This window comes from Sporosarcina highlanderae (assembly GCF_030433715.1).
Classification (GTDB): domain Bacteria; phylum Bacillota; class Bacilli; order Bacillales_A; family Planococcaceae; genus Sporosarcina; species Sporosarcina highlanderae.
On the sequence record NZ_JAROCC010000012.1, the window covers coordinates 1 to 55,791 of the forward strand.

The 55,791-nt window shown below is 40.8% G+C and carries 64 protein-coding genes and 15 tRNA genes (1 of these 79 only partly in view); 61 read left to right on the forward strand and 18 right to left on the reverse strand.

Annotated features, from left to right (window positions below; all coding sequences use genetic code 11):
- The first annotated feature begins 77 nt into the window (after window positions 1–77).
- The 15 genes from P5G49_RS13735 (at window position 78) to P5G49_RS13805 (ending at window position 1,589) form a co-directional block, all read left to right on the forward strand.
- Window positions 78–168 (forward strand) — tRNA-Ser (locus P5G49_RS13735).
- 18 nt (window positions 169–186) lie between these two features.
- A tRNA-Glu gene (locus P5G49_RS13740) sits at window positions 187–261 on the forward strand.
- Window positions 262–271: 10 nt separating this feature from the next.
- Window positions 272–347: transfer RNA gene (locus tag P5G49_RS13745), tRNA-Val, on the forward strand.
- A 169-nt stretch (window positions 348–516) separates the two neighbouring features.
- Window positions 517–591: transfer RNA gene (locus P5G49_RS13750), tRNA-Met, on the forward strand.
- Window positions 592–594: 3 nt separating this feature from the next.
- Window positions 595–670, forward strand: a tRNA-Asp gene (locus tag P5G49_RS13755).
- Between the two features lie 9 nt (window positions 671–679).
- Window positions 680–755, forward strand: a tRNA-Phe gene (locus P5G49_RS13760).
- A 15-nt stretch (window positions 756–770) separates the two neighbouring features.
- A tRNA-Thr gene (locus P5G49_RS13765) sits at window positions 771–843 on the forward strand.
- Window positions 844–856: 13 nt separating this feature from the next.
- Window positions 857–941: transfer RNA gene (locus tag P5G49_RS13770), tRNA-Tyr, on the forward strand.
- Between the two features lie 7 nt (window positions 942–948).
- Window positions 949–1,022: transfer RNA gene (locus tag P5G49_RS13775), tRNA-Trp, on the forward strand.
- Between the two features lie 24 nt (window positions 1,023–1,046).
- A tRNA-His gene (locus P5G49_RS13780) sits at window positions 1,047–1,122 on the forward strand.
- 31 nt (window positions 1,123–1,153) lie between these two features.
- Window positions 1,154–1,229 (forward strand) — tRNA-His (locus P5G49_RS13785).
- Between the two features lie 9 nt (window positions 1,230–1,238).
- Window positions 1,239–1,310, forward strand: a tRNA-Gln gene (locus P5G49_RS13790).
- 5 nt (window positions 1,311–1,315) lie between these two features.
- Window positions 1,316–1,390: transfer RNA gene (locus tag P5G49_RS13795), tRNA-Gly, on the forward strand.
- 10 nt (window positions 1,391–1,400) lie between these two features.
- Window positions 1,401–1,474, forward strand: a tRNA-Cys gene (locus P5G49_RS13800).
- Between the two features lie 34 nt (window positions 1,475–1,508).
- Window positions 1,509–1,589 (forward strand) — tRNA-Leu (locus P5G49_RS13805).
- A 129-nt stretch (window positions 1,590–1,718) separates the two neighbouring features.
- Here the strand turns inward: P5G49_RS13805 and P5G49_RS13810 are convergent.
- Window positions 1,719–2,411, reverse strand: coding sequence for a B3/B4 domain-containing protein (locus tag P5G49_RS13810; RefSeq protein ID WP_301244663.1), 693 nt, complete (start codon window positions 2,409–2,411; stop codon window positions 1,719–1,721).
- Window positions 2,412–2,466: 55 nt separating this feature from the next.
- On the opposite strand from P5G49_RS13810, the gene queG reads away from it, so the two are divergent.
- From queG to P5G49_RS13825, 3 genes are all read left to right on the forward strand, one after another.
- Window positions 2,467–3,594, forward strand: coding sequence for a tRNA epoxyqueuosine(34) reductase QueG (queG, locus tag P5G49_RS13815; RefSeq protein ID WP_301244664.1), 1,128 nt, complete (start codon window positions 2,467–2,469; stop codon window positions 3,592–3,594).
- A gap of 13 nt (window positions 3,595–3,607) precedes the next feature.
- Entirely contained in the window at window positions 3,608–4,081 is a 474-nt protein-coding gene (trmL, locus tag P5G49_RS13820) for a tRNA (uridine(34)/cytosine(34)/5-carboxymethylaminomethyluridine(34)-2'-O)-methyltransferase TrmL (protein WP_301244665.1), read from the forward strand.
- A gap of 359 nt (window positions 4,082–4,440) precedes the next feature.
- Entirely contained in the window at window positions 4,441–5,226 is a 786-nt protein-coding gene (locus tag P5G49_RS13825; protein WP_301244881.1) for an aldo/keto reductase, read from the forward strand.
- A 43-nt stretch (window positions 5,227–5,269) separates the two neighbouring features.
- On the opposite strand, the gene P5G49_RS13830 is transcribed toward P5G49_RS13825, so the two are convergent.
- Genes P5G49_RS13830 through P5G49_RS13840 form a run of 3 tightly spaced genes read right to left on the reverse strand, consistent with a single transcriptional unit; the run spans window position 5,270 to window position 7,039 of the window.
- The gene (locus tag P5G49_RS13830; RefSeq protein WP_363322188.1) at window positions 5,270–6,124 is read right to left on the reverse strand and encodes an RluA family pseudouridine synthase; all 855 of its coding nucleotides are present in this window, start codon (window positions 6,122–6,124) and stop codon (window positions 5,270–5,272) included.
- On the reverse strand, window positions 6,124–6,612 hold the full coding sequence (locus P5G49_RS13835; RefSeq protein WP_301244666.1) for a thioredoxin family protein: 489 nt from the start codon (window positions 6,610–6,612) through the stop codon (window positions 6,124–6,126). Before P5G49_RS13835 ends, P5G49_RS13830 begins: the two co-directional genes overlap by 1 nt.
- 1 nt (window position 6,613) lies before the next feature.
- Window positions 6,614–7,039 (reverse strand): disulfide oxidoreductase, encoded by a 426-nt coding sequence (locus P5G49_RS13840; protein ID WP_301244667.1) that lies wholly within the window; start codon window positions 7,037–7,039, stop codon window positions 6,614–6,616.
- A 128-nt stretch (window positions 7,040–7,167) separates the two neighbouring features.
- Between P5G49_RS13840 and P5G49_RS13845 the strand changes: the two genes are divergently transcribed.
- Entirely contained in the window at window positions 7,168–8,712 is a 1,545-nt protein-coding gene (locus tag P5G49_RS13845) for a carbon-nitrogen hydrolase family protein (RefSeq protein WP_301244668.1), read from the forward strand.
- Between the two features lie 45 nt (window positions 8,713–8,757).
- Here P5G49_RS13845 and P5G49_RS13850 read toward each other — a convergent pair whose 3' ends face one another.
- The gene (locus P5G49_RS13850; protein WP_301244669.1) at window positions 8,758–10,098 is read right to left on the reverse strand and encodes a hemolysin family protein; all 1,341 of its coding nucleotides are present in this window, start codon (window positions 10,096–10,098) and stop codon (window positions 8,758–8,760) included.
- A 164-nt stretch (window positions 10,099–10,262) separates the two neighbouring features.
- On the opposite strand from P5G49_RS13850, the gene chrA reads away from it, so the two are divergent.
- The 4 genes from chrA (at window position 10,263) to P5G49_RS13870 (ending at window position 17,200) form a co-directional block, all read left to right on the forward strand.
- The gene (chrA, locus tag P5G49_RS13855) at window positions 10,263–11,444 is read left to right on the forward strand and encodes a chromate efflux transporter (protein ID WP_301244670.1); all 1,182 of its coding nucleotides are present in this window, start codon (window positions 10,263–10,265) and stop codon (window positions 11,442–11,444) included.
- Between the two features lie 599 nt (window positions 11,445–12,043).
- Window positions 12,044–13,783 carry an ABC transporter ATP-binding protein gene (locus P5G49_RS13860; RefSeq protein ID WP_301244671.1) on the forward strand — a complete coding sequence of 580 codons (1,740 nt, stop codon included), beginning with the start codon at window positions 12,044–12,046 and terminating at the stop codon, window positions 13,781–13,783.
- A 1-nt stretch (window position 13,784) separates the two neighbouring features.
- Complete coding sequence (locus P5G49_RS13865) at window positions 13,785–15,542, forward strand: ABC transporter ATP-binding protein (RefSeq protein WP_301244672.1); 1,758 nt, start codon at window positions 13,785–13,787, stop codon at window positions 15,540–15,542.
- Window positions 15,543–15,943: 401 nt separating this feature from the next.
- The gene (locus P5G49_RS13870; protein ID WP_301244673.1) at window positions 15,944–17,200 is read left to right on the forward strand and encodes an MFS transporter; all 1,257 of its coding nucleotides are present in this window, start codon (window positions 15,944–15,946) and stop codon (window positions 17,198–17,200) included.
- A gap of 166 nt (window positions 17,201–17,366) precedes the next feature.
- Here the strand turns inward: P5G49_RS13870 and P5G49_RS13875 are convergent, their stop codons facing one another.
- Together P5G49_RS13875 and P5G49_RS13880 are read right to left on the reverse strand one after the other, a co-directional pair.
- Window positions 17,367–17,525, reverse strand: a complete 159-nt coding sequence (locus tag P5G49_RS13875; RefSeq protein WP_301244674.1) for a hypothetical protein — start codon at window positions 17,523–17,525, stop codon at window positions 17,367–17,369.
- Window positions 17,526–17,572: 47 nt separating this feature from the next.
- Window positions 17,573–17,776 (reverse strand): YheE family protein, encoded by a 204-nt coding sequence (locus P5G49_RS13880; RefSeq protein WP_301244675.1) that lies wholly within the window; start codon window positions 17,774–17,776, stop codon window positions 17,573–17,575.
- A 69-nt stretch (window positions 17,777–17,845) separates the two neighbouring features.
- Here P5G49_RS13880 and P5G49_RS13885 point away from each other — a divergent pair, with 69 nt between their 5' ends.
- The gene (locus P5G49_RS13885; RefSeq protein WP_301244676.1) at window positions 17,846–18,238 is read left to right on the forward strand and encodes a ferritin-like domain-containing protein; all 393 of its coding nucleotides are present in this window, start codon (window positions 17,846–17,848) and stop codon (window positions 18,236–18,238) included.
- 47 nt (window positions 18,239–18,285) lie between these two features.
- Here P5G49_RS13885 and P5G49_RS13890 read toward each other — a convergent pair whose 3' ends face one another.
- Together P5G49_RS13890 and P5G49_RS13895 are read right to left on the reverse strand one after the other, a co-directional pair.
- Window positions 18,286–19,086 carry an ABC transporter substrate-binding protein gene (locus P5G49_RS13890; protein ID WP_301244677.1) on the reverse strand — a complete coding sequence of 267 codons (801 nt, stop codon included), beginning with the start codon at window positions 19,084–19,086 and terminating at the stop codon, window positions 18,286–18,288.
- On the reverse strand, window positions 19,083–20,105 hold the full coding sequence (locus tag P5G49_RS13895; RefSeq protein WP_301244678.1) for a hypothetical protein: 1,023 nt from the start codon (window positions 20,103–20,105) through the stop codon (window positions 19,083–19,085). Before P5G49_RS13895 ends, P5G49_RS13890 begins: the two co-directional genes overlap by 4 nt.
- Window positions 20,106–20,262: 157 nt before the next feature.
- Here P5G49_RS13895 and P5G49_RS13900 point away from each other — a divergent pair, with 157 nt between their 5' ends.
- From P5G49_RS13900 to P5G49_RS13970, 15 genes are all read left to right on the forward strand, one after another.
- Window positions 20,263–20,910 (forward strand): glyoxalase, encoded by a 648-nt coding sequence (locus P5G49_RS13900; RefSeq protein WP_301244679.1) that lies wholly within the window; start codon window positions 20,263–20,265, stop codon window positions 20,908–20,910.
- A gap of 309 nt (window positions 20,911–21,219) precedes the next feature.
- Window positions 21,220–21,462: a hypothetical protein gene (locus tag P5G49_RS13905; RefSeq protein WP_301244680.1), complete on the forward strand. Its 243-nt coding sequence runs from the start codon at window positions 21,220–21,222 to the stop codon at window positions 21,460–21,462.
- Window positions 21,463–21,481: 19 nt separating this feature from the next.
- The gene (locus tag P5G49_RS13910; RefSeq protein WP_301244682.1) at window positions 21,482–22,009 is read left to right on the forward strand and encodes a GNAT family N-acetyltransferase; all 528 of its coding nucleotides are present in this window, start codon (window positions 21,482–21,484) and stop codon (window positions 22,007–22,009) included.
- Between the two features lie 97 nt (window positions 22,010–22,106).
- Entirely contained in the window at window positions 22,107–22,352 is a 246-nt protein-coding gene (locus tag P5G49_RS13915; protein ID WP_301244684.1) for a hypothetical protein, read from the forward strand.
- 32 nt (window positions 22,353–22,384) lie between these two features.
- Window positions 22,385–22,909 carry a P-loop nucleotide/nucleoside kinase family protein gene (locus P5G49_RS13920; protein WP_301244685.1) on the forward strand — a complete coding sequence of 175 codons (525 nt, stop codon included), beginning with the start codon at window positions 22,385–22,387 and terminating at the stop codon, window positions 22,907–22,909.
- 57 nt (window positions 22,910–22,966) lie between these two features.
- Complete coding sequence (locus tag P5G49_RS13925; RefSeq protein ID WP_301244687.1) at window positions 22,967–23,428, forward strand: membrane lipoprotein lipid attachment site-containing protein; 462 nt, start codon at window positions 22,967–22,969, stop codon at window positions 23,426–23,428.
- An 18-nt stretch (window positions 23,429–23,446) separates the two neighbouring features.
- Window positions 23,447–23,689, forward strand: a complete 243-nt coding sequence (locus P5G49_RS13930; protein WP_301244689.1) for a hypothetical protein — start codon at window positions 23,447–23,449, stop codon at window positions 23,687–23,689.
- 822 nt (window positions 23,690–24,511) lie between these two features.
- Entirely contained in the window at window positions 24,512–24,787 is a 276-nt protein-coding gene (locus P5G49_RS13935) for a hypothetical protein (protein ID WP_301244691.1), read from the forward strand.
- 428 nt (window positions 24,788–25,215) lie between these two features.
- Window positions 25,216–26,073: a DUF2785 domain-containing protein gene (locus P5G49_RS13940; RefSeq protein ID WP_301244693.1), complete on the forward strand. Its 858-nt coding sequence runs from the start codon at window positions 25,216–25,218 to the stop codon at window positions 26,071–26,073.
- 134 nt (window positions 26,074–26,207) lie between these two features.
- Window positions 26,208–26,735: a DUF1572 family protein gene (locus P5G49_RS13945; protein WP_301244695.1), complete on the forward strand. Its 528-nt coding sequence runs from the start codon at window positions 26,208–26,210 to the stop codon at window positions 26,733–26,735.
- A gap of 205 nt (window positions 26,736–26,940) precedes the next feature.
- Window positions 26,941–27,510, forward strand: coding sequence for an RNA polymerase sigma factor (locus P5G49_RS13950; RefSeq protein WP_301244697.1), 570 nt, complete (start codon window positions 26,941–26,943; stop codon window positions 27,508–27,510).
- Window positions 27,511–27,529: 19 nt separating this feature from the next.
- Window positions 27,530–29,107, forward strand: coding sequence for a hypothetical protein (locus P5G49_RS13955; RefSeq protein ID WP_301244699.1), 1,578 nt, complete (start codon window positions 27,530–27,532; stop codon window positions 29,105–29,107).
- Window positions 29,108–29,200: 93 nt separating this feature from the next.
- On the forward strand, window positions 29,201–29,812 hold the full coding sequence (locus P5G49_RS13960; RefSeq protein ID WP_301244701.1) for a hypothetical protein: 612 nt from the start codon (window positions 29,201–29,203) through the stop codon (window positions 29,810–29,812).
- A gap of 110 nt (window positions 29,813–29,922) precedes the next feature.
- Window positions 29,923–30,390 carry a hypothetical protein gene (locus P5G49_RS13965; protein WP_301244703.1) on the forward strand — a complete coding sequence of 156 codons (468 nt, stop codon included), beginning with the start codon at window positions 29,923–29,925 and terminating at the stop codon, window positions 30,388–30,390.
- Between the two features lie 71 nt (window positions 30,391–30,461).
- Window positions 30,462–30,953, forward strand: a complete 492-nt coding sequence (locus tag P5G49_RS13970) for a hypothetical protein (RefSeq protein WP_301244705.1) — start codon at window positions 30,462–30,464, stop codon at window positions 30,951–30,953.
- Window positions 30,954–30,990: 37 nt separating this feature from the next.
- Here the strand turns inward: P5G49_RS13970 and P5G49_RS13975 are convergent, their stop codons facing one another.
- Entirely contained in the window at window positions 30,991–31,305 is a 315-nt protein-coding gene (locus tag P5G49_RS13975; RefSeq protein ID WP_301244707.1) for a hypothetical protein, read from the reverse strand.
- 380 nt (window positions 31,306–31,685) lie between these two features.
- Here P5G49_RS13975 and P5G49_RS13980 point away from each other — a divergent pair, with 380 nt between their 5' ends.
- The 12 genes from P5G49_RS13980 (at window position 31,686) to P5G49_RS14035 (ending at window position 41,529) form a co-directional block, all read left to right on the forward strand.
- Complete coding sequence (locus P5G49_RS13980; protein ID WP_301244709.1) at window positions 31,686–32,135, forward strand: SMI1/KNR4 family protein; 450 nt, start codon at window positions 31,686–31,688, stop codon at window positions 32,133–32,135.
- A gap of 66 nt (window positions 32,136–32,201) precedes the next feature.
- Window positions 32,202–32,771 (forward strand): dienelactone hydrolase family protein, encoded by a 570-nt coding sequence (locus tag P5G49_RS13985; protein ID WP_301244710.1) that lies wholly within the window; start codon window positions 32,202–32,204, stop codon window positions 32,769–32,771.
- 501 nt (window positions 32,772–33,272) lie between these two features.
- Window positions 33,273–33,617 (forward strand): hypothetical protein, encoded by a 345-nt coding sequence (locus tag P5G49_RS13990; RefSeq protein ID WP_301244711.1) that lies wholly within the window; start codon window positions 33,273–33,275, stop codon window positions 33,615–33,617.
- A gap of 157 nt (window positions 33,618–33,774) precedes the next feature.
- Window positions 33,775–34,374 carry a hypothetical protein gene (locus tag P5G49_RS13995; RefSeq protein ID WP_301244712.1) on the forward strand — a complete coding sequence of 200 codons (600 nt, stop codon included), beginning with the start codon at window positions 33,775–33,777 and terminating at the stop codon, window positions 34,372–34,374.
- Window positions 34,375–34,421: 47 nt separating this feature from the next.
- Window positions 34,422–35,258 carry a sugar nucleotide-binding protein gene (locus tag P5G49_RS14000; protein ID WP_301244714.1) on the forward strand — a complete coding sequence of 279 codons (837 nt, stop codon included), beginning with the start codon at window positions 34,422–34,424 and terminating at the stop codon, window positions 35,256–35,258.
- 43 nt (window positions 35,259–35,301) lie between these two features.
- Window positions 35,302–35,865 carry an AAA family ATPase gene (locus P5G49_RS14005; protein WP_301244716.1) on the forward strand — a complete coding sequence of 188 codons (564 nt, stop codon included), beginning with the start codon at window positions 35,302–35,304 and terminating at the stop codon, window positions 35,863–35,865.
- Window positions 35,866–35,886: 21 nt separating this feature from the next.
- Window positions 35,887–36,480, forward strand: a complete 594-nt coding sequence (locus P5G49_RS14010) for a DUF2441 domain-containing protein (protein WP_301244718.1) — start codon at window positions 35,887–35,889, stop codon at window positions 36,478–36,480.
- Window positions 36,481–36,588: 108 nt separating this feature from the next.
- Complete coding sequence (locus P5G49_RS14015; protein ID WP_301244720.1) at window positions 36,589–37,758, forward strand: DUF445 domain-containing protein; 1,170 nt, start codon at window positions 36,589–36,591, stop codon at window positions 37,756–37,758.
- A 12-nt stretch (window positions 37,759–37,770) separates the two neighbouring features.
- Window positions 37,771–38,118: a YlbF family regulator gene (locus P5G49_RS14020; RefSeq protein ID WP_301244722.1), complete on the forward strand. Its 348-nt coding sequence runs from the start codon at window positions 37,771–37,773 to the stop codon at window positions 38,116–38,118.
- 70 nt (window positions 38,119–38,188) lie between these two features.
- Complete coding sequence (locus P5G49_RS14025; protein WP_301244724.1) at window positions 38,189–39,700, forward strand: coproporphyrinogen III oxidase; 1,512 nt, start codon at window positions 38,189–38,191, stop codon at window positions 39,698–39,700.
- Window positions 39,701–39,821: 121 nt separating this feature from the next.
- Window positions 39,822–40,601, forward strand: a complete 780-nt coding sequence (locus P5G49_RS14030) for an enoyl-CoA hydratase (RefSeq protein WP_301244726.1) — start codon at window positions 39,822–39,824, stop codon at window positions 40,599–40,601.
- A gap of 112 nt (window positions 40,602–40,713) precedes the next feature.
- Window positions 40,714–41,529 carry an STAS domain-containing protein gene (locus P5G49_RS14035; RefSeq protein ID WP_301244728.1) on the forward strand — a complete coding sequence of 272 codons (816 nt, stop codon included), beginning with the start codon at window positions 40,714–40,716 and terminating at the stop codon, window positions 41,527–41,529.
- 17 nt (window positions 41,530–41,546) lie between these two features.
- On the opposite strand, the gene mgsA is transcribed toward P5G49_RS14035, so the two are convergent.
- Window positions 41,547–41,972, reverse strand: coding sequence for a methylglyoxal synthase (gene mgsA / locus P5G49_RS14040; RefSeq protein WP_301244730.1), 426 nt, complete (start codon window positions 41,970–41,972; stop codon window positions 41,547–41,549).
- Window positions 41,973–42,050: 78 nt separating this feature from the next.
- Window positions 42,051–42,236: a YhzD family protein gene (locus P5G49_RS14045; protein ID WP_301244732.1), complete on the reverse strand. Its 186-nt coding sequence runs from the start codon at window positions 42,234–42,236 to the stop codon at window positions 42,051–42,053.
- Between the two features lie 168 nt (window positions 42,237–42,404).
- On the opposite strand from P5G49_RS14045, the gene P5G49_RS14050 reads away from it, so the two are divergent.
- From P5G49_RS14050 to yhaM, 7 genes are all read left to right on the forward strand, one after another.
- The gene (locus P5G49_RS14050) at window positions 42,405–42,602 is read left to right on the forward strand and encodes a helix-turn-helix transcriptional regulator (RefSeq protein ID WP_301244885.1); all 198 of its coding nucleotides are present in this window, start codon (window positions 42,405–42,407) and stop codon (window positions 42,600–42,602) included.
- Window positions 42,603–42,604: 2 nt separating this feature from the next.
- Complete coding sequence (locus P5G49_RS14055) at window positions 42,605–42,916, forward strand: DUF2178 domain-containing protein (protein WP_301244734.1); 312 nt, start codon at window positions 42,605–42,607, stop codon at window positions 42,914–42,916.
- Between the two features lie 73 nt (window positions 42,917–42,989).
- Window positions 42,990–43,889 (forward strand): ABC transporter ATP-binding protein, encoded by a 900-nt coding sequence (locus P5G49_RS14060; RefSeq protein ID WP_301244736.1) that lies wholly within the window; start codon window positions 42,990–42,992, stop codon window positions 43,887–43,889.
- Entirely contained in the window at window positions 43,882–45,141 is a 1,260-nt protein-coding gene (locus P5G49_RS14065; protein WP_301244738.1) for an ABC transporter permease, read from the forward strand. Before P5G49_RS14060 ends, P5G49_RS14065 begins: the two co-directional genes overlap by 8 nt.
- A gap of 262 nt (window positions 45,142–45,403) precedes the next feature.
- Complete coding sequence (locus tag P5G49_RS14070) at window positions 45,404–46,633, forward strand: metallophosphoesterase family protein (protein ID WP_301244740.1); 1,230 nt, start codon at window positions 45,404–45,406, stop codon at window positions 46,631–46,633.
- Window positions 46,634–46,643: 10 nt separating this feature from the next.
- A complete protein-coding gene (locus P5G49_RS14075) occupies window positions 46,644–49,532 on the forward strand; it encodes an ATP-binding protein (RefSeq protein ID WP_301244742.1) in 2,889 nt (962 codons plus the stop codon).
- Entirely contained in the window at window positions 49,529–50,470 is a 942-nt protein-coding gene (gene yhaM / locus P5G49_RS14080; protein ID WP_301244744.1) for a 3'-5' exoribonuclease YhaM, read from the forward strand. The genes P5G49_RS14075 and yhaM overlap by 4 nt, the downstream gene beginning before the upstream one ends.
- A 49-nt stretch (window positions 50,471–50,519) precedes the next feature.
- Here yhaM and P5G49_RS14085 read toward each other — a convergent pair whose 3' ends face one another.
- Window positions 50,520–51,389, reverse strand: a complete 870-nt coding sequence (locus P5G49_RS14085) for a peptidylprolyl isomerase (RefSeq protein WP_301244746.1) — start codon at window positions 51,387–51,389, stop codon at window positions 50,520–50,522.
- A 144-nt stretch (window positions 51,390–51,533) separates the two neighbouring features.
- Here P5G49_RS14085 and P5G49_RS14090 point away from each other — a divergent pair, with 144 nt between their 5' ends.
- The gene (locus P5G49_RS14090; protein WP_301244748.1) at window positions 51,534–51,632 is read left to right on the forward strand and encodes a YjcZ family sporulation protein; all 99 of its coding nucleotides are present in this window, start codon (window positions 51,534–51,536) and stop codon (window positions 51,630–51,632) included.
- Window positions 51,633–51,683: 51 nt separating this feature from the next.
- Here P5G49_RS14090 and P5G49_RS14095 read toward each other — a convergent pair whose 3' ends face one another.
- The 5 genes from P5G49_RS14095 to P5G49_RS14115 all read right to left on the reverse strand — a co-directional run bounded on the left by P5G49_RS14095 (window position 51,684) and on the right by P5G49_RS14115 (window position 54,227).
- Entirely contained in the window at window positions 51,684–51,875 is a 192-nt protein-coding gene (locus tag P5G49_RS14095) for a hypothetical protein (protein ID WP_435877220.1), read from the reverse strand.
- Between the two features lie 53 nt (window positions 51,876–51,928).
- Window positions 51,929–52,519, reverse strand: coding sequence for an HTH-type transcriptional regulator Hpr (locus P5G49_RS14100; protein ID WP_301244750.1), 591 nt, complete (start codon window positions 52,517–52,519; stop codon window positions 51,929–51,931).
- A gap of 132 nt (window positions 52,520–52,651) precedes the next feature.
- The gene (locus P5G49_RS14105) at window positions 52,652–53,020 is read right to left on the reverse strand and encodes a YtxH domain-containing protein (RefSeq protein ID WP_301244752.1); all 369 of its coding nucleotides are present in this window, start codon (window positions 53,018–53,020) and stop codon (window positions 52,652–52,654) included.
- A gap of 141 nt (window positions 53,021–53,161) precedes the next feature.
- Entirely contained in the window at window positions 53,162–53,686 is a 525-nt protein-coding gene (locus P5G49_RS14110; RefSeq protein WP_301244754.1) for a tryptophan transporter, read from the reverse strand.
- A gap of 112 nt (window positions 53,687–53,798) precedes the next feature.
- The gene (locus P5G49_RS14115) at window positions 53,799–54,227 is read right to left on the reverse strand and encodes an HIT family protein (RefSeq protein WP_301244756.1); all 429 of its coding nucleotides are present in this window, start codon (window positions 54,225–54,227) and stop codon (window positions 53,799–53,801) included.
- Between the two features lie 136 nt (window positions 54,228–54,363).
- On the opposite strand from P5G49_RS14115, the gene P5G49_RS14120 reads away from it, so the two are divergent.
- Together P5G49_RS14120 and P5G49_RS14125 are read left to right on the forward strand one after the other, a co-directional pair.
- Window positions 54,364–55,104 (forward strand): ABC transporter ATP-binding protein, encoded by a 741-nt coding sequence (locus P5G49_RS14120; RefSeq protein WP_301244758.1) that lies wholly within the window; start codon window positions 54,364–54,366, stop codon window positions 55,102–55,104.
- Window positions 55,097–55,791, forward strand: the 5' portion of a protein-coding gene (locus P5G49_RS14125; RefSeq protein WP_301244760.1) for an ABC transporter permease. 517 nt of this gene lie beyond the right edge of the window; only the first 695 of its 1,212 coding nucleotides appear in the window; the start codon lies at window positions 55,097–55,099; its stop codon lies off the right edge, out of view. Before P5G49_RS14120 ends, P5G49_RS14125 begins: the two co-directional genes overlap by 8 nt.

Below are 55,791 nucleotides of genomic sequence, written 5' to 3' on the forward strand. Positions count from 1 at the left end.
CCGCAGTAGCTCAGTGGTAGAGCAATCGGCTGTTAACCGATCGGTCGTAGGTTCGAGTCCTACCTGCGGAGCCAATTGGAGAGCTGTCCGAGTGGCCGAAGGAGCACGATTGGAAATCGTGTATACGCTAACCGCGTATCAAGGGTTCAAATCCCTTGCTCTCCGCCAGTTTTAAATCTTACATATGGCCCCTTGGTCAAGCGGTTAAGACACCGCCCTTTCACGGCGGTAACACGGGTTCGAATCCCGTAGGGGTCACCATTTTATATTCGGAGGATTAGCTCAGCTGGGAGAGCACCTGCCTTACAAGCAGGGGGTCGGCGGTTCGAACCCGTCATCCTCCACCATTTAATTAATACAGTAGGATTTAAAATTCCTACAACTAACATTATCGCGGGGTGGAGCAAATCTCATCACGCAGAATGAGATTTGTGTAATTTCCTAAAAGGAAATTACAACTTAGTCCCAAAACAAAACAACACGCGTAGGATTTAAATTTCCTACAACTCACATTATCGCGGGGTGGAGCAGTGGTAGCTCGTCGGGCTCATAACCCGAAGGTCGCAGGTTCAAATCCTGTCCCCGCAACCAAATGGTCCCGTGGTGTAGCGGTTAACATGCCTGCCTGTCACGCAGGAGATCGCCGGTTCGATCCCGGTCGGGACCGCCATTTTTATGTGGCTCAGTAGCTCAGTCGGTAGAGCAAAGGACTGAAAATCCTTGTGTCGGCGGTTCGATTCCGTCCTGAGCCACCATTTTAATATAATGTTGCCGGTGTAGCTCAGTTGGTAGAGCAACTGACTTGTAATCAGTAGGTCGTGGGTTCGACTCCTATCGCCGGCATCATTTTTCCCATGGTGGGGTAGCGAAGTGGCTAAACGCGGCGGACTGTAAATCCGCTCCCTCCGGGTTCGGCGGTTCGAATCCGTCCCCCACCACCATCTTTACAGGGGCATAGTTTAACGGTAGAATAGAGGTCTCCAAAACCTTTGGTGTGGGTTCGATTCCTACTGCCCCTGCCATTACTGTTTAAGTTTAATATTATGGCGGTTGTGGCGAAGTGGTTAACGCATCGGATTGTGGTTCCGACATTCGAGGGTTCGATTCCCTTCAGCCGCCCCATTTCCGTTATTGTTTTTTTAATTTTATTATGGCGATTGTGGCGAAGTGGTTAACGCATCGGATTGTGGTTCCGACATTCGAGGGTTCGATTCCCTTCAGTCGCCCCATTTAAGTTTTGGGGTATAGCCAAGCGGTAAGGCAACGGACTTTGACTCCGTCATTCGTTGGTTCGAATCCAGCTACCCCAGTTTTTGCGGAAGTAGTTCAGTGGTAGAATACGACCTTGCCAAGGTCGGGGTCGCGGGTTCGAATCCCGTCTTCCGCTCCACTTATCTTACGGCGGCATAGCCAAGCGGTAAGGCACGGGTCTGCAACACCCTTACCACCGGTTCGATTCCGGTTGCCGCCTCCATATTTTTTATATGCTGAATGTAAGTTATTGTTATGCCCGAGTGGTGGAATGGCAGACACGTCGCACTCAAAATGCGATGCCGCGAGGCGTGCCGGTTCAAGTCCGGCCTCGGGTATCCACGTCAAAAAGATACAACTTATGTTGTATCTTTTTGCTTTTCAGGTTAGTTTTATTGAAATTGAAAATGCTCCTTTCCGCTAAAACGGGAGGAGCATTTTTAATGGATTGACTTCGGCGAATCTTATCATTTCAATACGATCGATGGCTGTTCGGCAGATAAAACAAATGAAGAGAACTCTCCGCCACTGATGCTTGTAAACATATTTCCGCAAGCTGAAGTTAGTTTCAAAGCTTCCTCTTTTGCCATAGAAGGACGGATGAAAAGAACATGCAATGCAGCTGTTGTCTCTTGGGTTACTGCGGTTCGTACGGAGTCGACAAACGGGCTGCCGAAGGGGCTACAATCATCTCTAAGTAAAAGAATGTTGTTAAGCGAGTTGAAACGGCCGTTCAAGCCGTCATATCCTTCCTCTTCACCCCCTATTGTGAAATAGGCATTTCCAACAATCTTATTTAAATCGTAAATGCCAGCTGGAATTTCATATTGCAGGGAAAAGAATGTATTGAGGTCTACCGCACTATGGAAGGGCTGCAAGTAATTTTGTTTTTTAATCCGTCGAAAGAGAGCCTCCGCAGATGGTCGATAACGGTTCGGGTCTGCCCCAAAAGCTTTCCATACCGTTCTCCAAGCTTGTAGGTTAGGAAAATCAGTGAATGGTTTTTTCTCCAATTCGAAGAAAAGCTGTTCTTGAAATAATTGTAATCTCCCTTTTAGCATTTGAGGGGATTCTGATACAGTAATTTTGGTATAATGGTTAATGCCCAATTTCAAGTCGGGTACAACTTTAAAAAGCTCTTTGTCTAATTCAATCTTCATTACAATCACCCTTGATTTCTTTTCATCAATTTTATCATATAGGAGGCTAACCGTTGTGAATGTCGCTCAATTGCAGAACTCGCTAAAAGAATATGCAGCTTCTATCGGAATCGACAAAATCGGCTTTACGACAGCGGCTCCTTTTCTTGAATTAAAAAATCGCTTGAGGCGTCAACAGGAGTTAGGCTATCAGTCTGGATTTGAAGAAAGTGATATTGAAAAACGTACTGAACCAACATTATTACTTGATCAGGCTGAAAGCATTCTGTCCATTGCCATTGCATACCCTTCAAAAATGCAAAACTCACCTAAAGGTAAAAAAGGGGAGCGACGTGGCATTTTTTGCCGGGCTTCCTGGGGAATGGATTATCATCATGTTCTTCGTGAGAAGTTGTGGTTATTGGAACAATTTATTGCTGAACGGGTTCCTCATGCCAAAATGAGGTCAATGGTGGATACAGGAGAACTTTCTGACCGTGCTGTTGCACAGAGGGCTGGAATCGGCTGGTCTGCCAAAAACTGTTCAGTCATTACCCCGGAGTTTGGATCATATGTCTATTTAGGTGAAATGATCACGAATATACCATTTGAACCGGATATCCCGATGGAGGATCAATGCGGAGATTGCACGCTTTGTTTGGATGCATGTCCAACAGGTGCATTGATTCAAGGGGGACAGTTAAATGCTCAACGCTGTATCGCTTTTTTGACACAGACAAAAAAGGCGATACCAGAGGAGTTCAGGGCTAAAATTGGTAATCGGGTATACGGCTGTGATACTTGTCAGACCGTCTGCCCTAAAAATAAAGGGATATACAATTTACACCAAGCTGCTTTTCAACCTGAGCCGGAGTTGGTCAAACCTCTATTGGTTCCCATGTTAAGTTTGTCAAACCGGGAATTCAAGGAGACTTACGGACATATGTCAGGGTCATGGAGGGGGAAGAACCCGATACAGAGGAATGCAATTCTTGCTCTTGCCCATTTTAAAGATGAGGCGTCTGTACCGGCACTTGCCGATCTATTAGTGAAGGATCCACGGCCACTCATACGGGGAACAGTTGCCTGGGCACTTGGCGAGATTGGTTCAAGTGAAGGATTGTCGGCGATTGAAGATGCAATGATGTCAGAGCAAGACCCGGACGTCCGTGCAGAAATGGAAAAAGTATTGGAAACTATATAAGGGAAGTGCTGAAATGGCGATACATGTCGCGTTATTCGAACCATTAATACCAGCGAATACTGGAAATATTGCCCGTACATGTGCCGGGACAGGAACAAAGCTTCATTTGATTAAACCACTTGGGTTTTCTACGGATGATAAAATGTTGAAGCGCGCAGGACTGGATTATTGGCAATATGTCGATATAACCTACCATGAAGGAATACAGGAATTCTTTGATTCGTTTCCAGAGGCCGAGTTCTACTTCATCACTAAATTTGGTGAAAAGACGTATTCCCACTTCGACTTTTCGGATCAAGGGAAGGATTACTTCTTTGTTTTCGGTAAAGAGACGACAGGCTTGCCAGAAGAAGTGATTGAGAATAACAAAGAGACTTGCTTACGGATTCCGATGAATGGAAATATCCGGTCCTTAAACTTATCAAATACGGCTGCTATTCTTATTTATGAAGCTTTGAGGCAACAGTCCTATTTAGACTTAAAATAATAAAAAACGGGACAGCCTTATATGGCATGTCCCGTTTTTAAATTCTTATTTTTTTACTTTACCAGGCTTGTCTTCATAGCCACCTGTAAGGATAGCAGAAAGGAATGCAAAGCATACGCCTATGATAAGGATTAGTTTCATCAGATGTACCTCCTGTAAAATCATTAGTCCTTTATATAGTATACCCTAAAACAAATGTGATTGTAATGACTGACTTTAAAAATTGTGTCAGTTTCATTAACAGAGGCATCGGATTTCGAAAGTTGCTCAATTAGCGATACAATGGTAGTAAATATGAACAAGGGGGAAATGCTGTGAAGAACTTTGACGGAAAGATTGTACTTGCGAATGGCGTTGAAATGCCTCAGCTTGGTTTGGGCGTTTATAAGATGACTGATTCAGAGGAAACGCTTAAAGCGATTTCTTACGCATTGCAAATAGGTTATAAGGCAATTGACACGGCAGCAATCTATGAAAATGAAAGGGAAACGGGTGAAGCTGTCCGGCAATCAGGTATTCCTCGGGAAGAATTATTCATCACATCAAAGGTGTGGAATGATGACCAAGGATATGATGAAACATTGAGGGCATTCGAAGCATCCCTTGAAAGGCTCGGGATGGAATACTTGGATTTATATTTAACGCATTGGCCGGTTGCCGGCAAATATGTTGATACCTATCGTGCAATCGAGCGTCTCTATGAAGAAAAGTTGATTCGTTCAACAGGCGTTTCCAATCACCATATCCACCATTTAGAGAAAATTTTCAGTGTGGCAAACGTGAAGCCGATGGTAAATCAAATTGAATTGCATCCACGCCTCTCACAAGAGACTTTACGGAAGTTCTGCCAAGAGCATGGCATTGCAGTCACGTCATGGTCTCCGTTAGCAAGAGGCGGGCTTTTGGACAACCCGTTATTGAATGAAATAGGATTGAAATATGGGAAATCCCCTGCACAGGTAATTATTAAATGGCATTTGCAACACGGGTTAATTGTTATCCCTAAATCGGTGACGCAAGAACGTATAAAGGCTAATATCGAAGTTAAAGATTTCGAATTGGCACCGGAAGATATGATGAAAATTGATTCATTGAACATGGATGAGCGAACTGGTACTAACCCTGAAAAATTTGATGAGGCATAAGTAACGAAAACCGGAGCGATGATTATCATCTACTCCGGTTTTTTTATGAAATTTCTATGTCGGTTTGTTCTCCGGTAAACGGATGTACGAATTTCACTGTCTTCGCAACCAATCGATACGTTCCATCTTCCGTTTCGCTGCCCCCATATAAAGTATCCCCTTTGACAGGGTGCCCAATATGGGAGAAATGGACGCGGATTTGGTGCGTTCGGCCGGATTCAAGACTCGCTTCAATTAGTGTCGATTCCTCAAACCGCTCAATAATTTTAAAACGTGTGATGGCATCTTGCCCGTTAGGCGAGACTCGTCGTCTTGTCGGATGATGACGATCGCGCCCGATTGGATATTGAAGCGTTCCTCTCATGCGTTTTACCCGGCCATCGACTTCCGCATGGTAAATCCGTGTGATGGAGCGTTCCTCGATCATCCGGTCGAATAGCGCCTTCGCAATTGGATGTTTGGCTACAAGTACGATACCTTCCGTTCCTTTGTCGAGGCGATGTACATGCTCTGCGTATGTACCGCTATTTTTTGAGACATGAGCCATGATGGCATTCATGAACGTCCCGCCCCCGTCAGCGTCATCAGGATGTGTTGCCATATTGGAGGGTTTCAAGGCAGCGATAATATGTTCATCCTCGAAAAGAATTGGAACGGTTATAGTCTCATCTTGCTTATAGGAGGAGGCTGCATCTTTGAAGTGAAAGATGAGGTCCGTACCTATTTCAAGTGGAGTCCGCCAGTCCAATGGTTCTCCTGCGCTATCTGTGACAGCCTTGTCCATCCGCATTTGATGGACAGTTTTTTTACCAGCCTGCCAATCATTTCGGAGAAGTTCTTCAATCGTTACCTTGTCATGTTTTGTCTTATAGGGAAAAGAAGTCATCATGTTATCCATCACTTTTCATCGTACTCATCAAAGAACGTTCGAATTGTTTCTTTAATGTCTTCATCGTTTCCTTCGGGCAAGCCGACTATGCGTTTGACTTCTTTGCCATCTTTATAATGGATAAGGGCTGGCCAAGATTGAATACCGTACGGTTGAGCTTGATCACCGAATTCCAACATGTTGAATTGATATACATGTATTCCCTCTTCTTTTGCAACCGGCATTAGGAGAGGTGTCATCGCCATGCAATACTGGCACTCCGGGTGGAAGAAATAAGCAGTGACGGACTCGCCGGATCTAACCTTTTCATATAATTCATCAGGGAGCACGATATTACTGTAATTTTCATTACCAATAAGTGCAATCGTCGGCTTCTTAAGATCTTCTTTTCCATAAGGATTGTTTTTCAACTTCTCCTTGTCTGATTGGTTGGATAAAACAACAATCAGTGCGAAGATGGCAATAATGACGCCACCAATTATAAATAGTTTTTTCAATTCACTTAGACTCCTTTTGCCATTTCAATACGAATAGGCTTGTAATGAGGATTAGCACGAATGCCGTCAATGCCATGAACGGTATTGTGATAAATCCAAGGTAATTCACATACTGGCCAGTACATGGGACATTTCCGCAAGCGGGAGCACTGTCATGTAAAAAGGTGAGTTTCTGTATTCCATAATGATAAATTGAAATACTTCCCCCGACGATTGCCATTACAGCCGTTGTCAAAGCAATTTTTGCATTCCTCTCATATAATGCAATTCCCGAAACAAGGACAATCGGATACATAAGGATACGCTGATACCAGCATAATGTACAAGGTTCAAATCCTCGAACCTCCGAATAGTACAAGGAACCAAGGGTTGCGATGAGGGAAATCGTGAAGATGAAAATAAGGCCATTCTCCAACCTTTTCTGCATTGCGTCAACTCCTAATTGTATGACTCATATTTGATTATACGGTGCTGAGATTCCCATGTAAAATAATCAAAACGTTCATGACTTACCCTAATGATTATTGGGTACATATAAAGGGAGAGGTGAACGGAATGAGTGAAGAATTTGATTTATCGTCGTTTGAAATGAGCATGATCATCCGTGAGATGGAAAAGGATGATATTGAAAAGATATTGGAAATGCAGAAGGTGTGTTTCCCGGGCATGGATCCGTGGGAAGAAGAGCATCTGTTAAGCCATATATCCATTTTTCCGGAAGGTCAATTCGTTGCTGAGTTGGACGGGGAAATTATCGGCTCCTGTTCCAGCCTGATCATCAACTTTGATGAATACGATGATCGACATACATGGGACGATATTTCTGATCATGGTTATATAACAAATCATAATCCGGAAGGGTACAACCTATATGGGATTGAAGTGATGGTGCATCCCGATTATCGAAGGATGAAAGTGGGCCAACGGCTATATGAGGCCCGGAAAGAGCTGGTCCAACGATTGAATTTGAAATCGATCATTATCGGTGGCAGAATTCCGAACTATCATCGGTTTGCTTCCGAAATGTCTGCGCGGGAATATGTGGAGGCGGTTACCAGACATAAAATTTATGACCCCGTCCTGACCTTTCAGATATTGAACGATTTTACATTGATGAGGATCAATCCTAATTACTTGCCTGATGATAAAGCTTCGAAAAGGTATGCCACATTGATGGAATGGAATAATGTCGATTATAAGGCAACTTCGAAGCGTCATTATAAGACAAGCTATCCTGTCCGCATCTGTGTCGTCCAATATTTGATGAGGAAGATTTCATGCTTTGAGGAGATGGCCAATCAATGCGAGTATTTTGTGGATGTCGCATCTGACGCCAACTCCGATTTTGTCGTATTCCCGGAGATCTTCACGACGCAGCTAATGTCCTTTTTGGATGAGCCATCGCCAAGCCGGGCTGTTCGGAGGATGACCGAATACACACCGCAATACATCGAACTATTTACAAATCTTGCAGTCCGCTACAATGTGAACATCATTGGAGGTTCCCATTTTGTTGAGGAAGAGGATGAAGAGATTTACAATATCGCTTACCTATTTAGACGGGATGGGTCGATTGAAAAACAATATAAAATTCATATTACACCGAATGAGCGGAAATGGTGGGGGATCAGCCAAGGCGATTCGGTCCGAGTTTTCGATACGGATTGCGGTAAGATCGCCATTCAAATCTGCTATGATATCGAGTTTCCTGAACTTGCACGGATTGCGACGGATAAAGGTGCGAATATCATCTTCACCCCGTTTTGTACAGAGGATCGTCAAGGTTATTTGCGGGTACGGTATTGTGCGCAAGCAAGGGCGATTGAAAATCAGATTTACACAGTTATTTCAGGAACAGTGGGGAATTTGCCACAGACGGAAAATATGGACATCCAGTATGCACAGTCAGCCATTTTCTCTCCATCGGACTTCGAATTTGCTCGTGATGGAATTGTTGGAGAAACGAATGCGAATTTGGAGATGGTGTTGATTGGTGATGTGGATCTCGAGATTTTACGAAGGCAGCGGCAGGACGGTACTGTAAAACAGTTGAAGGACCGCCGCCATGATATTTACCATGTGGAGTATAAAAAGGATTAATCAATAAAAAAACGGCATCCCTTTGAATTAAAGGATGCCGTTTTATTATGACTCAACTGGTATATCTGTCACGCCAGTTGTTTTTTCAGCTTTATGTTTCATTGCCTCAAGGTAAAGGATATGATGACCTTCAACATCCTTCACTGTGAATTCATACCCTTGCTCGATAATCTTCTCACCAGGCACCGCCTCAAATCGTTCGGACATGAACCATCCGCCGATTGTATCGATATCTTCCTCTTCAATATCGATATCAAGGACTTCATTAACGTTTTCAATTAACATTTTTGCATCTAAAATATAGTGGTTTTCATTTACCTTCTGTACTTCTGGTACTTCATCTATATCGAATTCGTCTTGGATTTCTCCGACAATCTCTTCTAAAATATCTTCAATTGTAACGAGACCGGCAGTCCCACCGTATTCATCCATCAAAACGGCCATATGGATCCGTTCTCGTTGGATTTTGAGAAGGAGATCCCCAATTGCTATCGTTTCGATAACCCTGATGATTGGCTGCATATACTCGCTGACAGGTTGTTCACCCGTAGTCGGATCCTTGATGAATTCCGTCAATAGGTTCTTCATATTGACCAAACCGATGACATGGTCTTTATCGCCATCTGTTACTGGGTATCGTGTAAATTGTTCGACACCCATCATCTCGAACACTTCACGCAAAGTCATTTCCTTTTCAATCGTCATCATTTCAGTTCGAGGCACCATAATCTCCTTGGCAACACGATCGTCAAATTCGAATATTTTATTGACAAATTTATATTCAGATTGATTGATTTCGCCGCCTTTTAAGCTGTCGGAAAGGATCATTCTCAACTCATCTTCTGAATGGGCCACTTCCGATTCTGAAACCGGCTTGAAACCGAATAGACGGATAATGAGACGTGCAGAACCGTTCATCCCTTTAATGACAGGGTACATTATGAAGTAAAATAATATGAGCGGTTTTGCTGCTGATAAGGTAATGGCTTCAGCCCGCTGAATAGCGATGGTCTTAGGCGCCAATTCACCTACAACAACATGTAAAAAAGTGACGATTGTAAATGCAATGATGAAAGACAGAATCGTGGATGCTTGCGGTTCCAGTTCAAAATGTGAAAAAACCGGCCCTAATATCAATTTTACGGTCGGTTCACCTAACATACCTAATCCAAGGGCTGTTATCGTGATCCCTAATTGACAAGCCGATAAATATTCATCTAAGTTGCTGATGACCTTTTTGGCAGTTAGTGCTCGGCGGTTACCTTCCGCAACAAGCTGATTGATCCTCGTCGACCGTACTTTCACTATTGCAAATTCACTCGCTACAAAAAATGCGGTGAATGCGATCAAGGCAGCAAATGCTGCCAATCGTATGGCAATTTCCAAATAAGTTTACCTTGCTCCGCGCCCGAATGAGGGGTAGAACAAAGTGCACACCTCCTGTAAGGTTAAAATCGTTAGTTAAACTAATAATAATTTATTTACAAGAAAAATACAAATGGTTTTGCCTAAATCTTGTATAATGGATAAAACATGTTGGAGGTGCGGGTTTGAAGAATCTAAATAAGGCGAGTGAAATACTCAAAACATCATTGCTTTTAGGACTGACCTCATTTGGTGGGCCAGCAGCTCACATCGGCTATTTCCGAGAGGAGTACGTGAAGAAAAAGAAGTGGTTGGACGATAAGATGTACGCAGATATCGTTGCATTATGCCAATTTTTACCGGGGCCAGCGAGTTCACAAGTGGGCATTGCCATCGGTTTGATGCGTGGCGGTTTGCTTGGAGGGATTCTTTCCTGGATAGGATTTACATTGCCATCCGTGTTGCTTCTTATGGGATTTGCATGGCTGATTTCCTCTTCAGGGTCATTTGATATTGGTTGGATCAAAGGCTTGAAGATTGTTGCAGTAGCTGTCGTTGCCCATGCATTGCTTGGAATGGGCAAGTCACTGACTCCTGATCGGCCAAGAATTACAATCGCTTTGGCTACGGCCATTCTAACCGTATTGATACCTACAGCGGTTGGACAGATTGCGATTATTGCCGGTGCGGGATTGATCGGTTTTGGACTTTACCGGAAAGAAGAGGCGCCTGTGCCGGCATCTATCCATCTTTCATTTGGGAAACGGACGGGGGTTGCAGCATGGACGATTTTCTTTGTATTGCTTATCGGTATACCAGCTATTCGGTCGTATTTCCACAATGCTACAATTGCAATCTTTGATACTTTCTATAGGGTTGGTTCAATTGTTTTTGGAGGTGGCCATGTCGTATTACCGATGCTTGAACGAGAAGTTGTACCCGCAGGTTGGATGGACGCAGAGACATTCATTGCGGGATATGGGGCTGCACAAGCGGTACCAGGCCCATTATTTACATTATCAGGCTATTTAGGGCAGTTGATGAATGGACCATCAGGTGCGGTAGTTGCGGTTGTCGCCATGTTTTTACCGTCATTCCTACTTGTCATCGGAACATTGCCGTTTTGGTCGGCAATCCGCTCAAAGATAGGTATCCAAGCTGCTTTGAAAGGGGTAAACGCTGGAGTTGTCGGCATTTTACTTGCAGCGCTATATGATCCCGTTTTTACAAGTTCCATCATTCAACCAATCGATTTTGCAATTGCGGTTATAGCATTTGGACTATTGCAGTATTATAAAGTGGCACCTTGGCTTGTAGTTTTGGTAACGGCCATCTTAGGCGCATTATCACATCTGTTTTTTGGTTGAAAAAAGTGTGTTAATCGGATGTTTCTGTACATACAATAGAGAATGTTCACTATTACTTAAAATTGTACTGAAATGAAACAATTGAAAGAAATGTATTGACAAATGAAAATTGGCAATGTAAGCTAAAATTATTCGAAAATCGAAATAGTAAGGGAGGTGCGGAAAATGAAAAAAGTAAATGTTATCAAAAAACAACAATCTCATATGTCCGTGCCGAATTGGTTTTTATTTACTATTTGAAATAATACCAAGGCGGCATGACTTGCCGTTCCTTTATAATGAGCACACGCTTATCCACAGGAGGCGTGTGCTTTTTTGTCTTTTTTATAATGAAATTTGGTGTTTTCACGTTTTTACGTGTGACATAAGGTGAAACTTCAATCAGTGGGGTTTTTCCACTGATTGTTAGTTGAACCAATCGGGCATTAACTAACTGTTGATCCCCTAAGATCTTACAGTTAGTTAATGCGGGATATAAAACATAAAAACAAGGAAAGGGGCGCTCATGATGATTGTCATGAATCAGCAACGGAAACTATTTAAAAAGGAATCTCTAGAAAGTGGATAGTCGATAGAGAAGAAGGAAGAAGGTTGAATAAATGTTTTCAGTTTTATTTAAATTAAAATGGTTTTTTAAAGAGAATCGTAAAAGGTATACAATAGCACTCGTCCTATTAATGGTTGCAAATATCCTTGTGATTTTGCCGCCATGGATCATAGGGCAGGCGATTGATGCGATTTATACACAGTCGATGACGGCAAAACTGTTGGCGCTTTTTATTGGAGCAATGTTACTGATCATGCTCTTCTCGTATTTCGGAAACTTTATATGGCAGTATCAGTTATTCGGCGGTGCTTATGTCATTGAGCGGCAATTGAGGACGCGGCTCATGAGGCATTTCCTTAAAATGACCCCGACATTTTATGAAAAGAATAAGACGGGGGATTTAATGGCGCGCTCCACAAATGACTTGCGCGCAATTTCGGAAACAGCCGGTTTCGGAATAATGACGCTCGTAGATTCGACTGTGTATTTAGGGACACTTATAATTACAATGGGCTTTGTCGTCTCATGGAAGTTGACCTTAGCGGCAATTATCCCGTTGCCTATATTGGCTTTTATTCTCCAGTACTTGGGGAAGAAGATACATGAACGGTATATGACTGCCCAACAGGCATTCGGGGATTTGAATGATGAAGTCCTTGAAGCGGTTGCTGGCGTCCGTGTCGTCCGCGCCTACGTGCAAGAACGTGCTTCTGAGAAGCGATTTGCGGATATGACGGAAGATGTGTACAAGAAAAATATGCATGTCGAAAAGATTGACGCATTATTCATGCCGTTTTCAAAAACGCTGACAGCTTTGACGTATATGATTGGTCTTGGATATGGTGCGTTTTTAGTATCGACTGGCGAGATGACGTTAGGAAATCTTGTTACATTCAATGTGTATTTAGGGATGATTGTCTGGCCGATGTTTGCAATCGGAGAGCTAATCAACGTTTTACAACGAGGAAATGCGTCGCTTGACCGCGTTATGGAGACGTTGAATTACGAGGAAGACGTCAAGGATCCTGAACAGCCTGTTGATCTTAAACAGCCTGAAAATGTCGGTTTCAATGATGTCAGCTTCACTTATCCAATGTCGCACGCATTGAATTTGGATAAAATCGAACTGAAGTTGGATAGGGGTCAGACGCTTGGAATTGTCGGAAAAACCGGAAGCGGGAAAACGACTTTTGTCAAACAGCTATTGCGTGAATACCCAGCAGGAGAAGGGGAAATCGCCTTTTCTGGTGTTGCCTTGCAATCTTTAAAGAAAGACCAGGTCCGTGATTGGATCGGTTATGTACCGCAGGATCATGTGCTCTTCTCGCGCTCTGTCCGGGATAATATCCTGTTCGGGCGTCCGGAAGCGACGGAAGACGATATTGCGGAATCCATCAGACTTTCTTATTTTGAAAAGGATTTGCAAATGTTGCCTGCCGGACTTGATACACTTGTTGGTGAAAAAGGTGTTGCGCTATCGGGCGGGCAGAAGCAACGGATTTCGATTGCACGAGCTCTTGTGAAAAATCCGGAAATCCTTATCTTGGATGACTCACTTTCCGCAGTTGATGCGAAAACGGAAGCGAAGATCATCGAGAATATCCAATCGGAACGTTCCGGCAAAACGACGATTATTACGACTCACCGTCTATCAGCAATCCAACATGCGGATTGGATCATCGTGCTTGACGATGGCCGAGTCATTGAAGAAGGAAGACATGAAGACTTGCTTGCGAATAACGGATGGTATAAAGAGCAATTCGACCGCCAGCAGATTGGGGAGGTTGAATAAGATGGGTACCGGAAAACGTTTAGTGCAGTATGCGCTTGATTATAAAAAGTTATTACTTACAGGGTTATTCCTTTTAGCGGTGGCAGTTGGAGCGGATTTGATGGGGCCGATGATTGCAAAACGGATCATTGACGATCATATCGCGACATCAATTGATAAATCGATTAATTTTACGCCGATCGCCAAGCTGTTAGCCGTATTTTTCGGGCTTGCGGTAGTGACAGCGATTCTAAGATATTTTCAGTATTTATTGTTACAAAAGGCGGCAAACAGAATTATTCAGAAATTGCGGAATGAATTGTATGCGCATATTCAAACATTGCCAATCCGCTATTTTGATAATTTACCTGCCGGGAAAGTTGTTGCGCGGATTACGAATGATACAGAAGCGATCCGGAATTTATATGTGACGGTCGTTTCCCAATTTGCGATTAGCGGCATGTATATGTTAGGGATTTTCATTGCATTGTTCTATTTGGATCCAAAGATGGGAGCCATCACGCTTTTCGTCTTGCCGGTCCTTTACGTTTGGATGAAGTTGTACAGAAGATTCGCATCAAAAGTGAATCACATCATCCGAAGCAAGAACAGTGAAATGAATGCAATGATCAATGAATCCATCAATGGAATGACGATCATCCAGGCATTCCGTCGTGAAAAGCAGATGGATGGGGAGTTCAATAAGATAAACGATGAGCATTATACGTATCAAAGCAAGCTTTTGAAAGTGGAAGCTGCGACATCACATAATCTTGTCGATATTATCCGCTCACTGGCATTCGTCTTTCTGATTTGGTATTTTGGCGGTGCGTCACTTACTGCTGAAAGTGTAATTTCGGTTGGGATGCTTTATGCATTCGTTGACTATATTACACGGTTGTTCAATCCGATTACAGGGGTCGTCAACCAGTTCGCACGACTTGAACATTCACTTGTAGCGGCTGAACGTGTCTTCGGATTGATGGATCGTCCAGGGGAAGCGGTCAGTGATGTGAAAATTGAACGTTACCGCGGAAATGTCCGATTTGAAGATGTGTGGTTTGCATATAAAGATGAGGAGTATGTATTGAAGGATATCTCATTTGAAGCGAAGCAAGGTGAAACGGTAGCGCTTGTCGGCCATACGGGCTCAGGGAAGAGTTCAATTATGAACTTGTTGTTCCGTTTCTATGATGTATCGAAAGGGAAAATCACGATTGACGGCATGAATATTGGGGAAATGTCACGCCAGACAATCCGTGATCATATGGGTATCGTCTTGCAAGATCCGTATTTGTTTAGCGGAACGGTCGAATCGAATATTAGCTTGGGAGATTCGCGGATTTCACGGGAGCGGGTTCAGGAAGCGCTTGATGCAGTAGGCGGAGAACGAGTGTTGAAGCATTTACCAGGCGGGATTGATGAGCCGGTTGTCGAGAAGGGCAGCACGCTCTCATCTGGTCAGCGGCAATTGATTTCCTTCGCACGTGCGCTTGCCTTTGACCCGGCTATTCTAATTTTGGATGAAGCAACTTCCAATATCGATACGGAAACCGAGGAAATCATCCAGCATGCGATGGACGTGTTGAAGAAAGGTCGGACGACGTTCATTATCGCCCACCGTCTATCGACGATTAAGAATGCGGACCGGATATTGGTGTTAGACCGTGGGGAGATCGTTGAGCAGGGCAATCATGATGAATTGCTTGAGTTTGGCGGACAGTATGCCCAAATGTATAAGTTGCAAGCGGGGACTTCGGGGAATCCAAAAGTGGGGTAAGTTTGTTGAGGGAAGGGACTTCTTAAATGGAGTCCCTTTTTTTGTGTGAATCGTCGGAGTGTGCCCGGAAAGTGGGAAAGTGTCCCCGTAAAACATTAAAGTGTCCCCGTAAAACATTAAAGTGTCCCCGCAACGAGGGAAAGTGTCCTCGCAAATCATCAAAGTCTCCCCTCATCCCACGGGTATCCCCGCATTTTTGGGGTTTATGCGTATAATTAAGGATTTATGCTTCTTTCGGTACGTTTATGCGTTTCTGCGGGGATTTATGCGTAATTCGGTTATCAATATAGCAAATCCCTATCCCAAGTCTTTGGGTTAAATGAAAATTCCGTTGCGAAATGTTTCGTTAACACGTATATTTAGAGTAACGAAGTATTACGTGCGGAAAGTTGGAAATATAGATGATACGCGTCAGTGAGTTAAAACAGAAATTCTATTCTTTCAATCGAAATGTAAGGCTTTTTATAATAGGAAACGCGCTTCTCCAGATCGGGATGGGTGTTTTCATGGTCATGTACAATCTATATATACGGGAGCTTGGGATGCCGGAAACGGTGAATGGAAAGGTGATTTCCATGACCGCGATGGCATCTGCAATCATGCTTGTTCCAGCAGGATTTTTAAGTGATAAATTTGGGCGGAAATGGATGATTGTAGGCGGAGCGTTGTTAGCGGTAACGACTCTGTTTTATCGGGGAATCGCAGTTTCAGAGACTCCGATTATTACAGCGGCATTCTTAACGGGTTTATTCATGGCATTCGTTCAAGTGTCTGGCATACCGTTTCTGGCGGAAAACTCTTCACCTACGGAAAGAGTTAAACTTTTCAGTGTCAATTTTGCGATAATAACGGTTGCGAATGTCATTGGTAGTCTATCGGGTGGAATCATTGCGGATGTGCTCGAAACTGTATTGAAGATCAGTGCAGCTGAAGCGATACGGTATTCGTTGTTGGTAGGGGCATCCATATACACGATAGGCTTGATTCCTTTGTTCAAACTGCAGGAGAAGCCTGCGGAAGAAAAGGTGAAACGGGAACTTACCTCTAATGAAGCGCCCGAGTTGGATGATAGCTTCAAGCGAAATTTGATAGTCATTTTCCATTTTTCATTTGCAAGCCTATTGATCGGATTTGGTTCGGGATTGGTAGTTCCCTATTTGAACCTGTATTTCGCGAATCGCTTTGACGCGACGAATTCCTTTATCGGTTTTGTTCTATCATTAGGGTCTGCAATGACGGCAGTGGCGGCAATGATCGGCCCTGCACTTTCAAGGAAAGTCGGCAAGGTGAAGGCGCTGATATTATTCCAAGCGCTATCGATCCCTTTCTTGTTATTGACGGCGTACACGACATCACTATGGTTGGCTTCGCTCGGCTTCCTTCTTAGACAGGCGCTTATGAATGCGGGCAATCCGATTCAAAGCGCGGTTGCGATGGAAGTTGTGTCGGATAAATATAAGGGTCTTGCCAACTCCATGAATCAGATGGTGTTTAGTCTTGGATGGGCCATGATGGGAACGGTCGCGACAGGACTTGTCGTCGCTCATGGATCCTATTGGGGTTACGCATATGCATTCACCATAACTGCGGGGCTTTATATCATTTCATGTACTTATTATTATTTTATATTTGGAAGAAGGAAATTGGCGGGGGAATGACAAAAGCGGAAGGTGGCGTTTCAATGCCACCCTCCGCTTTTCTTTATTGTCCAGCTCCGGGTGGCAGATGCTCGGGTCATAAGTCAGCTCCCCTACATGGCAAAAGGCGCCATTTCGTGGAGCTGTCTTATGCCTGTCGCATCTAACCGCCACCCTCCGCTTTTCTTCATTGCCCTCTTTGATACTGCGTTTCTTTCCAAGCATTTTGCTCTTCGGGCACTCTGCTTTTATCCTCAAAGACATTTTCAGTTTTCTGGTTTTGAATCTTTAATTGTTCTTTTTCTTTTTGCAATTGCTCAGGGGTCTTTTCATTATCCTTCGCCATATACGTCGCCTCCTTATCGAGGGATAGTATGGTCGGAAAAATTCCCTTCATTCATACACATGGAATGTCATCAGTTCGTGGATCATTTTTTTGACTTGTTCTTCGTCTGCAGGTGTTTCCGCCGTCCAATTGATGGTACCGTCGGGCATGTAGTCTCCTGTGTATCGTTGATTTTGATAAAAGAATGAGAATGTCCAGCCTGGTAAATTACCTCCAGCGAACATTGGTTTATAGCTGAAATGCTGTAGCATTGAATCTCTCCTTTCATAGATAAGCGCCCGTATGCATAAAGTGTACAAACGATACGAAAGGGTGCTGACGTGTTTGTCGATAAATTAAAGCAAGCCATCGAGAGCGAATACAAGGACTATTATTTCTATAAGTCGATGTATGAGAAGACCGATGATCCGCTTTGGCGGGACTTCATCCAGCATGCATATGAAGATGAGAAAAGCCATTATGAAATGTTGCAACAAGTCTATTATATGATGACTGGGACGTTTGTACAAAATCCAAATAAACCGATTCCATGCTACAATTTCAAGCAATGCGTCAAACAAGCACTTGTGGATGAGTTGCACGGGGTGGAGGCTTATAAGGAGCTGTTGTTGACGGTTCCGTTTCAACAGGCATATAATCCGATTTTTATTGCGATGCATGATGAGATGGAGCATGCGATTCGGATGTCGACGATTTATAATTCATTGAAGTGATTGAAGACACGAGACCATCTTTTTGATGATCCCGTGTTTTTTTATCATTAAATACCTAAATGCTGTTGAAAATAGTGTGCTGCCTCCAACATCCTTGGCCCGTACCAGAACATTTCTCCATCTACGAGGATTGGTTTGGTTTCGGGCATCATGTCTATAAACTCTCCAAGGTGCTTTTCTTTGAACGGGAAAGGCTCTGAAGCAAGGAATACATAGTCCAAGTTTGCTTTTTGGAAATCTTCGGCTGAAACGGCGGGATATCTGCCTTCTGCATTTATGAAAGGGTTGATGAAACCTATTTTTTCCAAGAGCGAGTTGATGTATGTATCTTTCCCGACGACCATATACGGTTTCCGCCAGATGACATAGGCGATGCGCTTTTCGTGAGCCTTTGGCAATGAATCGAATTGTTGCTGAATGGAGCTGACTAATTTTGCGGCGGCTTCTATGCGATCTGTGAGGTTGCCCATTTCTTCAATCATCCGAAATGCTTCACCCACTGACTGGACTTCTGCCACATAAACCGGGAAATACTTCTCTAATGCATCTACGATTTCTTTCGTATTCTCTTCTTTTTCAACGATGATTAAATCTGGTTGGACGGCTTGTATAGCTTCAAGTTTAATGTCCTTAGTGCCAGCAACAGCAGGGACATTTTCCGCTTTGTCCTTTGGAAAGATACAAAATCGTGTCCTGCCGACGATTTTCTCTTCAAGGTCGAGCGCGAATAATGTATCCGTAATGCCTGGGCATAAAGAGACAATCCGTTTTGGCGGATAGTGATAGGTGACACGTCGACCGACTCGATCGACTACTGTTTTATTCAAAGTTGAATCACTTCCCTTCATTCAAAAAAACTTCCTGCTTCCTTTGCTACAGTTTCAGGAGCTTTTAAGGACAACGGCTCGCCCTGTAAAAAGTTGAACACGTTCATATCGCTCGTCTCAAGCATCCCAATTGTCATGCGGGGAACGAGACGGAAATGGACTTGCTCTGCGGCGTGCTTTTTCACTGGAATATGCATAACGGCATTAAAGCTCTCCACGCCTTGTCCCTTGAAATAAAGGAAGAAACGAAGCAAGCTTTTCGCAAGGTCCTTGTAGTTTTGACTTTCAAGTTCATCGAAAGAAGCGGCAACGAAAACTCCGATGAAATCATAATGGCTTTTCGGTGCATAGGCATGCAGGAAGCTAATAGATCCTTCCTTACCAATCCAACGTTCCTCAAGATTGCGCTCTTCGGAAACGAGGGACGTGAAGTAATTTGCTCCCTCTTTCTCAAAAAAAGCATGGCTGTTCCTTTTAATTGCCGACTGGTAATTGGTCGGTTGTTCAGATGCAAGCACATGAATATGTGGGTGCAGGATGCTTCCTCCTGAAGGTGGGAGGTAGTTCCAATTGATGGAGACGTATTCAGTTTTAGTATCAAACTCCAACACTTTTTCGATATACTGATGAGCTGCTTTGAACGAATCCGCGATGAGCTCTTCCGTAAACTCCTCAAGCTTCACGTAATGCTGCTTGGACATTCTGACGACGGCGTTATGCTTACTGTATGGGAATAGATTTGGAAATACGATGGCCTCCTTGCCGATAAACCGCCCACCCTCCACTAACTCGTCAGGAAAACGAGGAGTAATCTTCGAGACGTTTTCAGCACAGAAAGGACACTTAGCCCCTTCCGTCTCCTTCGCAAGCTCGGAATAATCCTTCGGTACGAACGGTGCGCCTGGGTCAAAGATAATTCTTGAAGTTTCACCGGTCAATGGATCGAACCTGATTTCGGTCTTTCTATCAATCAACTTCTCATCTTGCATCGGATCATGGAATGTAAAAAACTCTTCATGTTTCCGGAACGATATTGGCATGAGAATGCTCCCCCTCAAATATGTTATTTCTTCCATTCTATCGTTAACTGACAGAAAAGTCAGCCGGATGAATCACTCTATTTACGTTCGTCTGTGGTAAAATAGATTGTAGAATAGTTTGTTAAATTAAAGATAACAAGATAGGGGAAATGTGAAAATGATTAAATCAGCGACATTATATACGAATAATGTAAAGGCGTTAAGACGGTTTTATGGAAATGTGTTGGAACTGGATATTACAGACAATGCTCCAGAACAATTCACTGTCAGAATCGGGGAATCCCATTTAACTTTCAAACATACAGACCAACCTGCATTCTACCATTTTGCAATCAATATTCCGGGCAACCAATTTTCAATGATGAAGTATTGGATAACTGACCGCGTCACATTGAATAGGGAAGAGGGGCGGGATGAAGTGTACTTCCCAAGCTTCGATGCGGATTCAATGTATTTTGAGGATCCTGCGGGGAATATCGTTGAACTGATTGGTAGACGAAAACGTGATTTATTCGGTGATCTGACAAAAGAGTCCTTCCTCGATATTAGCGAAATCAGCATCACAACACCCCATGTCGTAGAGGTAGGAGACCAGCTGCAAGACCTTGGAATTCCGCTACGGAATGGAACCGAAGTAAGCCCGAATGAATTGAACTTTCTTGGACGCGGAGATGCATTCATCGTCCTCGTTCCACCGGGACGAAGATGGTACTTTTCAAAAAAAAATGCCGAAACATTCCCTATTGAAATGACATGGAATGATGAAGTTATCAAATTGGATGGGGAAGGGAAACTGAACTCTTGATGAACATGAAAATGTTCAATATGGGGGCAATTTAGGTTGCAACAAAGTAGTGGAAAGGCAGGTGGCGGTTATTAAACGTTTTTTATTTCCATTCATTTACCTAATTGTTATAGGATTGGCTGCGGTAAATAGTTTCACATTAATTTTTAATCAAGGGGAAGGGGAGAATGTTGGTGGTTTTGTCGACCCCCTATGGTTCGATATTCTTATGTTTGTTTTTATGACAACATCGCATTCCTTTCCATTCCTTCTTGTTATTGGGTTAATTCATATATTTTATCGGATGCATAAAAGGGGGGAAATTCAGTTATGGAAGAAGAATATTTGAATGGCAAGAAAAAGGTCGACGAGAAAAAATTGATGATAAGAGAAGCAGGCTTCGTAGCATTGGTGATAATACTTTTTCTTCAATACTTTAAGTTAGCTGCTTACTTGGAGAATGAATTCTTTTTTAATAGTTATTTCATGAGCTATATTGTCTTATTTTTGGGTATTCCTTTATGTTATTTTGCCGCGAAATATTTAGTTAAGGTTATAAAGAAAGTTATCTGAAGGAAGGAGGGGAGATTTAATGTTTCCTACATTAGAGACAGATAGGCTACTATTACGAGAACTAACAAATGAGGATATAGAAGGTATTTTTGCTTGTTTCTCAAACGAGGATGTAACACGTTTTTACGGTCAAGAAACATTAAAAAGTATTGAAGAAGCTAAGAAAATCGTGGAATTCTTCTCGAAAAGCTATATTGAAAAAAGAGGTATACGATGGGGAATTGAGCGAAAAGAAACCAAAGGGATAATTGGAACAATTGGCTTTAACGCTTGGTTGCCAAAACATAAACGAGCTGAAATTGGTTACGAGATTCACCCGCAACAATGGAGAAAAGGATATACCTCAGAAGCAGTTTCTGAAGTTCTTTCTTATGGCTTCGATGTTATGGGTTTAACTCGCATAGGTGCAGTCGTATTTATTGAAAATGAAGCCTCGAATAAATTATTAGAAACAGTAGGTTTTCAAAAAGAGGGAGTTTTAAGAAATTATATGTACCAAGATGGAAAGCCATATGATACAAACATCTATTCCCTCCTTAAAGAATAGAATTCAACAAAAGGGAGCAGTTGCGCATAACTGTCTACCGCAAAAGATGCCATTGTATTATGTGACGACTTGAGTATTGGGAAGGGAGTGAATTTCGATGACTAAAAATAAAAAGATTCTTTTTAGCTTGCTAATCGCACTTTTATTAGGCATCCCATTCAAATGGATTCAATATAAAGGCGATAGTATGGTATCTGTATTTCAAGTCTTAGAGTTAGGACCACGGAATATGTTTTTTGATATCTCGTTATTAGCACTTAACACTTTTATTATTTTCTTCATATGGTCTGTTTTATTGAAACCTAAGAATATGGAGGGCCGTGCAGCATCTTATGAGGATTAGTGCATTTACAGAAAAAAGGTTAGGTGTTTAAGATGTTTTTTGTTCAATTGTCTGGCTTCCCTGGCTCTGGGAAGTCCACACTATCCCGGCAAATTGCTAAGAGAACCGGGGCGGTCATAGTAGACCATGACATTGTAAAATCCGCATTATTACATTCCATAGGTGATGGTTTAATTGATGCAAAATTAGCGGGTAAGATATCATACAATATTGATTGGTCTTTGGTTGAATTTCACTTATCTCAAGGGCAGAGTGTGGTATTTGATAGTCCCTGCCTTTATCAAGAAATGGTTGATAAAGGGGTGAATTTATCTGAAAAGTATAATGTGAAATACAAATACATTGAGTGCTACCTTGACGATTTTCATGAGGTTAATAAAAGATTAAAAAACCGAGTAAGATTGGTAAGTCAAATATGTGGGATAAATTCTGAAGAGGATTTTAAGTACACCATTGAAAACAGCAAAAAACCTACAGGTTATCAGTGTTTAGTAGTAGATACTAACAGACCCTTGGAGAGCTACATTAATCAGGTTATAAGTTACATAAATAAATGAGTACTTGAAGAACATTGAGCTACAAATTAAGGCCCAACTTACAAAGGAGTGGTGTTTTTGAAAAAAATATTATTTTTTATATTGCTATCAGTCATTCTGAGTGCTTGTGGTCAACAAAAGGGTGAAAATGTTGAAACGACTTTTGAGAAACCACCCGAACTAATCGTTAGCTCAAATGGTAATGAGGTCGTTGCCGTATTAGGAACATATAGTTGGTCTTACGATAATGGAGATGGCACATTTAAAGGAATTGAGGCTGACTCATTTGGAACAACAGAAATAGTGAAGCTCCAATCACATCCTTTAAAAACTAAATTAGGGTCGGAAGTTGTCTTGGAATTCACAAGAACTCCCAAAGAAATAAAGGTAACTATTTGGGATAATAATCAGGCTTTGAGAGAGTTGGAAGTCGAGGGGAATACTTTCACAACAGACGAAAAAGGTAATATCGTATATGAAGTATATGCTACTTGGGACCAAGGTTCTGCTCATTATGCTGTTCAACTAAATGTTAAATAGACAAAGAGGAGGGCAGTTATGAGAATACTTTTTCTGTTAGGTATTATACTCTTAATAATTTTAGGGGGATGTTCCTCACCTACATTAAAGGACGCGTTGGAGAGGAACGGTAGTAAAAATGTTGAAATCTTATTTCAGGATCATACCGATAATGTTGTCCTATTCTTAAATGAAGATGATACTGGGCAGCCAATGTTAAGTTTAAATACTTTTGTAAGGGAAAATTCAAGGTATAAATATGACTCAGGTACTGGAGAGTAATCCCAACGTATAGACTTATCAAACGAATATGAGGTTATCAATGTTACTTCGGTCGGAAAAAGCTCAATTAGTGCATTATGGGGCGGTGTTTTTAATTACCCCAACGCAAAAACAGTTAGTTATTCTTTAAAAGATAAAGATGGCAATGTTATATATAATTCAAACGTGAAAATAACAGGAACAAATATCGTTTATGAAAAATTACCAAGAGACATATATGAACAGACTCATTCTCTTCATTATAAAATTTTAGACGGTAAGAATAATGTGATAGTTGATAGTGATAACTCTTAGGGTAGGGCATTTTTTGTTCATCTAACGCGGCGAACAACGGAGGAGTTGATACAAGAAGGGATTAACGCTATTTTTATAGAACTTATAGAACTAAATTAGCAGGTTAGTGCGAAGAGAACCAAATGGAATGGGATTCAAAATGGAGTGTTTACTGTTCCAAAGGGGGCAATGACTTGAAAGGTTATTATAAAATAGTAGGGGTTTTATTTTTTATTGTAAACTTCTGCTTTTTATGGATTTCTACTAAAATCGCTGAAGTTTTTGTTGGGATAAGTAGGCTTGATGAGAGTAAAGGGTACATGATATCCGAAGCTGAGGAACTTAGGCTTTTTCTTTTTATCAGTATCGTAATGTTATTCATACAATTTCTCTTCTTGCTTCTTACATCAATTTATTTCAAAAAAAGGCTTGTCAAACAATCTTTAATCATACTGAACATAGTTGTACATATTCTTCTATTTTTTTGGTTTGTCTTTAACGTATATCAATTCACAATAAATGGTGATTAAGCTGAGGGAGATGTGAGCATTGGATAGGAAGTATAGCAAGTACTCCGTGATTTTAGTTGTCGTTGGGATTTTTATTGCGTATATGATTTTTCCGCCTATCAATATAACGTTTGGAAAGTGGTCTATGGTGGCCATACCGATTGGTTTTGCCATCTATTTAACGGGTCTAACACTTGGAGTAATCGCCTTTTTAAAGAAGGAAAAAGGGTTTCTTAAATATATCTCATTAATTTCAATTGCCTTGGGCGTTTTATATATTTTATTCCTTTTTGCCATATTCGGAGGCCAAATATAGGGCGGAGGAAGGTAGCAATTCCGCTTGTTGATGATAGAGTAAGATTAATATTATCAACAATGTAACTTATTTAATGACATGCCGTCTAAACGCTCAAGGAGGAGAAACAGATTGAAATATATTTACATTCTCTTAACACCTCTAATCCTCGTTGACCCTAAAACCAATAGAGTAATTGGCTATATGCCGAGTGAATAAAAGGAGTTAAATAACTATGGAGTTGTTATTGTTTATTTTACTCGTCTGTTTTCTTGCGTTAATGTTTAGTTCTTTATTGAGCAATCAAAAGAAGAAAATTCAAAGCAATAAGAGAATCGAACAGAAATTAGATAAGCTAATAGAGTTGATTGAAAATGAAAAAAAGTAACTAGTGATGCTGATGTGATCGTTGTGGAATACACTTTAACTAACAGGCAGGTGAATTAATTATGATTAAAATAGAAGGTCCTAAGGGTAATTCATTAAAAGCAGAACTGAAAAATTTAGATGAAACTTTGAAATACGGGAATTTAGACATTCTTATTGAAAAAATGTTGGAGAATATAGGTTCAATTGACTCGGAACTTAGGGATACACTAATTTATAATTCATTTGGAAAACTAATAATCGAAGACTATTTAACAATAAAACAAATGGATTATATTCTTACAGTTTGTCTAAGAAACTTATTACTGAATATTGGTCAAAATGAAGATGACTCGGTATTTAGTCGCTCTTTTTCTGCTTTAGTTATTGTACTAATCTTAAAGAAGGACAAGGAAAAGAGGTTCCTGTCGGCTGATACATTGGAACAAGTGATCGTGAAAAGTATTGACTATTTAAAGCTTGAAAAGGACATTCGTGGCAATGTCGTCGAAAAAGGATGGGCTCACAGTATAGCACACGGTGCAGATTTATTAACTGAGGCTATAAGTCATCCACATTTTAATATAGCGTTGTCACCTGAATGTTTTGAGACAATCAAACTCTGTTTATTCAAAGATAGCACAAGTGAATTACCTTATGTAGATGATGAAGAAGAAAGACTTGTTTGCGCAGTGGAAGCACTTCAGGAAAAAGGAGTAAGTGATGGTGACATTGATATTTGGGTATCATCGATCTCTGATGAATTAAATGAACTATTAGAAAAAGAAGAATATAGTTTAAACTTCTTTTGGAAAAGATCCAACGTAATAAGTTTTTTACGAGGATATTATTTCAGATTGCTGTACAAAAATGATGGTTTGGAATTACAAGAAAGTATCGTAAAGACTTTAGAGCATTGGCATAAACGTTTCTACAACTAAATGGTTTTTTCTTATTACATAATCGAACGCTATTATTTTGTTAGCAGTTTTACCAATTTAACAATCCGATGCTTTTGGTAAAGAAGCATTACATCCGTAATTGCCTTATCGAGATAGTAATTAGGGGGGAAATAATGAGTAACTTCGAAAAGGAATACCTTGCAATTGCAATTAGGCAATTTAAGCACTTTAAGGAACGTGCAGAAAAGGGAATTCAGCAATTATCAGATGACGAATTACACTATAAGCCAAGTGGAGAGTCAAATAACATCGCAATAATAATCAAACATTTAAGTGGTAATATGCACTCCCGATGGGTAGATTTTCTGACTTCAGATGGGGAAAAGAGTTACAGAGATAGAGACGGCGAATTCATTGACGATAATGAATCGAAGGAATATCTAATGCGAAAATGGGAAAAAGGTTGGGAGTTACTTTTTAATACAATTGAGAACCTGCAATCCGAGGATTTAACTAAAACGGTTACTTTGAGGCAACAACCTTTAAGTGTTCTTCAAGCAATTCAAACTGAAGTAGCTCATATTAGTTATCACTTAGGACAAATTCTTTATATTGGAAAACAAATAAAGGACAAGGATTGGACAATATTAAGCATTCCTAAGAATGGTTCAAAAAAGTTTAATGAGAAGATCAATAATTAGATAAGCTAATAGAGTTAATTGAAAATGAAAAAAGTCATAAATGAAGCAGTGCAAGTTGATGTGATAAATAAGAAAAGCAAAGAAGAGCAGCAACGACGTTGCTCTTCTTTGCTTTTCCTTATGCGCTATAGCATAGAAATATAAATTATAGGGGTCAAAATAGTGATGGCATCCGTCTAATCTATGAAAGGAGTTGGAGTTCGAATTGGAAATCAATAAGCAAGATTTTTCAAGTCCAGACGAAGCAAGTCGACTTGCCGATTGTGATGAAGTACTTTTGAATTATTTAATGCGCGAATACGCCACCAAACTTAAACGACTTGCCTATCTTTATACAAATGACCATTCAGAAAGTGAAGATATCATTCAAGAAGTCTTTGTCAGCTGCTATCGGAACTTGTCCAAGTTTAGAAACGAATCGAATTACGAAACTTGGTTGACTCGAATTACCATCAATAAGTGTAAAGACCATCTACGGCATTGGAGCATAAGAAATCTAATTTACATGCCACTGAAGCACCTTGTAAAGACAGAGGATTCAGCTGAAAAACATTATATACATAGCGAGAATTCTAAAGAAATACTAAAACAGATTTCGTTGCTTTCTCACAAGTTTAAAGAAGTACTGATTTTGTATTACTTCAATGACATGACGATGCAGGAAATAAGTGAAACACTTGGCATTAATCACAATACGGTAAAATCGCGTTTGTTACGGGGCAAAAATGCACTTCTGAAAAATTTGGAGGGGGGCAATCATAATGGAACGCTTTGAAACTGAAATAAAAAAAGAAGTGGATGATTTCCTAAAGAGTAATATCCATTTTACAAATGAAGAGGGCGAACGGATAAAAGAGAGGATTGCGCCAAAAAAGAAAAGGGCTCTGAGATTTAATCCTGTGTATTGGACTGTATTAGCGGCAGCAGCAAGCTTATTCATCTTTATTAGTATTTCCTTCATCAATAGCCCGAACGAGATATCCATAGGAAATACCTCCATAGAGGGGGATGAAATTATCTTCTATGGCGAAGGAGTATATTGGAATGTTAGGTATATTTACAATCCGGAATTGTATGCAGAAAAAATGGTAAATTGGGTTGAAATTGAATTGCGAAATTCAGAACTATCGCCGGAAGATTTAAACAATATTGACATTGAGTTTGAAGGTAGAGATGGGGTAATTACAGGAAATGTGGGAGGTATGGTAACAAAAATTCAGGATAACGTTATTTCATTTTTAGTTGGTACCGTTAATAATGAAACATATAAAGAGGATAAATATAAAATCACGATAAAATTTAATGATCAACAAGATGTCATAAAGTTGAAGTTCATGTCGAAAGAATTTGTCTCTAAAACAATATATGAAGCGGAAACAATAATCCAGCAGTACATCAAGTATTTGAATTCAAAAGAATGGGATGAATTTGTAGAACTCTTCAATTTTGATCATGAAGGTAAAGAGGAATTGTTATCCTTTTTTAAAGACAGTAATGCTAAGTCCAAAAAACAAGGAATTCATGAAATTGAGAACGTCCAGCTTGTGAGTATGTCATTGTCAAATGACCCTGAATTTACATCCAAGGGTGACTATGTTTATGATGTATTCTTAAATATGAAGGTTCATGATAACTCCGAATTTTATATGAATGGATTTACTCATAATATTTTTGTTTTCAATAAAACAGGCAGTGGTCTTAAGTTAGAAAACGTTTATTTTAAAGGGTTGGCTGGTGATAAGCAGTCTAATTATGGTAATGAAGATATTACTGTTCTGGATTACTTGGAAATAAGCGATGGAAAGGATTTAACCCTTGTATTAGAGCAATCAGGCAGGGAAGATTTCCACTTAAAAATTGAAAGGCTTCCTGTTTTACTTTCCTATTTAACTCAAAGTGACAATCCAAAATTAGAATTGAGCAGAATGCAGAGTACCTTTATCCTTACACATCAAGAAAAGGATTACTTTCTTGTTAGCTTCAATTGTGGTGTAAAGCTTTGCGATCAGCTTTTGGTAGAGCATAGTAGTAAAGATGAAGTTCAATCAATTGAGGTATCAGAATCGAGCATCTTTCAAGATGTAAAGCAACATGGGGATCATTTGGCGCTCCTATTTGGGAGAAACGAAGGGGTTGCAGTGATGAGAAATCATGTCGTACTTTTGAACTTAAAGGAATTCATAAAAGTCTCGCCACCGCAGCAACTTGAAGTATTGGAATCCTTTGAATACCCTATTACACGTATCGAGTGGAAGGGGAATGATCTAAAGGTTGTCATCGCCGATCTAAAAGAACCTACATTTGAAAATATTATGGAATGGAATAAAAAAAATGGAGAGCCTATTCAAGAATTGCTATGGGAAATCAACTAGGCGGAATGGATAATTGGCCAAATATTCTATCCACTGAAACAAATAGTTGTTTCACTCCGTCTAACTTATAAATCTGACAAGGGGACGATGGAATTGAAGAAATTAAGTATAATGTTTATCATTCTTTTTTTGGCAGCCTGTTCAGCAGAAACAATAGAGAATGAAAAAACACAACCGGAAATCAACGTCGTGAAAGCTTCCGAAAAAGCAGTTCAACAGCAACCAAAAGAGGCAGATGAACAGGAGTATATCAAAATTTTAAAAGTTAATGCCCCGAAACTTTGGAGTGATGCTGACGTTCAACTATGGACGTATGTGAATGACTATTCTCTTGCTGAAGCATTGGGTTATACGCAAGAAATTACAAATTGGAGAAAATATGAGGTTGAATTTGATAAATCGCTATCATCACCCAACCAAACTTGGGAAAATCCAGGAAAGCTCCTTTTAGCATTCATGACTGATGTAGAAGTTAGTAATTATTTAGGGCGAGAAATTTGGGAAATCAATTCCCGAATTAAATTTTTGGATGAGAATAATGCGTTAGGTTATATCATGAGCTATGGGTTACATGATGATTCTGCTGCTGGAAGCGATATCAAATTAACGATGAAAAAAGAGAATGGATTCTGGTTTATCGAATTGGTTGAACAACGGGAGCAATGTTCAAGGGGTATCGGTGAAGAAAGTGGGTTCTGTCTATAACTTCCACTAAGGGGGGATTTACGATTAAAAAACAATTTATAGCGCTTGTAACATTACTTGTACTTTTTGTTTCAGGTTGTAGCTCATCACATCAGACCAACAGCAGTGATTTGGAGGATTATGAAGTTATAAAGACAATAGACGAAAATGTTCAAGGCGATTTTGTTTTCCGGCTTGTTAGCGAAAAGAAGGAATATGGAAAGGGGGAGGATGTGAAACTATACGGCGAAATAACTTATATAGGAGATAAAGATGAAGTCACTATACGTCATTCTTCCTCTGCTATTCTGTTTACTTTGGAAGAAAAGACAAGAGGGTTCGAGATTGATTTTGGCGTAGATGACCTCGAAGTAGCAACAGTCCTTAAACAGGGTGAACCTTATCGAGAAGAATACGTGAAAAGCGGTGGATATTCAGAAAATACCCCTAATGATGACGTAAGATTTATAAAAGATTTCTGGAAGAACGATGGCTTTCCCTCTGGTTATTATGTTATTAATGGGGAGACAGACTTCTCATTGGAAAATCGGGAAAGAGTGAATATTAAAGCGACGGTAGACTTTAAAGTTGCCGATTAGTCGGGCGAGAATCAGGTTTAGTTGGAGATTTTTCTCAAAGAATAAGCATCCTAAATAATAGGGGGGATGGTTTGAAAAGACGTGCTTTGGTAAAATCGACTATCTTATTTGGTATTATCGCTGCATTTCTTGGTTTCATTTACCTTAGTAATCCTATTGTTTTGAACGGAAGTAATTCAACTGTTGAAAATCCGGGCGGAGACAAAGATATTGTAATTCATTTTCACAACGAAGGAATTAGTCGAGTGCAACTGAAAGAAGTATTAATAAATAAACGAGTTAACAATGAGGTGGAATTAGGGATAAGCTATGACACTTCCCAAATTGTTCAAAGCGGGACGGATAACAAACTAATAGTGTTTGGTGAATTAGATAGTGAATACGTTAATCCGCAGATACCGAGCGAGGAAATAGTAGGTATTATCAATAGAAAAGAAATGACCCCTATTCATTATGGCCTCAGAATTAAGGACTATGGGGAACCAATTGAATCTATCACCATAAAGTACAGGTATTTAGGATTCCCTGTTTCCAAAGAATTCACTTTTACTAATGGACTTTAATGAGAAACGCTCAAGAGAGAGCGTTTTTTCTATTACTTCAGTATGCCAACTCCACTTTCAGATCCATTTCAATTTTACTCATTTTAAAGTATGTGGTCAGTCTTCTTGTAATGGATTCAACCAATTCCTCTGCCATTTCATCAGGAATCGGCTTTTGATAAATCATGGTTATTCCGATAAAGCAATCCTCAATCGGATTAAATGCCGTGCCCTCTCCGCCTTCACCTTTGCTGATGACTCCGATGTAGCCAGCGAAAGCTAATGTGTTTAGAATACCCGTGTGCAGAATGTCTTTTTCCCGCTCACTTAATTCTGAACGGTCTTGAATCTTAATGTGAATACCTTGTTTCAATTCTCCAACTCCCTTTTGTTCAACTCTTCGCAAGTTTACAATAATGCATGTATAAAGTACATACTTGCATTAACTATTTATCTGAAAAAAATGGATATTTTGAAAGGACACAGGGATTTTATGTTAAAATAGATTTTTAAGTAGATGGCTTATTGGGATTGTGTTTTACTGGAAATCATTGAAGTGTTGATCAATGGAGAATCAACCCCATTTGATTTGGCTGGATGAGAACTAAATTTAGACGCATTATTTATGTTCTTTTAACGGGCGCAATTGCTGTATAAGCTGTTGCGTTTATTTTGAAATAATAAGAGATTGAGGAACGTCAAGTAGAACTCTTATTCAATAAACGGGTAAAAAAATGATAAGGGAGCAATTCTATGCAACACATATTCTGTAACGAAACAATGAATAAACCCGCAACTGACGAAGAAATCACACGTGTCGAACAAACTCTTGGCAGAAAATTGCCTTCTGATTTCATACAACTATTGAAAATTGCAAATGGAGGAATAGTCAAAGACACGCATCAAGCTTTTCTTGTAGATTTTCCTATCGAAAGTGGTGATCATTTCATTTTATTAGAAGAAATCATGGGGGCTAATGAAGAAGGTTTGATGTTGAGCGATTATTTCATAGAGGAATGGGGTCTACCCGGAGAACTTGTCTTGTTCTCGGGCAGTGGCCACGCCTGGGTTGGATTTAACTATGAAAATCGGGAAATCCCAAATGTCGCCTACGTTGAACCAGATGAGGGCAATGGGAACAATTTTCATGTGCTTGCTGACACTTTTACCGAGTTCATGAGTAAGTTAACAGCGGCTGTATGACAGGTAAAACGGGCTACTTTATCGAAACTTTGCCATATGAATTTCATTAAATTGGAGGGTAAGCAGATGGCAGAAATTCTGTTGTTACACCATGTTTTAGGCCGAACGAAGGGGATTGAGGCAATCGCAGAGTATCTGAAAGACGCGGGACATACTGTGCACGTGCCAGATTTATTTCACGGTCGCACATTTTCCAAGCTGGAGGAAGGCTTGGCTTTTGTTAAGGAAATCGGATTTAATGAAGTGACGGCGCGCGGAGTTCGGGCAGCCAGCGAGCTTTCACACAATGTTGTCTATGCTGGTTTTTCACTTGGTGTCCCTGCAGCACAGCAGCTCGCTCAAACTCGTGAAGGCGCTAGAGGCGCACTATTTTTTCATGCCTGCCTCCCGACCTCTGCGTTCGAATCTCAGTGGCCGGTCGACTTGCCTGTGCAAATTCATGCCATGAGTGCAGATCCTTTTTTTGTTGAAGATGGCGACATCAATGCGGCACGTGAGCTGGTGGCATCGGCCAATCATGCTGAGCTTTTTCTGTACGAAGGCAAGGAGCACCTCTTCACTGATAACAGTTTACCATCTTACGATGCTAACGCGACAAAACTTGTGATCAAGCGGGTTCTCGATTTTCTCGCATAAAAGAATAAGATTACTTTAGTCATAGATTAACGAGGTGCTGTCTTTATGGGGATTTTAAATTATGGAACGGTGAGGTTTACTTTTTATTCGATGGTTGTACTATTACTGCATTTTGGTGGGTTTTTAAATTATTTCGTGTTCTTTCTAATATCCGCTTTGTTTGTTTTAACGAATTACTTAATAGTCTATTTTAAGAAAGACAAATCATTTGGGAAAAAATATATAGATTACGCGGGATTTCCAATTGTTCTCTTTACAATCATTTTTATTTATCTTAACTAAATAGATCAACAACCTGTACCGTGATTTAGATACTCACCACCCCATCGATAGACGATGGGGTGGTGTTTTTTAGTTATCGATCATTTCCCGCGTTTTGTGCTAAAATTGATTATGAGTTGACGGATTATTCAACAAACAGAGCCCGTGGAGAGACAAAAAGAAAAAAAGTATTTTCTTAGGATGGCCCTAAATCCCAAGTAGAGCGAAAGGATGAAACAAATGAGGTGGAAACGTTCTACTAAAATTTATTTTTTGATTGTGCTGATAATTGTAATTCTCGTTGGGTTTAATTTGTATAGTTTTTATAAGTTGAACACTGTCAAGATATTTGTTGAAGAGTATTTGGAAGAAGAAGGATATACCCAAAATGAAATTAGTGTAATAGATAAATTCAAATCTAATCTTGCAGGAGATAGGCATTGGATGGTAGTTGTTAGGTTAGAGGGGGATCAAAAAGTATATTACTATTTTAAATCGAAAAATAAATTAATCTTAGAATCGTATATTTTAGATGGCTATGACAATGTAGTCAATAAAGTGGTTAAAACAAGGCATTCCGAATAACAAAGTCTTTATAAAGGTGGGAGATACATGATAGGCGAAATCTTTATAGCGGTAGTTTTATGATTCCTTGAGGAAAGTTATTTTAGGTATAGCCATGCAACCTCCTGCAATTAGAATCGTCGAAATAATTGTAATTCTATTAGTGGGAGGTTGAAAAATGGGTAGTAGAAATAACAAGATCAGCTTTATATTAAGTACGTTATTTGCTTTGTATATTGTTGGAGAAGTTGTTAGTCACTTTATTTTCGGTTTCTCAATTTGGCTCTTCGTGAATATCCCTTTGTTTCTGATTTCATTTATTGGCATAATCGTAATCATGATTTTCCTAATAGTAGATTTCTTTAAGAAAAAAGAGAGAAAGGCAAATTTAGTCTTACTACTGGTAAGTTTTTTACTGATATTCATAATGATAAACCAACCCTTCTCTCCGCTTCTTCGAAAAGCCGAGTTCACTTTTAACCTTGAGAATAGAGAAGAAGTTGCGAATTTAATAATGGATGGGGAAATACAAACCTCGAATAGCCGTGGTGATCTTATTCCTGTTCCAAATGGATATAGCCGTTCTTTGTCTGACGGAAGAGAAGTAATGAAGGTGGATGATAAATTACTTTTCTTCACCCGCAGAGGATTGCTTGATAGCTTTTCGGGCTATGTTTATTCTCCAAACGGTGTCGAGCCTCAAGATGAAGATGTTATGGCAAAGATCGTAAAGAAACAAAAAATGAGCAAGAATTGGTATTACATTGCTTGTACTTAAAGTTGGTGTGGAAAAGTAGAACAAGCGTGGAAGTTGAGGGGGAAGCTATGAGAGTCCTTGTCTTAGGTGCAAGTGGTTTTCTTGGTGGTCATGTCCATCATAATTTATTGAAAGATAATCGATTCAAGGAGATAGTGGGGACAAGTAAGTCATCAGAGATAGAAGGTTTATATAACATTGATATTAATAATGAGAAAAAGTTTGGTGAATTTTACAGGAAATATAACCCTGATTTTGTCATTTGGGCAGTGATGAGTGCTGATAACGAAGAGACATTAATACATACCGGTTTAAAACATCTGTTAAATAGGATGGATAAACAAACAAAGTTGATTTACGTTTCAACTGATGGAATATTTTCAAGCGGCCAAGGCTGTTTTGATGAATATGCTGCACTCTCTTATCTTGATACGCATAACCCATTATCAGCATATACGAATGCTAAATTAGACGGTGAAAAAATGATACAGAAAGGACATCGAAATTATATTATTCTTCGAACTGGTCCATTGTACGGTCAAGATCTAAACGGGAATTGGGATTTTAGAGTATTGGCTTTACAATCCGCTTTGACAGCCAATACACCTTATAAAAGAGCCGATAATCTTTTTAAAACTTTTGTTCATGTAGAAGATCTTGCACATGCGATAAGTGAACTGTTGTCAATCGACTATATAGGGTTTTTGCACGTTGGTCCAAAAACCAAAGAAAGCTATTATACCTTTTCCCTAAAGATGGCTGATAAATTAAAACTGGATCATACGTTAATTGAGCCGGATCGAATTCCAATTAAAGAAGCTATAAGAAGGGGAGTTTCTTTAGATACATCCTTAAACACTGAAAAATGCAGCTCTTTATTAAAAACAAAGTTTAGAGAGGTATGATTATTTTCTTAGTGTAGGAGTTAGACGATAGCGGAGGGCACTTATGAAAAGGTTAGTAATTATTACTGTAGGAAAGACACACACTGGAAAAAGTACTTTTGCAAAGCATTTAGAGAAAGAATTGGACAACTCTTTTATCATGGACCAGGATAACCATGCGGAGTTTGTAAATACCTATTACGAAAAGCTGCAACCCAAATCAGGACCTAACACGCTTAAACATTCTATTTCACGGTTAATTGTTGATTATGCCAAGAAACATACTGACTTTCATATTATAGCAAGTAACTCTAATCGAACAAAAAAAGGAAGGGAATTTTTACTTAAAGAAATCTACCCTGAAAATGAATTTTTACGTATCCTTGTTCATTTTGATATTCCTGATGAAATTCTGCATGAGCGGGTAACGAATAGTCAACGAAGCACAAATATATTTAGAGGTCCTTATTCCAATTTTGAGGAAGTATTGGTAAGGCAACAGGCTGAATCCCATTTGGATGATTTTATTGATCCGGTAGAGGGAGAGGCTGACTATCTGTTCAAGATAAAGGATAACGAAGAAGTTGAATCTGTCATAAAAGAAATTGTTCGTATTTCAACTTTTTGATAGGAAGATAGGAGAAAATCTATGGGGGAAAAACAATTTTACGCTTATCATCTTGTAACAAGGAATAAAATGAACCTTGGTCAGATCATCCATTTCGATAACAATCAAAAAAACACCTTATACCGCTTCTTCTTTGAAAAAGAGATAGTGAATTCTAAAGGCGAAGATTATATTCACATACTACACAGCCACTACACGCGTGACGGTCTGACGCTAACAAAAGAAGATGCCGATGTGGCTATTATGTCTATCGGGCAAACTATTAGGGCTGCTCGGGAAGTGATAGTGGAAATGGTTCGGTTAGAGGAATTCCCTCAATATCCTTCGCGGCTATCCTGCTTATATGCAGCGAAAAGTTATGAGGATGTCCTTAAGTGGAAGCAAGTATTTGATTCATTCAATCGTAAAGTTTTGCAGATCGTTAAACTAAATGTTACTGGAAGCTATTTTGAAGGGGATGGAGATCTCCTACCAAAAGAAGACGGAGTCCCTTTCTCGAAAAAAATAGAACAAGCAAGAGAATATTGGAATGGCAATATAAACAACACCCTTCCCGAGTTGTTGATTAACGGGAAGATTGAGGTACTGGAAATTATCGACGATTTTTATGAATGAAATATAGATCTTTCAAACCGATTGCTACTCTGTAATCGGCTATTTTTTGGAACGACATCGAATACTTTTTCCAAATGATCACATTCTGTTATAATTGGAACCGAACGAATGAGAAATAAGGTGAAGCGATTGAATTTCATATGGACATTGCTTTTTATGGCACTCATCGGAGCACTCATCGGAGGATTTACAAATCACCTCGCGATTAAAATGCTCTTCAGGCCCCATGAAGCAAAATATATCGGCAAATGGCGGCTGCCCTTCACACCCGGGCTCATTCCAAAACGCCGGGACGAACTCGCCGTACAATTAGGTAAAACCGTCACAAACTATTTATTAACGCCGGATATGTTCCGGAACAAACTACTCACACCTGAAAATGAAAAAAAGGCGGAGGCATTCCTTCAAAACAAGATTGAGGAACATATTCTTCATTCGGACAAGACATTGAACGATTGGTTGCAATTGGCTGGAGCATCCACGCTAACCCAGAACATCGAGAATAAAATTGAAGCAGTTATCGATGCACAGCTCAGGAATGTACGCACGAAATTGACAACGGGTACAATCGAAGAAGTCGTTCCGATCAACTATCAGGAGCAAATGAAGGAATATATCCCGAAGGCGACATCATATATCCTTAATCGCGCGGAGCAATACGTTGACTCCCCCGAAGGGAAAGTGATGTTTCAAAAAATGATCAATGACTTCTTAGAGTCTAAAGGGACATTTGGAGGCGTCTTGGGCATGTTCTTCGGCGATTCGAATTCCCTTGTTGAAAAGGTACAAAAGGAAGCGCTGAAATTCATAAACGCCCCAGGAACTTACAACCTTCTGCATTCATTGATTGATAAAGAATTCACGAAACTCCAAAAACGTCCGACTGCTGAAATGCTGTCCGGTTTTAATTGGGAAGGACTGTTCGCGTCCGTCAAAGCATATGCTAAAAAGGAACTTGCTCTCGAATCCAGATTGGATAAAACAATCCAAGACTATTGGCCACAAGGGTCCGAATGGACTTCTGAAAATCTGACTCCGAAACTTGTGAGCTTTGCTTTTGATCAAGCGGAAAAGCAGCTTGAATTGTCGATGAAGAAGTTGAAGCTTGATGAAATCGTCAAGGAACAAGTCGATACGTTCCCGGTTGCTGTACTTGAAGATCTTGTCCTTGGAATTTCAAGAAGAGAGTTTAAAATGATTACCGTGCTTGGCGCATTATTAGGCGGTGTAATCGGGATTGTACAAGGATTGATCGTCTTTTTCACAAACTTATCTTAGGGGGAATTAATGATGACTGTTAATATTTACGATGATTTAAACAAATTGGAAGCAACACTTCGAAAGACCAATGAATTTGCACAAGTGCAACAAGCGATTGAAGAAGTGAAAAACGATGAGCAGGCATTGGAACTGTTCAAGAGCTTCCGTAAAATTCAAATGACGCTACAAGAAAAACAGATGCAAGGCGAGGAAATTGCAGGCGAAGAATTAGAATACGCTCAAAAAACTGCTCAACTTGCACAGCAAAATGATAAAATCATGCAAATGCTGCAAGCTGAAATGGGATTGAGCGGATTAATCGAAGAAGTGAACCGCGTACTGATGAAACCTGTACAAGAGTTATATGAGCAAATGTGAAGAAAAACCGGCTTAGCCGGTTTTTTTGTGTTATATTTTAGTGAATTAATAAATGAAAGATGGAGCGAAAATGCAAAAGATAATTCTAACTAAACCATTCGAACAAGATTGGATCAGGATGTTCACCCATCTTGCCAATCTTTTCTTTGAGCAATCAAAAGTAATTGACGACCCTGTAGAAGAGGGGATTCATATTGATCTATCCGTTGACAAGGATGCAAATGGATTGCTATGTGGAACCGCAACCCTTAAACAAGGCGACAACTTATATAACGCCGCATTCACGGAGCAGGAGACGAGTGATGGATCTGAGACTGAAAACCGCCAGCTAAAAAGGATTTATTCACATGTGTTCCTTGAGGTGTTGGAACAGTATACCGGAATGAAACAGTCATGGGGAATTCTCACAGGAATCCGCCCGACTAAACTGTATCATAAGTATCGGCAGATGGGATATGACCGTGAAACCGTCAAGCAGCTTTTAATGGATAAGCATCGTATTTCAGAAGAGAAAAGCGAACTATTGGAAACGATCGAACGTGTACAACTTCGAGCTATTCCTGACTTGCATGACCTAAGGAATGAAGTGAGTATTTATATTGGAATACCATTTTGTCCGACGAAATGCGCCTACTGCACATTCCCGGCGTATGCGATCCATCGTAAAAATGGCCGAGTTGAATCGTTCCTTGACGGGTTGCATGAAGAAATCCGTGAAATCGGGAATTGGTTGACGAAGCGTGATATTAAAATAACAACAATCTATTTTGGCGGAGGAACGCCGACTTCAATCGAGGCTGACGAAATGGACGCCCTCTATCAGACGATGTATGATTCATTCCCATATATGAAGGAAGTTCGTGAGGTTACGGTTGAAGCGGGTCGTCCGGATACGATTACCCCCGAAAAGATCGAAGTGCTGAAAAAATGGGGAATCGACCGTATTAGCGTGAACCCGCAGTCGTATACGGATGAAACGTTGAAAGCAATCGGGCGGCATCATTCCGTCCAGGAAACAATCGACAAGTTTTGGCTGTCCCGAAATATGGGCTTGAAAAACATCAATATGGATTTAATTATCGGCCTTCCAAACGAAGGGCTTGAGGAATTCCGGCATTCACTCGATGAAACCGAGAAAATGCAGCCTGAATCGTTGACTGTTCATACGCTTTCATTTAAAAGAGCTTCCGAAATGACACGGAATAAAAACAAATATAAAGTGGCGGACCGGAAAACGGTTGAGCAGATGATGCAATTGGGAGAAGAATGGACGAGGCAAAATGGCTATGTCCCATACTATCTCTACCGCCAAAAAAACATCCTTGGAAACTTGGAAAATGTCGGCTATGCAAAACCGGGTGAAGAGAGCTTGTACAATATTATCATCATGGAAGAAGTCCAGACGATCATCGGCATCGGCTGCGGGGCTTCAAGTAAATTCATGGAGCCGGCAACGGGTAAAATCACGCAATTCCAGAATCCGAAAGATCCAGCTGCTTATATTTTGACATTTGAGGAGTATATCGATAAGAAGATTGAACATTTGGAGCGGATTTTCCCGGAAGCTGTTCAAGCTGAATGAAGATAAAGATTTTGCCTTGGCATTTTATATGCCAAGGTTTTTCTTTTAAAAGAAGGAGTTACCTGACTTTCAGCGAATAGTAAGTAGTGAATGACTATTCATTTTTAAAGGGGGATAATATATGTATTCTACAATTGAACTGACGAAGGAAGGCAGACTTGCTCGTTTGAAGTTAAACAGGCCTGCTTCCATGAATGCAATGGATGACATTATGATGAAGGAATTGGCGGATGCTTTCGAAGCGTTGAAATCGGATACTGAAGCTCAAGTGCTAATTATTCAAGGAGAAGGCAATGTGTTTTCAGCAGGTGGCGATATTAAGAAGATGGTCGATCCGGAATCTTCGATGGATATCGGAAAGGTCATGGTCGATGTATCGCGGCTTGCAAAAGCACTATACGAACTCCCACAAATTACAATCGCTGCCATCCATGGCGCTTCAGCTGGACTCGGTTTTAGCATGGCACTCGGCTGTGACGTCATTATCGCTGAAGAAAATAGCAAACTTGCGATGAATTTCATTGGCATCGGACTTGTGCCGGATGGAGCCGGCCATTTCTTCCTGAAAGAGCGAATTGGCGTGGCGCAAGCAAAACAGCTTATTTGGGCAGGAGAAGTAATGAACGGGCAAGTCGCGAAGGAAAAAGGGTTGGTCGATCAACTCGTTCCAGACGGTACTGTCGGCCAGGCAGCAGAAGGGCTTGCGATGAAATTCTTATCGGCGCCAATAGCAGCTATGATTGCTTCTAAAAAGATTTTACATGAACAAAAGATTGGTGAGCTCGAAAATGTGTTACGGATGGAAAGCGAACAACAAGTCGCCATGCGCAAGACGGAAGATCATATGGAAGGCATCAACGCTTTTGTACAAAAACGCAAACCTGTATTCCAAGGCAAGTAGAATAGTACAAACTGTGCACATCTTCAAGGAAAATATGTAAGAATAGGTTTAACCTCTTTTTCCGGCGGGTAAACAAGGAGGCGGCGTGAATAAATTCTGGGGGGAAACTTAGATGGAACATATTTTCAAAAACCAAGGGATGCTTGATTATCTTAGTGATAATAAACAGAATTTTGAAAATGAGTTATTGGGCCAAGCTGTTAACGTCAGGGAGAATATCGAAGGAATATTAAAAGTTGGCAATATCGATCTTATCAATAATGCACACCGCCTTGTTTTTTATGTTATTGAAGTTAAAGAAGAAGAGATGAAGGCGTTTGCCAAGCAAGAGGGAATTGCCTGGGCTACTTATTCATTGACGCTATCTTTCAAGTTAGAGTGGGTTCAAGCAATACGGAGGACAATCTGGATTTTTGTCCAAAATTATATTGTAGAACGAGATATAGAAGTGGACTTTTTCTCTATAGAAAAGCAGATTAACAATCAAATTGACCAATTCCTGAATGCATTTTTCATTAATTATTCGTTATTTAAAGATGAGCTCTTGAGAACTCAGAGGGAATTGGTTGAAAACCTATCCGTTCCAATTATTCCGATTACTGAATCCGTCTGCATCCTTCCAATCATCGGTTCAATAGATTATTACAGATCGAAAGTGATGGAAGAGAAGGTACTGATGGAAGTTGGCCGTTTACATATACAGACGTTACTTATGGACCTTTCAGGGATTGCAGATATGGAAGCGGAAGTGATTGACCAGTTGACGAAAATCATTGACGGGGCTGCCTTGATGGGATGCAGGACTGCGATTACAGGGCTTCGGCCGGATGTAGTCAGAAGCATGGTCCGTATGGGAGTGCAGTTCGATGAAAACACTCAAATGGTTGGAACGCTTCAAAAGGCACTCAGTATCTACTTTAAAGATTGACAAAAGGACCGGTTCCCTCACAGGGGATCTGGTCCTTTTGTTTTGTATTTATCCACTGTATTGCGCCACGAGAAATAGCCTTTCTCAACAGATTTTATCAATAATTCCGCAGTAGCGATATTCGTAGCAAGCGGTATTCCGTAAACATCGCAAAGTCGTAGAAGTGCACTGACATCCGGTTCATGCGGTTGGGCTGTCAATGGATCACGGAAGAAAATGATCAAATCCATTTTTCCGGTCGCAATCATTGCCCCGATCTGCTGATCTCCGCCTAAAGGTCCGGACATCATACGATGAACTTCGAGTCCAGTTTCCTTCATGATACGCGTACCTGTTGTTCCAGTGGCGTAAAGTTCGTATTTAGAAAAGATATGCTTATAAGCAATCGTGAAATTCACCATTTCATCCTTTTTCTGATCATGTGCAACAAGTGCAATTTTCACAGGAACACCTCACATTCATCTTGTACACTAAGGGTATCACATGGCTAAAGTGCAGCCAAATTTTCTACACGAATTTCATCATGTATGAAACAGCAATAATTTTCCAGCAGGCGAAGCAAGACGGTGTGTTTGCTCAAGAAGATTTTTCTCTGTAAGCATTGCATGGCCTTTTTCTTTCGCCAACTCATCATTTTCCGCTGTAAATGTTTCCTCGGTGATCAATTCCCCTGTTTTTTCATATGCAGTCAATTTATAAGTTTTCAAGCCATTCATCCCCCTGAACATTTTATCCATTATACAACGAAAACATAGGTAGTGAATAGCGATTCATTTAAATAGTGAGAAATAATTGTAAAGGTTGCTTGACATTCAGCATATAGTAAAGTAACCTTTACGTAAAGCGACCTTTACAACTGAAGGAGGTTCTTTTAACTGGAAAACTTGATTAGAGAAATGCGGACCGCGATGGGAATGACGCAGGATGACCTTGCGGAGAAATTGGAAGTCTCAAGGCAGACAATCATCTCACTTGAAAAAGGAAGATACAATCCGTCATTGATCTTAGCATTTAAAATAGCAAAACTCTTTAATTGCAGTATTGAAGATATTTTTAAGCCGGAGGAGGAGTGAATATGCACGAAGGGTTTGACATTTGGACCTTTTTGGTAGGTTTGCCACTTGGATTAGTCATATGGGCAATCGTTTGGTTTTTTGTTTGGAAAAAAGGCAAGAAGGAACGTATCTTTGATGAAAGATATAAAAATCTCCACAGGCACGCAAGATCAATCTCCTGGAAGGTGATGACCGGTACAATTTTAATTGCCTGGATCATCGTCATGATTGTCGAAGGGGCGAAATTGGCGTTTTTCATTCTAACGGCACTATGGATCATTCATATGATTTCATGGGCGATAGGGGCTGCTATTGTTAATAAACACCATTAAAAAGGATTTAATGAAACCAAACATCAAGTAATCACGTAATAGAATCGTAGGGAAACCGGAAAGGGGAAATATAATGGCTTTACAACTTGAGAACGTTACAAAGAGGTTCGGCAATTTTACGGCCGTAGACCATTTGAATTTGAAAATCGAAAAAGGGACAATGTACGGCTTCCTTGGCGCGAACGGTGCCGGTAAAACGACAACGTTCCGGATGATCTTAGGATTATTGAATGCAAATGAAGGCCAAATCGCTTGGAACGGCAAAACGATTTCATACGCGACAAGTCCTGAAATCGGCTATTTGCCAGAAGAACGCGGCCTTTATCCAAAGATGAAAGTGGAAGAGCAACTTATTTTCCTTGGTGAACTAAGGGGAATGAATAAAGCTGATGCAAAGCGGGCCATTGACCAATGGCTGGAACGTTTCGAAGTGCCGCAGTATAAGAATAAAAAAGTGGAGGAGCTCTCAAAAGGGAATCAGCAAAAGATCCAAGTGATTGCTGCTCTCATGCATGATCCAAAGCTGCTAATTCTTGACGAACCATTTTCCGGTCTTGACCCGGTCAATGTGGAAATGTTGAAGAAAGCAATCATAGATTTCAGGAATAATGGCGCTACAATCCTATTTTCCAGTCATCGGATGGATCATGTAGAGGAGTTATGTGAAGAGCTGAGCATCATTCATAAAGGAAAACAAATTGTGAGTGGATCATTGCGCGATGTGAAGCGTTCATTCGGAAGGCAGAATGTAAGGATTCGTTCCGATTACGATTTAACCAATCTCGATCGTATCCGAGGTATCCTATCAGTTGCCCATTCAGTGGAAGGCGCCGTCTTCCAAATCGAAGAGGAAGATGTCGCGAATGAATTATTGACGGCAGCATTAAAAGAAGGTCCAATCCGTCATTTTGAAATTGAAGAGCCTTCCTTGCAAGACATCTTCATTGCAAAGGTGGGAAAAGAACATGCGTGAATTCTGGATTATCTTCAAACAATCGTTTATAACAAAGGCCAAGGCGAAGTCCTTCTTCATCACTACATTGATCATGATGGCGGCAATCTTCCTGTTAGCGAACATGCCGAAAATTATTGATACCGTACAACATGTTTCGGGCGGGGATGAGAAAGAGACCCTTCAAGTCATTGACTCAAGTGGAATGCTCGTAGACAGGTTGAAGGAACAGTTTGAGGCAGGGGGAAGCGGAATCCAAGTCGAGGCCTCTACGAAATCCGAAAAAGAGCTTACCGATGAATTGACTGCAAAGGACATTGATTCCTTCTTATCCGTATCGGTGGATGAACATGGAATCATCCATGCGAATTACACAACAATGAGCTTAATGGATTTTAGTTTACCTTCGCGAATCCAGGAAGCTTTGCAATCCATACAGACTCAAATGAAAGCGGAAGAGCTTTCTTTATCCGGTACGGAAGTCCAAACATTGTTCACACCAATCCAATTTGACCAGAAAAATGTCTCACCTTCAGCAAAATCAGAAGAAGAATTGGTGACTGCACAGATACTCGTCTATATCCTCATGTTCGTTATTTACATGTCTGTAATTATGTATTCAACGATGATCGCTATGGATGTTGCGAATGAGAAGTCTTCAAGAGTAATGGAAATCATGATTTCAAGTGTCTCGCCAGTAAAGCATATGTTTGCGAAAGTATTAGGTATCGGGTCACTTGGAATTTTACAAATCGTCATTTACGGGATTACAGGTTACATCGCCTTTAAAACTTCTGCGACTGAAGTACCGGGTGGCTTTGCTGAAATCTTCAGCCTGAAAAATGTAAGCACCAGCACATTGGTGTACGCAGCTGTTTTCTTCATTTTAGGTTATTTCCTCTATGCGACGCTTGCCGCATTATTGGGATCATTGGTTAGCAGAACGGAAGACGTTCAGCAAATGATCATGCCGATGACGGTGCTTATTGTAATCGGGTTCATCATCGCTGCAACGGGTCTAAACAATCCTGAAGCAGCTTATGTTAAATATACATCATTCTTCCCGTTCTTCGCCCCGTTTGTCATGTTCTTGCGGGTAGGAATTTTAGGGTTACCGATGTGGGAGCCATTATTGGCGATTGCTATCATGCTACTTACCATATTCATTCTTGGGTGGTTCGGGGCAAGAGTGTATCGCGGAGGAGTCCTCATGTATGGGCCATCCCGTTCCTTGAAAGATATTAAGAAAGCGATTCAATTAGGGAAAGAGTAAGGCGAAATACCGCTTCGCGTTGATGAAAACAACGTCGAGGCGGCTTTTTTTGTTGAATCGGAAGTTATCGGTTATTTCCTAACTTTTATCGGTCATTTCCCAACATATATCGATCATTTCCCGTGATATATCGTCATTTCGGGACCTTTCGCCTATCTCTCCCCTCAGAAAGCAAGCAACTCCGCACGTTGTTTATTTCTATAAATCTCCCCCATATGGTAGAATTAGAACAAATATTCGTCATGAAAGGAGGCTGTTTAATTTGTCGACCATTCGATTTATACACGCTGCTGACTTGCATCTCGATAGTCCGTTTAAAGGAATGACGGGACTGCCGCCGAAGCGTTTGATTGAACTGCGCAATAGCACATTTACAGCGTTCAATCGGCTCATCGACCATGCCTTGCAAACCCGTCCGGATTTCATCCTCATAGTAGGCGATTTGTATGACGGCGAAGATCGAAGTTTGCGTGCCCAGCAAAAATTCCAGGAGGGAATGGAAAAGCTGAATGAAGCTGAAATCCCCGTGTTCATCTCTTATGGAAACCATGATCACCTTGGGGGTAATTGGACTCGGTTTGAGTTGCCGCCGAACGTCTACGAATTCAAGGAGAGTATTGAGGAAGTGTCCTTGACAGTAAGGGGGCAGGAGGTCGTTCTCCATGGCTTCAGTTATCCGAAACGACATGTGCGTGAGAAAATGGCGAATCATTTTCCCGTTGCCGCAGATACCCACGCCTTCCATATTGGACTTCTACACGGCAGCGTTGCCGGAAATGAATCGCATGCAGTCTACGCTCCTTTTACGATAACAGAACTACAGACGAAGCATTATGATTACTGGGCGCTTGGACATATTCACATTCGTCAACAGTTAAGTGTGGATCCGCCGATTGTCTATCCAGGGAATATCCAAGGCCGCCATCGAAACGAAGAAGGAGAAAAAGGTTTTTACGAGGTCCAATTAAGTAAATTGGGCGCGGAGCTTTCATTCATTCCGACATCGGCTGTCCATTTCGGACAACTTCAACTTTCATGTAGTGGTATCCGCCATGCGAATGAATTGATCGGCCTCTGCGAAGAAGCCCTTGATGAATTCGCATCGGATAAAGGACAGTCCATTGTCGATTTGACATTTATAATCCTTGATGCGGAAACAGCCGACTTCTTCGCACAATCATCTGACGAAGTATGGCTTGAGGCGATCCGTGAAATGGTCGACGGCAAGGAGCCGTTCGTATGGGTACAACGGATGATCATTAAGAACATGGTCCGCCCAGAGACTTATAATAAAATCAATACTAATTTAATTGAAACAGTAGTTGGACAAGCAAAAAGCTGGTCAACTGAAGAATGGAATCATGTCCTTGAAGACCTTTACCAGCATGTACGGGCAATCCGCTATCTTGATGCCCTTACCGAAGACGACATCTCTGAATTGGAAGAGGAAGTTGAACAGCTCCTGTTAAAGGAGTTACAGTCGGCGAAATGAGGTGGAAATTGTGAAAATCAAAAAGATCGTTATTTATGGCTTCGGAAAGCATGAGAATAAAACGATAGACTTTGTTGATGGAGTCAATGTGATGTACGGACAGAATGAAGCTGGTAAGACGACCATTCAACAATTCATCATCCAAACGCTTTTCGGGTTCCCGCAAAAGAATAGTTCGCAGCTGCGGTATGAGCCGAAATCGGGTGGCATATACGGAGGGCAGGTCCATGTACAGGACGACGTTCATGGAGAATGCATCATTGAACGGGTTCGTGGGAAATCGTCCGGAGACGTGACGGTCATTTTCGAAGATGGAACGCAGGGCGGGGAAGAAGCTTTGCATGAGATTCTAAGGCAATACGACCGCGCTTCCTTCGAGTCTGTTTTCTCATTTTCTCTTCTCCAACTACAAGGTTTTGAACGGATGGATGAGATTGAGTTGAGCCGTACACTATTGGCTTCTGGAACGACCGGAATTGATTCCCTTTTAAGTGTCGAAAAAAAGATGGAAAAGGAAATAGGGGATTTATTCAAAAAGACGGGTCGTAATCCTGAGATGAACGTCCGACTCCAGGAATTAAAGGACTTGGAAACCGATTTAAAGAAGGAACAGGAGAGGGTATCGGCCTATTCGCCTAAAGTAAAAAGGATTCGCGAAATTGAACGTGAATGGATGGATACCAAAAATGCATATGATAGAGTTCGTGAACAGAATCAGTCGTTTGGACTCCAACTGCAATTATTACCTTTGTACGAACGAAAGCAGACACTTTTAACAAAGTTGGATCGAATGAAGCATGTTGTTTTTCCAGCAGATGGCATAAGGCGTTTTGAAACGGTCCAAAGCAAACTGACTGAAATGGAAGCGAAAATGCGGGGCCTGACTGCAGAAATTGAAGAATTGAATAAAAGGCTTCAAGATAGGCCGGACAATCAAAAACTCCAGACTATCGAAAGATTGCTCTCAAGAGAAATAGAGTGGCATAAGTGGCGCACCGAAATTGGCGCGATACGTGAGCGATTAGGGCATTTAAAGGCAAAGAGGCTTCAGGTGCTTGACCGCCTTGGATTGGATAACGATAACCTGATCCTCCAGGCAGATGTCTCCATCCATCAGGAAGAAAGCTTGTATGAACAGTTGCAAACGATTGCGGAATTGGATAGGCAGCAAGGATATATCGACCGGCAACTTACTCAACTGGAGAATGCATTGGGTGAAGTGAGAAAGGACCAGCTTGCCTTACAGAAAAATCCCTTATCTGAAGAAGAGCTGAAACGGGTGGATGAGTGGCCGTCCATCGAAAGACGTCTTGCGGAGGCGAAAGCCTATCTGCAATTCAGACAAACGACGAGCGCAAGTGGGAACTCCCTTCTCCTGCTAGTTATAGCTATTTTATCGATTATGGCGGTTGGCTTTGGCCTTGTGGATAAGCAATGGTTGTTTGTCGTCATAGGCGTCTGCCTTGCGGTAGTGGCTGCTTTATTAGGCTTTGCAAATAAAAAGGATCCCGTAGATACCAAATTGAACGAGATGAAAAAGTTTGTTGCCGCCTATTCGGGTTACGAGAATGAAATGAAGGGACTAACCGAAAAGATAGCAGCATACCGCCAGAAGGAAAGTCAGCTTTCAGAAGCCGCTCGTAATTATGAACGGCAGATGAGTGGGATGGAAACTGAGTTTGAAAGCCTATCTCAAAAGATAGAAAATCTTGAAGTTGAATTAAGCGGATTTTTCATCACCTATGGCATGCATAAGATTCCAAATTCAGGTATTCTTCATGAGTTCTTCGGGATGGCTCGGAGCTTACAGGAAATTAAACGTGAATCACAAGAACTGAACGATAGGCGTAATCTTCTTGAAGGTCAGCTCCAAGAAAGACGGGAAGAGATTGTATCCATTATTGGGTTGGATGCACCGGAAGATACTTTTTATGAGAAGGTGAGAAGTGATTTTATCCAAGAAAAATCGGCTATCCAATCATTTACAACTCACTCTGAGCGATTGGAAACGATACTTACGGAACGTAATGAACTTGGTTTGTTGATCCAATCTTTGCAGGAACAAAGGGATTTATTATTCAAAGAAGCTACTGTCAATACGGAAGAGCATTATTATCAAGCGTACACTGACTTTGAAGAAAAGTGTCGGCTAATGCAGCAGTTAGGTGACACGGATTCCCAATTGGCCATGCATGAAATCCAGGGGGATCAAATTGACCTTTCGGAGGAAGAGCTGAGGGTGAAAATCAGTGAAGCGGAAAAAGAGATGTCTGATTTGGAATATAGGCTCGACCAGCTAGTGCAAGAAAAGTCCACATTGAAAATAGAAACAGAAAAACTATTGACGGATGATGCCTATCAGCAAAAACAGCAGTTCTTCGAATTGAAGAAGGCGGAATTCATGGAGTTAGGGAAAAAGTGGGCTGTCCGTCAAACGATTGTGGCGGCTATTAAAAGCACGATGAACAATCTAAAGGATAAGAAACTTCCTAATGTGTTGTTAGGTGCAGAGAGTATTTTCCGTGAACTGACTGGGGATAAATACGTCTCTCTTGGCATATTGGAAAATGGCCTCTTCCAAGCCGTTTCCAAGGATGGGGTGCGATACCCGATAATTGAACTAAGCCAGGCGACGAAGGAGCAGGCCTATATTTCTCTCAGATTATCGTTAGCGATGGAAATGGAAAAAACAGCGCCTTTTCCAATCATAATGGATGATCCATTTGTCCACTTCGACGAAATAAGACTTTCCCGTATGAAAAAAATTATAGAACAGTTAGGCTTGAAACATCAGTTCATCTACTTCACCTGTCATGATAAAATAGTAGAAGAATGGACAAACGCAAAGATAATTACCGTTTCCACTAGTGGAAGCGCCAAGGGGGCGATCGCACGATGAAAAAAATCTTGGAACACCAAGTCGGCGAGACTGTCGATATCTATTTACTCATTAAACAATCGACGAAAGGAATCACGCAACAGGGCAGTCCTTTTATGACCCTCATTTTACAAGATAAAAGCGGTGACATAGAAGCGAAGCTTTGGGATACAGGCGATGAGCATGAGAAATTGTATGCCGCAGCGACGATTGTTAAAGTTGGTGGCGAAGTTCACGAGTACCGGGGTAAAAACCAACTTCGCATAAAAAGCATCCGCCCGGCAAAGGATGATGAAGGCGTCACGATTTCGGACCTGGTCCCTTCGGCCGCGAAAAGCAAGGAAGTCCTTTACGAGGAATTATTGCAGTACTTCTTTGAGATGAAGAATCCGCAAATCCAACGAATTACGAGACATTTATTGAAAAAACATCAAGCCGATTTCTTAGTGTATCCGGCCGCGACAAGAAATCATCATGATTATGTATCTGGTTTACTGGATCATGTCGTTTCGATGCTGAAGCTTGGAAAAGCAATCGCTGAGTTGTATCCGATCCTGAACAAAGATCTCCTATACGCGGGTATTATTTTACATGATATCGGTAAAGTGGTTGAGCTTTCAGGACCGATTGGAACGCAATATACAGTCGAGGGCAATCTGCTTGGTCACATCACCATAATGGTCAATGAAATATCGAAAGCTGCTGATGAATTGGAGATCACTGGTGAGGAAGTGATGCTGCTCCAACATATGGTTCTGTCCCATCATGGTAAAGAAGAGTGGGGAAGCCCGAAACGTCCAATGTTGATGGAAGCGGAAGTGCTTCACTACATCGACAATATCGATGCGAAAATGAATATGTTAGGTAGGGCAATGTCAAAAACTTCAAAAGGTGAATTTACAGAACGGATTTTCCCGTTAGATAATCGATCTTTCTATAAACCGAATTGTGTAGAATGAAACAAAAAGCTCCAGAAAGTCTAAGACTTTTCTGGAGCTTTTCTATTAATTATTTCTTACCTACATTTTTCGGCAAGTACATATCAAGTACATGTTTAAACTCGTCATCTTTAATATCGATATCCGCTGCTTTGATCAATTCTTGAAGTTTCTCTTCAAACTGAGCACCTTTAAGCGCATTTTCAATCTCGGCTTTAATTTCTTCTTCGGTTTTATCGGTTTCAGCAGGACGTGTATCAAGTAATTCGATGATGTGGAAACCATAGCTTGTCTTCACAGGCTTACTGATTTCCCCTTTTTTAAGAGCGTATGTTGCATCTTCAAATTCCTGTAGCATCTTACCAGGACCGAACCAGCCTAAATCTCCACCCGTTTGCTGCGCAACAGGCTCAGTTGAATATTCCTTTGCCAACGCTTCGAAATCTCCACCGTTTTCAAGCTTATGCAACACTTCTGCAGCTGTCGCTTCGTCTGGAACAAGGATGTGGCGAGCATGTACCTCAGTTTTCGCACGTTCCATGCCTTTTGCAAGTTCTTCATCGGATACTTTCAATGACTCGATCATTTTCGTTTGGAGCAATTCGGACTTTACGTTACTTTCAAAGAAACTCTCAGTGATTCCTTTTTGTTGAAGGAATAATTTAAAGTTATCACCATAAGCCTCTTTTTGTTTATTGATTTCCTCTTTCAATTCCTTGTCGGAAATTTTATATTCATTTTCCAAAGCTTTTTGAAGAAGAAGGTTTTCGACGACTGTAGCGCCAATCGCACCTTTCATTTCTTCATATAAGTCTTCTTTTGTGATTGTGCCGATTTTTGTTTTAGCAATGACTTCATCATCAGCGGTTTTTTGGTCGTTACATGCGGCAAGAGCTAAAACTGAAGCCGCCATCGTTAGTGCAAGGACTGTTTTTTTCATATCGATTCTCCCCTAACTTTTGTGTACAACAGTTGATACTATACCATATAAACAACATGAAGATAAAACAAAATGGTTCTTCCGGTTTGCCCATAAACGATATATGCGCTTTGCATAAGATACAATTAGAGAGGAGGTGCTCGAATGAGTGGACATGGCCATGGGCAAAGTTCTTCCGGATTTGCGTTGATCGTAGTATTGTTTATTTTGCTAATAATTGTTGGAGCTGCATTTTTGTACTAAAAAAAGAAAGTCCAACTTCCCATTAGGGGAGTTGGACATTTTTTAATATAATTATACCTTTAATAGAACCTCAAGATAGAACGACAGTATTAAGATAGTAACTAGGATATTGACCGTCCGATATATTTTAGGTTGCTTTTCTTCTGGAATTTCTCTTGATTGGCATAATGCAAATGTCATTTTGTTTATTTGAAATAAATAAAACAATGAAAAAAGAACAGTTACGACAAGGATCAAATCCATTCCTCCTCTTCTACGCTTCCCTTTATAATAGCAGACACAAGGGGAAATTGACATTATTTTTCATCGACGGCTTGTAATTCGGGCTCTTTCTTATGAAGGGAAATCAATCCTCCATCTGTTTCATCGAAAGCACTGTCAATTCGCTTGAATCCTTGTTCGAAAATCTCCATGAAATCTTCTCCGTAAATATTTCGTATAACGGACATTACTTCTAAAAATTCCGGAAATTTTCCGTAGATGCTCTTAATAGGAAGTGAGCCTTCAAGAATGCCATGATTGGAATCATAGTAGTTTTCATTCATTTCTTGAAGGACAATTTCACCTTCTTCGGTGACAGCGACGTATGTATTTCGACGATCATCTTCTTTTTTAAAGAATTTTAGGTAACCACGGTCTTCTAATTTCTTTGAAAAGTTAAATGCAGTCGAAACATGCATGACACCAAATTTTGCGATATCCGAGATTGTAGCTCCTTGGAGGTGGTAAGCAATCCAAAGGATATGGTGTTCATTGATATTCAGGTCATAGGGTTTTATCCATTGTTGCCAGTCTTTTTCGACTGCTTTCCAAAGAGCCTTTGACATTTGAGCAACGCGTTGACTATAAATCATCGCTTCTTTTTGCGAGAATTTTGGTTCACTCATGAAATACCTCCAAGATTAAATAGTGTGTTTATTTTCATTATAGCAGGAAAACTTCAAATAAAAAAGTTGGAATTGCAAAAATACTTTTTAAAACCAAAAAAGTTATCCGGAATTTTGCACCGGATAACTTTCTTACGCTTTTTTCTGCTGGTTCGAAATGGTTTGTTCGAGTTCTTCGAGAGAAGATTGGATAGCTTGTATTTTCTTTTCGAGACGCTGTTTGTTTGATTCGGTTGAGCGTTGCCATTGTTCAATGGAGCCTTTGATATCCTGAACAGCTTCAGGAACCATCTCTTTCGCTTCTTTGGTCATATGCGTGATGGAATTCTTTAACTCGGTGAATTTGCCTTTCACGTCATTCAATTTATGTTTCATGTCGGTTGAAGCGCTTTTAACGGACGAGCGGATCTCGCTTCCCGTCTGTGGAGTGGAAAATAACACTGTGACAGCAGCCGTCACTGAACCTGCAATTAGTCCTGTTAGGAATGTAGATGCTTTCATGTAGTGCACTCCTTTCAATGATTAGTATTCCTCTTATAGTATTATTAAAACATGGTAGGAAGTTTCCGGCAAATAGAAACGAATGCAATTTATTATTTAGGCAATAGAAAAAGCTTCCCCGAAATTGGAGAAGCTTGGATGTCAATTGGATAATGCTGTTTTGAAGGATGTTCGCTTAAGCAATCCTTTGATAATTGGCAGGATAATGAAAAATACGATTCCATTCAATGCCATTGTCGGTAAAACGACTGTAAGGAATAGGAATCCGAAAGGGATATTTACTCCCATTACATAAATGGCGACTGATAGGAAGATAGTTCCAGATAATAGTGTTCCTATGCAAGTAATGGCTGTAGAAACGATTAAATGGTTTGTGTATTTCTTAAGCAAAAGAATCACTGCATAAATGACAAATGCTGTGATGAGCTTATCGATCACATTCGGTATGAATCCGCCAGGTAAAGTTGTGAATAACCCGGAAAGGACTCCCGTCGTAGCTGCAAGTAAAAAGACACTTCGGACATCCGGGAATAGAAGCATCCCGATGAACATCATCGTTAACATGAAGTCAGGCTTCATGCCCTCGCCGTATCCAGGTATAACCAAGTACAATGCTGCACCGACGGCTACCAATAATGCCATCAGCGTAAGTTGTTTCGTATTCATTTCTCATCTCTCCTCAACTCAACTAGTATTTTTGGTTTTCCTGACGTATCCTCGTGATCGGCAGCGAAAACTTATCCATCATTATACGCTTAATGGTTTACATTAACAATAGTTATTCTTGACCAAATCGATTGCGGATTTGCTCTGCTATTTCTTTGATCCTGTCTTTCGGGAATTCCTCCACTTTGGGATTCCAGTTGGAGCTGTAGCCATCCGTCTCGTCATAGCGTGGTATCAAGTGGAGGTGAAAGTGGAAGACAGCTTGTCCCGCAGGTGCTCCGTTATTTTGCAAGAGATTCATGCCGGCAGGAGTAAATTCTTCCTTCAGAACATTGGCGATTTTGGGTACAACTGAAAATAAGTTGGAAGCTTCTTCTTCAGTCATGTCGTAAATATTTTCCCTATGGGTTTTCGGGATCAATAAAACATGCCCTTTCGTTACAGGCATGACATCCATAAGTGCGACGACATGTTCGTCCTCATAAATCTTTTCACTTGGAAGGGAACCTTCTACGATCTTACAAAAAATACATGATGTCATCTTTTTATCTATCCTTTCTGTTAATACATATTCATGATTGCCCATAGTGTAGCATATTTTCTGTTAATACGTGAAAGATGGACAAAGCATTATAGGGCAATGTTTGGTAAAATACATATAAGAATGGAGGATGGCTATGACAATTCTTGAAGTAAAAGATGTGACAGGCGGATATACACGAAAACCGGTTTTGCATGACCTATCATTTGAGATTGGCAAGGGTGAACTGGTCGGTTTAATCGGTTTAAATGGGGCTGGGAAAAGTACAACGATTAAACATATTATCGGGCTCATGAATCCCCATGATGGCGAAATAATCGTGAATGGCGTCACTTTTGGAGAAAATCCTGAAGCTTATAGAAAAGCGTTCACATATATACCGGAGACACCGATTTTGTATGAAGAACTTACTTTAAAAGAACATCTTGAGCTTACTGCGATGGCATATGGGCTTGATAGGGAAGTATTCGAGGCGCGCTCAGAGATGCTTTTGAAAGAATTCATGATGGAGAAACGTTTAAATTGGTTTCCAGCGCATTTCTCGAAAGGGATGCGTCAAAAAGTAATGATCATGTGTGCATTTCTTGTGGAACCTTCCCTTTACATTATCGATGAACCGTTTGTCGGTCTCGATCCGATTGGGATCCGTTCACTTTTGGAGCAGATTTCGGAGCGTAAAGCGAATGGCGCATCCGTTTTAATGTCGACGCATGTCCTGTCCACTGCGGAAAAATATTGTGACCGGATCATCGTTCTCCATGAAGGACGGGTAAGAGCACAGGGAACGATGGATGATTTAAGGAAAGCCTTTAACCGTCCGAAAGCCTCGTTGGACGAGTTGTATATTTCCATGACTGAGGATCAAGACCATGAATAATTTGCGTGAAATATGGGCGAAGCGGTTTGTCCATTATATGACCGAACTGCAGAAATACATGAAATTTGTGTTTACGGGACATTTGGCGATTGTCCTTCTATTTACGATCGGGGCAGGGGGGTATGCATATAGCGAATGGTTGAAAGAAGTCCCGCAGAACTTCCCGTCTGCAATCATCGCATCTGTCCTCATTGGATTGGCACTTGTTTTTGGGGCTCCGGTAACATTGCTCAAACCGGCAGATATTGTGTTCTTCCTTCCTTTGGAAAAGAAACTTGAGGACTATTTAAACAGATCATTACGGTATTCGTTATTTTCACAGCTACCGATTTCCCTGCTTTTATTCGTCGTTATGATGCCGCTCCTTTCGGCGACGAATGTTGCTGGGAAACAGCAATATTTACTCACATTCATTATTATCTTACTTGTGAAATGGATGTATGTTCACACGGAATACCATTACCGACGTGCAAATGACGGGGGAGGGGTCTTCAAGGATCAACTTATCCGGTTTATCCTTGCTGCTTTGATACTTTACTCAATGCTTGCGGGTTATCCGCTCTTCATCCCGGTGATTGGTTTGGTAATGGCTTTCTATTATTTACACTATAAGAAAAAAAGTGCTATCAACCCATTTCCATATGAGCATTTCATCACGCTTGAACAAAATCGGATGATGCGTTTTTA

Excerpts from the sequence above, each read along its gene's own strand:
- P5G49_RS13870 (WP_301244673.1), top strand. The coding sequence starts at position 15,944 with ATGATACGCGTCAGTGAGTTAAAACAGAAATTCTATTCTTTCAATCGA.
- P5G49_RS13810 (WP_301244663.1), bottom strand. The coding sequence starts at position 2,411 with ATGAAGATTGAATTAGACAAAGAGCTTTTTAAAGTTGTACCCGACTTG.
- P5G49_RS13845 (WP_301244668.1), top strand. The coding sequence starts at position 7,168 with ATGAGTGAAGAATTTGATTTATCGTCGTTTGAAATGAGCATGATCATC.
- P5G49_RS14035 (WP_301244728.1), top strand. The coding sequence starts at position 40,714 with ATGGAACATATTTTCAAAAACCAAGGGATGCTTGATTATCTTAGTGAT.
- P5G49_RS13830 (WP_363322188.1), bottom strand. The coding sequence starts at position 6,124 with ATGGATAACATGATGACTTCTTTTCCCTATAAGACAAAACATGACAAG.
- P5G49_RS14090 (WP_301244748.1), top strand. The coding sequence starts at position 51,534 with ATGAGTGGACATGGCCATGGGCAAAGTTCTTCCGGATTTGCGTTGATC.
- P5G49_RS14105 (WP_301244752.1), bottom strand. The coding sequence starts at position 53,020 with ATGAAAGCATCTACATTCCTAACAGGACTAATTGCAGGTTCAGTGACG.
- P5G49_RS13980 (WP_301244709.1), top strand. The coding sequence starts at position 31,686 with ATGCAACACATATTCTGTAACGAAACAATGAATAAACCCGCAACTGAC.
- P5G49_RS13910 (WP_301244682.1), top strand. The coding sequence starts at position 21,482 with ATGTTTCCTACATTAGAGACAGATAGGCTACTATTACGAGAACTAACA.
- trmL (WP_301244665.1), top strand. The coding sequence starts at position 3,608 with ATGGCGATACATGTCGCGTTATTCGAACCATTAATACCAGCGAATACT.
- P5G49_RS13890 (WP_301244677.1), bottom strand. The coding sequence starts at position 19,086 with ATGAAGGGAAGTGATTCAACTTTGAATAAAACAGTAGTCGATCGAGTC.
- P5G49_RS14005 (WP_301244716.1), top strand. The coding sequence starts at position 35,302 with ATGAAAAGGTTAGTAATTATTACTGTAGGAAAGACACACACTGGAAAA.
- P5G49_RS13860 (WP_301244671.1), top strand. The coding sequence starts at position 12,044 with ATGTTTTCAGTTTTATTTAAATTAAAATGGTTTTTTAAAGAGAATCGT.
- P5G49_RS13915 (WP_301244684.1), top strand. The coding sequence starts at position 22,107 with ATGACTAAAAATAAAAAGATTCTTTTTAGCTTGCTAATCGCACTTTTA.
- P5G49_RS14100 (WP_301244750.1), bottom strand. The coding sequence starts at position 52,519 with ATGAGTGAACCAAAATTCTCGCAAAAAGAAGCGATGATTTATAGTCAA.
- P5G49_RS14085 (WP_301244746.1), bottom strand. The coding sequence starts at position 51,389 with ATGAAAAAAACAGTCCTTGCACTAACGATGGCGGCTTCAGTTTTAGCT.
- P5G49_RS13930 (WP_301244689.1), top strand. The coding sequence starts at position 23,447 with ATGAGAATACTTTTTCTGTTAGGTATTATACTCTTAATAATTTTAGGG.
- P5G49_RS14110 (WP_301244754.1), bottom strand. The coding sequence starts at position 53,686 with ATGAATACGAAACAACTTACGCTGATGGCATTATTGGTAGCCGTCGGT.
- P5G49_RS13900 (WP_301244679.1), top strand. The coding sequence starts at position 20,263 with ATGATTAAATCAGCGACATTATATACGAATAATGTAAAGGCGTTAAGA.
- P5G49_RS14095 (WP_435877220.1), bottom strand. The coding sequence starts at position 51,875 with ATGGATTTGATCCTTGTCGTAACTGTTCTTTTTTCATTGTTTTATTTA.
- P5G49_RS14055 (WP_301244734.1), top strand. The coding sequence starts at position 42,605 with ATGCACGAAGGGTTTGACATTTGGACCTTTTTGGTAGGTTTGCCACTT.
- P5G49_RS13905 (WP_301244680.1), top strand. The coding sequence starts at position 21,220 with ATGGAAGAAGAATATTTGAATGGCAAGAAAAAGGTCGACGAGAAAAAA.
- P5G49_RS13920 (WP_301244685.1), top strand. The coding sequence starts at position 22,385 with ATGTTTTTTGTTCAATTGTCTGGCTTCCCTGGCTCTGGGAAGTCCACA.
- P5G49_RS13985 (WP_301244710.1), top strand. The coding sequence starts at position 32,202 with ATGGCAGAAATTCTGTTGTTACACCATGTTTTAGGCCGAACGAAGGGG.
- P5G49_RS13875 (WP_301244674.1), bottom strand. The coding sequence starts at position 17,525 with ATGGCGAAGGATAATGAAAAGACCCCTGAGCAATTGCAAAAAGAAAAA.
- P5G49_RS13940 (WP_301244693.1), top strand. The coding sequence starts at position 25,216 with ATGATTAAAATAGAAGGTCCTAAGGGTAATTCATTAAAAGCAGAACTG.
- P5G49_RS14020 (WP_301244722.1), top strand. The coding sequence starts at position 37,771 with ATGACTGTTAATATTTACGATGATTTAAACAAATTGGAAGCAACACTT.
- P5G49_RS13990 (WP_301244711.1), top strand. The coding sequence starts at position 33,273 with ATGAGGTGGAAACGTTCTACTAAAATTTATTTTTTGATTGTGCTGATA.
- P5G49_RS14065 (WP_301244738.1), top strand. The coding sequence starts at position 43,882 with ATGCGTGAATTCTGGATTATCTTCAAACAATCGTTTATAACAAAGGCC.
- P5G49_RS14115 (WP_301244756.1), bottom strand. The coding sequence starts at position 54,227 with ATGACATCATGTATTTTTTGTAAGATCGTAGAAGGTTCCCTTCCAAGT.
- P5G49_RS13840 (WP_301244667.1), bottom strand. The coding sequence starts at position 7,039 with ATGCAGAAAAGGTTGGAGAATGGCCTTATTTTCATCTTCACGATTTCC.
- P5G49_RS14010 (WP_301244718.1), top strand. The coding sequence starts at position 35,887 with ATGGGGGAAAAACAATTTTACGCTTATCATCTTGTAACAAGGAATAAA.
- P5G49_RS14120 (WP_301244758.1), top strand. The coding sequence starts at position 54,364 with ATGACAATTCTTGAAGTAAAAGATGTGACAGGCGGATATACACGAAAA.
- P5G49_RS13865 (WP_301244672.1), top strand. The coding sequence starts at position 13,785 with ATGGGTACCGGAAAACGTTTAGTGCAGTATGCGCTTGATTATAAAAAG.
- P5G49_RS14000 (WP_301244714.1), top strand. The coding sequence starts at position 34,422 with ATGAGAGTCCTTGTCTTAGGTGCAAGTGGTTTTCTTGGTGGTCATGTC.
- P5G49_RS13995 (WP_301244712.1), top strand. The coding sequence starts at position 33,775 with ATGGGTAGTAGAAATAACAAGATCAGCTTTATATTAAGTACGTTATTT.
- P5G49_RS13895 (WP_301244678.1), bottom strand. The coding sequence starts at position 20,105 with ATGCCAATATCGTTCCGGAAACATGAAGAGTTTTTTACATTCCATGAT.
- P5G49_RS14030 (WP_301244726.1), top strand. The coding sequence starts at position 39,822 with ATGTATTCTACAATTGAACTGACGAAGGAAGGCAGACTTGCTCGTTTG.
- P5G49_RS14060 (WP_301244736.1), top strand. The coding sequence starts at position 42,990 with ATGGCTTTACAACTTGAGAACGTTACAAAGAGGTTCGGCAATTTTACG.
- P5G49_RS14025 (WP_301244724.1), top strand. The coding sequence starts at position 38,189 with ATGCAAAAGATAATTCTAACTAAACCATTCGAACAAGATTGGATCAGG.
- P5G49_RS13825 (WP_301244881.1), top strand. The coding sequence starts at position 4,441 with ATGCCTCAGCTTGGTTTGGGCGTTTATAAGATGACTGATTCAGAGGAA.
- P5G49_RS14015 (WP_301244720.1), top strand. The coding sequence starts at position 36,589 with ATGAGAAATAAGGTGAAGCGATTGAATTTCATATGGACATTGCTTTTT.
- P5G49_RS13880 (WP_301244675.1), bottom strand. The coding sequence starts at position 17,776 with ATGCTACAGCATTTCAGCTATAAACCAATGTTCGCTGGAGGTAATTTA.
- yhaM (WP_301244744.1), top strand. The coding sequence starts at position 49,529 with ATGAAAAAAATCTTGGAACACCAAGTCGGCGAGACTGTCGATATCTAT.
- P5G49_RS13945 (WP_301244695.1), top strand. The coding sequence starts at position 26,208 with ATGAGTAACTTCGAAAAGGAATACCTTGCAATTGCAATTAGGCAATTT.